The sequence below is a fragment of the Paenibacillus xylanilyticus genome (assembly GCF_013359935.1).
Lineage (GTDB): Bacteria > Bacillota > Bacilli > Paenibacillales > Paenibacillaceae > Paenibacillus > Paenibacillus xylanilyticus.
Window position 1 is genome coordinate 1 of the sequence record NZ_JABMCB010000153.1, and the last position, 41,798, is coordinate 41,798.

Below are 41,798 nucleotides of genomic sequence, written 5' to 3' on the forward strand. Positions count from 1 at the left end.
AAATCCTCGTGTCGGCGGTTCGATTCCGTCCCGAGCCACCTTTTAATCCTGGAGGATTAGCGAAGTGGCCAAACGCATCAGACTGTAAATCTGCTCCCGTACGGGTTCGGTGGTTCGAATCCATCATCCTCCACCAGTTTTTTTATGAGTCATTAGCTCAGTTGGTAGAGCACCTGACTTTTAATCAGGGTGTCGAAGGTTCGAGCCCTTCATGACTCACTTTTATATATGCGCGTGTGGCGGAATTGGCAGACGCACTAGACTTAGGATCTAGCGTCTTTGACGTGGGGGTTCAAGTCCCTCCACGCGCATCCTTTATACGCGGACGTGGCTCAGCGGTAGAGCATCGCCTTGCCAAGGCGAGGGTCGCGGGTTCGATTCCCGTCGTCCGCTCCAATAATATTTGCGCCCTTAGCTCAGCTGGATAGAGCGTTTGACTACGAATCAAAAGGCCGGGAGTTCGAATCTCTCAGGGCGCGCCATTTATAACTTCATATGCCGGCGTGGCGGAATGGCAGACGCGCTCGACTCAAAATCGAGTGGGAAACCGTGGAGGTTCGAGTCCTCTCGCCGGTATACTATAACGGGATGTAGCTCAGCTTGGTAGAGCACCTGGTTTGGGACCAGGGGGTCGCATGTTCAAATCGTGTCATCCCGATCTTATTCTTATGCGGGTGTAGTTCAATGGTAGAACTTTAGCCTTCCAAGCTAATAGCGTGGGTTCGATTCCCATCACCCGCTTAATATCATGAAAAAAGAGATGGTATATACCGTCTCTTTTTTTGCGTTCATAGAGTTTCATCAAGATTAAATGCCCGGGTATAGTCCACATATCTAATTGGATGGTTTCCTTTGAGTGTGCTAACGCAGTATAGCATCACACTGATAATTAACGTTACTATATTTTATAAAACGCTTACAAAAATATCTTGCCTATTTCATCAAGTTATAATACCATATCAATTAAGCGCTTAACCTTTATGGGTAAGGCGCTTATCCTTAACGTAGATTAAGCGCTTTACCCATAAAGGGGAAGGAGACGAAATCCATGACAACGATTCGGCTGACAATGGCTCAGGCACTGCTCCGCTACCTGGATCAGCAGTACATTTCCGTAGATGGGGTAGAAACCAAATTTGTGAAAGGCGTCATCGGCATTTTCGGACACGGTAATGTAACAGGAATTGGAGAAGCATTGGAACGCAGTTCGGGCAGCTTGACGTATATGCAGGGCAAAAACGAACAGGGCATGGTACATACGGCAGCGGCCTATGCCAAGCAGAAGAACCGCAGACAGATCTACGCATGTACGACATCGATCGGACCCGGTGCGCTGAACATGATTACTGCAGCGGCAACAGCAACGGTTAACCGGATTCCTGTACTTCTGCTTCCCGGTGATAACTTTGCCACACGAGAGCCGGACCCGGTACTGCAACAGCTGGAAGTGAGCAGTGATTATACAGTCTCGGCTACAGACCCATTTAAAGCGGTCAGCAAATACTGGGATCGCATTGTTCGTCCTGAACAGTTGATGATCGCTGTCACGCAGGCGATGCGCATCCTCACGGACCCGGCGGAGACAGGTGCGGTAACACTGGCGCTTCCACAGGATGTGCAGGCGGAGGCGTACGATTACCCGGAATCGTTCTTCGCCCGCAAAGTGCATTACCTGGACCGCCGCCCCCCGGTGCATGCGGCCATTGAACGGGCAGTGGAACAGCTTGCCCGTGGCAGGAGGCCACTGCTGATTGCAGGCGGCGGTGTGCTGTATTCCGAGGCTTCCACACAGCTTGCTGCGTTTGCCGAGGCGTTTGGTATTCCGGTTGCCGAGACACAGGCCGGCAAGAGTGCATTGCCCTGGGATCACCCTCTCAATGTGGGGGCCATTGGGGTTACCGGCTCGTTAGCGGCCAACCGGCTCGCTAGAGAAGCAGATGTTGTGATCGGCGTCGGCACCCGGTTCTCGGATTTCACGACGGCCTCCCGGTCCGCTTTTCAGCATCCTGAGGTTGCATTTATCAACATTAACCTGAACGGCATGGACGCAGCCAAGCTGGGCGGGGAAGCGATTCTGGCAGATGCGCGGGAAGGTCTGCATGCTTTGCAAACGGCATTGCAGGAACGGAAGTATCAGAGCGGATACAGCTCATCCGAAATTGCTGATCTGCGGGTCGAATGGAATCGTGAGGTAGATCGGCTGTATGAACTCCAACACGAAGCAGGGCTGGCGCAGACCACCGCTGTTGGAGTCATTAACCGGACAATTGATCCATCTTCCGTCATTGTATGTGCGGCGGGAAGCCTACCCGGAGACTTGCATCGCCTTTGGCGTGCGGCAGCACCCAAGACGTATCACATGGAATATGGCTTCTCCTGCATGGGATATGAGGTGAGTGGGGCGTTTGGAGCAGCGCTTGCCGAGCCGAATCGTGAGGTATATGCCATGGTTGGCGATGGCAGTTACCTGATGCTTCATTCCGAGCTGGTGACCAGCTTACAGGAACAGAAGAAGTTCACCATTTTGCTATTCAACAACAACGGCTTCCAGTGTATTCATAATTTGCAGCGGGAACACGGCAGTGATGGGTTTGGCAACGAGTTTCGCTACCGTGAGTCGGAGACCGGGCAACTGAGTGGAGATTACATGCCAATGGATTTTGCAGCACATGCCCGCAGTCTGGGAGCAAAAGCGTATCAAGTGGAAACAGCAGAGCAGCTGGAGCAGGCGCTCAGAGATGCACGGAACGAAACGATAACCACACTGATCGAAATCTTGGTTGTGCCGGGGACGAACGCAGGAGGATATGAATCCTGGTGGAATGTAGGGGTGCCGGAAGTATCTACGGAAGAAAAGGTTATTAGTGCTCACCACGCAATGCAAGCCAGCCGAGCCAAAGCAAGGCCCATTTAATTCAGCACAGTGCATCTGAACGAACATTACGCTGAACTCAAAAAAAGGAGACGTGGAGCAATGAATAAGCTGCCATTTCAGCTCGGGATTCATCCGATCAACTGGGTCGGCGAGGATGTAAAGGAGCATGGAGACGACACCACGTGTGAGCAGATTTTGGATGACATTCAGCGACTCGGGCTGACAGGTACCGAGATGGGGCGCAAATATCCGACAGACCCAGCTGCATTGCGAGAGGAATTAGGGAAGCGGAATATCCGTCTGGTTTCTCAGTGGAAATCGGTGCTGCTCTCCGATCCGGCTTATCGACAGTCTGAGCTGGACAGCTACCGCAGACATGCTGAATTTCTGCAATCGATGGGCAGTACGGTGATTAGCACAGCAGAGGTAGGTGGTTCCCTACATTTTGATCCCCGGCGGACTCCACATGAAAAGGAAGTACTACGGCTCAGTGAATCTGAGTGGCATATCCTTGCCGAAGGATTGAACGAAGCAGGAGCTATAGCCCGCGAATATGGACTAAAGCTGACGTACCATCACCACGGCGGCACAGTGGTAGAACAACCGGATGAGATCGACCGTTTGATGGAATTGACCGATCCCTCTCTCGTGTATTTGCTCTATGACACGGGTCATGCCTACTACGGAGGAGCAGATCCACTCGCATTGCTGCGGAAACATTATGACCGGATTGCCTATATCCACTTGAAGGATATTCGTCCGGATGTGCTGGATGAAGCGCGGGCAGCACAATCTGATTTTGTGGGCTGTATTCGCCGAGGAGTGTTTACTGTACCTGGGGATGGATGTATTGATTTTGCTCCGATTCTGCAGGAGTTGATCGACCGGGGATATGATGGCTGGGCGATGCTTGAAGGGGAGCAGGACCCCGCAATTCATAATCCATATGAGTATGCAAAACGATCCCTTTTGTATATGAATTCACTGATTGGTCAGCCCAGCTGATTCGGCATGGCGTCAACTTGAAGCCCATACGATGAGGTAACGGAGTGTTTTTCAAGTCCACGTACACATAGCAGTTGTAGACAGTAGGTGCAGACCGGAAGTCAGTCTGTTCAACATAAGTCGGTCAGCACTTTCCACCCTGATCACTATCCCATCACCGAAAGGGGTTCAGAACCAATGACTTACGTTTCCTTTCCTTCATCCAGGAAGATGGATTTCACCGCGATCGGCCGTCTGTGTATCGACTTGAATGCCAATGAGATCAACCGTCCGATGGAAGAGACGATGACGTTTACGAAATATGTGGGTGGTTCTCCGGCCAATATTACGATTGGCATGTCCAGGCTCGGCATGGAAACGGCCTTTATCGGCAAAATCGCCAATGACCAGATGGGCAGGTTCATCCAAGGTTATCTGGAACGCAACGGAATCGATATTTCGAATGTGGTAACGGACGACACAGGAGCGGTGACAGGTCTCGCTTTTACCGAAATCAAAAGTCCAACGGACTGCAGCATTCTGATGTACCGCGACCATGCAGCAGATCTGTTGCTGCAGGCGCGTGAAGTGCAGGAGCAGCTGATCGCTGACTCCAAGGTGCTCCTGATCTCCGGAACGGCTCTGGCCCAGAGTCCATCCCGTGAAGCGGTATTCCAGGCTTTAACCTACGCGAAAAAACATGGAACCGTCATTATATTTGATCTTGATTATCGCCCCTACACATGGACATCAGCCGAAGAAACGGCAGTCTATTACAACCTCGCAGCTGAAAAATGCGACATCATTCTGGGTACCCGCGAAGAGTTCGACATGATGGAGACGTTTGACCATAATCCACAACATAGTGATCAGGTAACTGCGCAAAAGTGGTTTGATTACTCAGCAAAAATCGTCGTGATTAAGCATGGCAAAGAAGGCTCCATTGCGTATACCCGTGAGGGGCTATCCCATCGAGCGGAAAGCTATCCTGCGCGTGTGGTGAAGACATTTGGAGCAGGCGATTCCTATGCAGCAGGATTCCTATACGGCATTATGCAGAACTGGACGATTGAACGAAGCATGGCGTTTGGCAGTGCGGCGGCGAGTATCGTCATCTCCAGTCACAGCTGTTCGGATGCGATGCCGACGGTGGAGCAGGTGAATGACTATATCGAACGCTGCAATCGGGGCGAAATTACCGTGTCCTGAATCGCGTTGGAGTAATCGGAACATACGGAACACATATAAGCGAAGGGAGACAGGGCTATGGGAAAAGGGCTTTCAGAAGCGTCTGCAACAGTAACGATGGTACAAAACTGGATTGGGGGTGCCTGGGTGACCCCGGCGGCAACCCGTACCGAGCCGGTCGTAAATCCGGCCACGGAAGAGGTTATTGCACACGTGCCGCTGTCGGAACAAGCGGACGTTGATCTTGCCGTGCAGACGGCACGGGACGCATTCCCATCTTGGAGCGGCACACCGGTTCCCCGCCGTGCACGTGTTTTGTTCCGCTATCAGCAATTGCTGGTGGAGCACTGGGAAGAACTCGCACGGCTGGTCACACTGGAAAACGGCAAAAGCTACGCTGAAGCCTATGGGGAAGTTCAGCGAGGCATTGAATGTGTCGAATTCGCGGCAGGTGCCCCGAATCTGATGATGGGCAAGCAGCTGCCCGACATCGCCACCGGGCTGGAATCGGGCATGTATCGGTACCCAATTGGCGTAATCGGGGGAATTACCCCCTTCAACTTCCCGATGATGGTACCGTGCTGGATGTTCCCGCTGGCCATTGCGTGCGGGAATACCTTTGTCCTGAAGCCGTCCGAGCGTACACCGCTGCTGGCAGGCCGCCTGGCTGAACTGTTCAAGGAAGCGGGGCTTCCGGACGGCGTGCTGAACATCGTTCACGGTGCACATGACGTCGTGAACGGACTGCTTGAACACAAGGATGTTCAAGCGATCTCTTTTGTCGGCTCACAGCCTGTGGCTGAATACGTCTATACCACCGCATCCGCGCATGGTAAACGGGTGCAGGCGCTCGCCGGTGCCAAAAACCACTCGATCGTGATGCCAGATGCCGACCTTGATCTGACGGTGAAAGAGATCACCAGCGCGGCTTTCGGCTCGGCAGGAGAACGATGCATGGCCTGTTCGGTTGTTGTCGCCGTTGGCGATGTTGCTGACACGCTAGTACAAAAGCTGGTGGAAGCAGCGGATCACATCACGATTGGTAATGGCATGGATGAGGGTGTATTCCTGGGCCCTGTGATTCGAGGTCCACATAAAGAGCGTACACTCAGCTACATCGAATCAGGAGAACAGGAAGGTGCTGCCTTGATTCGGGATGGTCGCAAGGATGAAGCGGGAGGCAAACCCGGTTATTTTGTTGGACCCACGGTATTCGATGAGGTGCAGAGCAGCATGAAAATCTGGAAGGATGAAATCTTTGCCCCGGTGCTCTCTGTGGCAAGAGTGGCTACACTGGAGGAAGCGATTGAGCTGGCGAACCGTTCCGATTTTGCCAATGGAGCTTGTCTGTTTACCCGCAGCGGAGCGAGCATGCGGCAGTTCCGTGAAACAATTGATGCAGGCATGCTTGGGATAAACCTGGGTGTACCTGCGCCAATGGCGTTTTTTCCTTTTTCCGGTTGGAAGAAATCGTTCTACGGTGATCTGCATGCCAATGGCACGGATGGCGTTGAATTTTATACTCGCAAAAAAATGGTGACTGCTCGCTGGTAATAACATAGGGTGATCCGGGCGAAGGGGGATCCCAGCCCATATGGGCGTAGACAGGGAGGATAACGGGATGGGCAAGGATAAAGTGAAAATTGGCATCATCGGTGCTGGGCGGATTGGCAAGATTCATGCAGATAATCTCATGCGCAATCCGCATGCCAAGATCGTAGGTATCAGTGATTTGTTTGCAGGGCCAGAACTGGAGGCTTGGGCATCCATAAGGGGTATTCCTGTCGTGACGACAGATAGCAGCCAACTGATTGAAATGCCGGACGTGGATGCGGTGCTGATCTGCTCTTCAACAGATACACATGTGCCACTGATCGAGCAGGCAGCCCGGGCAGGGAAACACATTTTCTGCGAAAAACCGGTCAGCATGAACTTGAGCCAGACCCAAGCCGCTGTTACTGCCGTGCAGGAGGCCGGCGTAAAACTGCAGATCGGATTCAACCGCCGTTTCGATCATAACTTCAAGCGGGTGCGTGCCCATGTTCAGGAAGGAACGATTGGTGATCCACATATTATCAAAATCACTTCACGCGACCCGAGTCCGCCGCCTGCAGAGTACATTCGGGTGTCTGGCGGGATTTTCATGGATATGATGATTCACGATTTTGATATGGCGCGTTACCTGTCGGGAAGTGAAGTGGAGGAAGTGTACGCTCAGGGCAATGTGCTGATTCAGCCGGTTTTTGCAGAGCATGGAGATGTAGATACGGCGATTGTAACGATGAGTTTTGAAAATGGAGCCATCGGCGTCATCGATAACAGCCGCCAGGCCGTCTATGGATATGATCAGCGAGTTGAAGTATTTGGATCCCTGGGCAGTGCAACTGCCGGGAACGATCATCCCAATACGGCAGAGATCAGTACAGCGGCCGGACTCATGCGCGATAAGCCGCTGCACTTCTTTCTGGAAAGATACAATGAAGCATATGTGCAGGAGACAGCCCTTTTTATCGAAGCGATCCTGAATGATACACCCGTAACTGTGGACGGTCATGATGCGGTTCAGGCGGAACGGATTGCACTTGCGGCACGGATGTCGATGGAACAGGGAAGACCTGTGAAGCTTCGGGAGGTACCCGGAGTAACGATGGAATCAACTGCTCCATAAATTAATTCTTTCTAAGAACCTTATTTATTGCAGACGATGTGTTTCTGTTTGGCAGGAACATGGCTTGTTATGGATAGTTACAGAAAGGAGTGGGTGGCAGCATGTCAGAACGTATCGTGAAGCCGGTAGTGAATCCGGAGGGAGACGGCACACTTTTAACAGTAACACCGGAATCTGCGGGCTGGGAATACGTAGAATTTCAGGTAGTACAGCTTGCGAAAGGACAGTCCTTTACCCGTGACAGCGGCGATCAGGAGCTCTGTATCGTACTTCTCAGTGGTTTGGCGAACGTGAGTACAAGGGAGCATACGTGGAAGAATATTGGGAAAAGAATGAGCATATTCGAAAAAATACCTCCCTATTCGGTCTATTTATCCAGCACGGATCAGGTCGAGATCACAGCCATTTCCGCTTTAGAAATAGCCATATGTGCGGCACCAGGAAAGGGAACACATCCAACCCGTCTCATTACACCGGAAGAGGTCGGGGTAGAGACTCGTGGATACGGCAATCTGGAGCGCCAGATTCACAATATTTTACCGGAACAAAAGGAAGCAGACAGCTTGCTCGTCGTCGAAGTGTTCACGCCAGATGGGCATTGGTCCAGTTATCCGCCGCATAAACATGATCGGGATGCTTTGCCTGAAGAATCTTTGCTGGAAGAGACGTATTACTTCCGTGTGCAGCCAGAGCAGGGATTTGCCATTCAGCGCATTTATACGGATGATCGCTCCGTGGATGAGACGCTTGCAGTGAACAATGGTGAAGTGGTGCTTGTTCCTTGCGGATACCATCCAGTGGGCGCTCCACCAGGATATGAGGTGTACTACCTCAATGTGATGGCGGGTCCAACCCGAACCTGGAAGTTTCATAACGACCCTGACCATGATTGGCTGATGAAAAGGTAATACGGACCATTTACACCTTCTTCAATGGCTTCAAGTTGCGTATGCTGACTTCCCCCTGCATAATGAGAAGAAAACGATTACCTATATATAAGGATCTTGTATATAGTACAGATGGGGAATTAACAATGAAAGCAACCATTTACGATATCGCACGGGAGGCGGGTGTATCCATTGCTACGGTCTCCCAGGTTATTAACGGCAAAGGGAAAATCAGTGAAAAGCGCCGCGCCGAAGTGATGGAGATCATGGAACGTCTTAACTATCAGCCCAGCGCGATTGCCGCTGCACTTACAGGCAAGCAAACGTATACGCTTGGGCTGCTTGTCCCGGATATATCCAATCCGTATTTTGCCGAGCTTGCCAGAGCGGTAGAGGATCGAAGCCGCCAGCTTGGGTATAGCGTCGTGATCTGCAGCACAGACAATAAGGACGAGCGGGTAGAGCGTTATCTGAACCTGCTTCAGCAGAAAAGAGTCGATGGCATGATGATCGGAACGGGCATTGATAATGCCGAGATCCTGTCACCACTTCTGCAGCAATCCATACCCGTTGCGCTGATTGCTCGCCATATGCCATCACTTTCGGTACATACCGTTGCGATTGACGATAGACTTGGCGGTGCACTGGCTGCGCAGCATCTGCTTGAAATGGGTCATACCCGCATTGCGGTACTGTCAGAACCATTCAAGGTCAGCAGCAGTCAGGAACGCATACGCGGATTCCGTGAAGCGGTAGAGGCAGTGGGTCTTTCTCTTGAACCATGGCAGATCAGAGAGTCCGCTGCGGACCTGAACTCGGCCAAAAAGGAGATGCTTGTGCTGCTTGATGAAGCCAATCGGCCAACCGGCATATTCTGTTGTAATGATATGCAGGCTATTGGTGCATTGCAGGCAGCCAAAGAGCTCGGCTTGCGAGTGCCAGAAGACGTATCCATCATTGGATTCGATAATACCATTCTTGCATCCGTGACCAACCCGCCACTTACAACGGTTGCCCAGCCTATTGAGGATTTGGGGCGTCTTGCTGTGGATCTGTTAATAGATGAGCTGAAGGATGACCGTAAACCGCCACAGAAAATCGTACTAAAACCTGAACTGGTCATTAGAGAGTCAACAGGTGTTGCATCCGTTTAATCTTGAAATCAGCAACCCGGTATGCATCATTTCGATCCATTCAAAAACATGCCGCGTTCAACCTCCGTAGGGATGAACGCGGCTTGCTGCGTTTGGGTGACGAGATTAGACTGCAATTGAAGAGCATCACGGAATCTATCTGATTCGTGGCAGGCTAAGCAGTGATTTTTAAGTCCAATATGTGGTAACTTTAATAATTCAAAATATGGATTGGATAGATGTATTGCTATAGAACAATATATGGATGAAATGGTATACTGGATCAATATACTTACTTCCAGTATTTATATTTTATTGGGTTAGAGGGATGGGTGGTTCTATTAAAAAGTGGGGATTGTTTGCATCCATTTGTTTCGTTACGGCATTATTATTACTTGATTTCTCCCCAGTCCAAAAGGAATTTCATACAGAACCGCCAAGTGGATCTTTTATAAGGGATACTTCACAGACTAACGTAATTAACTGGGAGATTACGAATTTATCGCATGAACAATTTCAAGTGAGATATACCGAAATCACGGGTGAGGATGCACCAAAGATAATCAACGATCAGGACAAAGAGAGTCAGGGGATGAATTTTGCGGAAGAACAGTTTTCGCCCGACATAATCGAAAGTTACGAGGCAGAGTATGCGGCCATTATAGACTTGGGTGAAGAGATTTTTGTGCAGGCGGGAGTTCTGGTGCAGGTCCAGGAGGTTAGGGATGGAGAAACGATACGCAAAGAGTTCCGCAAAGTGTATGAGAATACCGGCTATCTGTCAGCCCAGAATTCCAACTCAATAGAACTTGTAAAAAACTATGTTGTGGGTACGTTGCAACATAGCTCCCAATTACAGATCAGCTTCAATGGTTTTACAGAACACAAAGTAAACGAAGGTGAATCGGAAGCCCAGCATCAGAAGGTAGAAAATCGAAAACATTTTAGCGGGTCAAGGTTTATCCACCCATAGGTTTTCCAGAGGAATACAGCTTAATGAGAGGGGAGATTGCATGAATAACAGAAAGAGACTTATCGTTTGGGTCATCATTTTGGTTGCCATAGTAGCTTTCGCTATACCGATGTACATATCTCAACAACACACCACGTTTCGGGCAGAGGTTACGGATCATATGACCATGCTGGACAAATTTGACCGCTTGGAAATTACGAGATTCTCCAGTGCATCAGGTGACAGGGAAGAAGTGATCATCAAGGATACGGAGGAAATCCAGGATATTTTAAAGGACTATAAGGATGTTGAGTTGAAAAAAGTAAATCAAAGAAATACAGAGCGGGAGACTCCCTATTATTATGAATGGCGTCTTATGATTAACAAAGAGGGACGGGAAATCAATGGTTTTGGAATTACCTTTTATAACAAACATTCAATGGCCATTTATAACGGCAGCAGCACGCGCGATAAATCTCAGGAGTATAAGGTGGAGCAAGAAATGAATTGGTACAAGATGGAGCATCTCTTTGATCAAACAAAGGAGGAGAACTCATGACGGGTTGCCAATTGCGTCTCATAGAGGCAGAGGATATTCCTTTCCTGTGGGAAATGTTATATGCTTCGCTGTTTACGAAGGAGGGTGATGAACCTTTGGAACCCGATATCATACACAGCCCGGAACTGTCCAAGTACGTGGAAGGATGGGGAAGAGAAGGGGACTTTGGATTCATTGCTGTAGACGGACAAGGCAGCAGACTGGGTGCAGTCACATTGCGGTTCTATAGTGATCACAGTGCCGGGTACGGTTACGTGAACGCTGCTACACCTGAATTGGGAATGGCGGTCATTGAGGAGGCTAGGGGCAGAGGAGTTGGCACCCTGTTGATGCAAGCGGCATTGGAGGAAGCTCGGAAGCGGGAAATCGAGGCGGTGTCACTCAGTGTAGATCCAGACAATGCAGCCATCCGACTTTATCGACGTTTTGGATTTGAGGAGAGAGAGATGTGCGGCACATCGGTCACCATGCTATGCACGCTTCATCCAACATCCTGACTATAAGCGAGCTCAACAGAGAATATATCAAAGAAGCGTTCCCCTAAGGGAACGCTTCTCTTATTTCAGCAAAAACGCCAATGCTCCATCATAGGTTTCCCATTGAAATTCCGTCTGATGTTCAGATTCCTTGGAAATCCGGTTCAGCTGCATTAGGGCAATCGCACGGTAGGACTACTGAAATGATTTTTTACGACATAGATAGCTCTATAACCATGCACAATCTCGTATGCCTTGTTCATTCGATAGAATTACACATTTACACGTTGTCCGGATTGGCTGCTTTAATCGCCTCAGCAATTTTCAGTGCATCAGGTTCCCCGGTCTTTTTTAAATGCCTAATGACATTATTGCGACGCTCGGGGGAGTGATCCTGATGCAATTTCCACTGAGCCTGCATGTCGGTGATTTTGATTTTGAACCCCATCACACCCTGGATCAGACGATGATAGATATGGTCAGGAATTTGTCCGTCCCAGGGCTCATCCATACCGGATTCGTAATAGGTTATCGTCTGTTCCATAATGGTTCGGAGCCCCTCGGCATCGTCAACATGCATGAATTCACCATACACATGAACGGCCATATAATCCCAGGTAGGTACAAATCCTTTTTGCTCATACCAGGTGGGAGAGACGTAGGCATGCGGTCCGGAAAAAACCGTCAGCACTTGGCTGTCAATGCTGCGCCACTGGGGGTTGGCCCGGGACATATGACTGACCAGAAATAAGTCCCCGTCTGCTCCGGTTTCGATCAGGAAGGGCAGGTGTGTGCCATGTGGCAGACCGTTTTGCTGTGAGAACAGCACACCAAAGCTATGCTTACGGATGAACTGGATCATCTGCTGTTGATCCTTCATTTGATATTCCGCTGGGACGTACATCCGGATCACGTTCCTTTCAGTTGTGGATCTCCTGCTGGCTTCGCTCATGGATACGTTTGGTGACAATCAGGCCGCTCTCCGTTTGAATGCGAACCAGCTTCTGAATCGGAATAACCGAATAGTCCAGCCTGGATTCGAGCTCTTCGCAGTGTTGGATTAGGAAATCACTTGCCGTGTGGCGCGCATGTTGCAGCAGGGACAAAGCCTCTTGGGAATCTGTGCCGTCATGTTGCAGTCGTTCGATCTCAAATTCAACTGCACGGAGGGACAAGGCGAGAGACAGTCCGTTATAGAATGCAGCGGTCTCCACATTATCGAACAATTGAGCAACCGTAGCCGCTTCTTGGAACTTTGGCAGGCTATCTGCCCAATTTTTCTTCGCGGCACCACCTTGCTTCATGTGATCCAGCGACATATTTACCAGCTTGATGAACCGATTCTCTTCTGTAATGTATGGACGAACGGGCTGTAATAACTCATCCACTTTGGTGAGAAACAGAGTCGTGCGGTCCACGTTAGCATGGACAGCATCCCGTCGGCTGGTGTCGGATAGACGGAGATCCTGCACACGGGCATCGAAGAAATAAGGCAGCTCAGCCAGCAAGGTGACACAGCCCTCTGCATGTGCAGATGCGTAATCGCCACTGGATGTGCCACAGTTGAAACCGACTGGCGTTTCACCTGTATTTTGCTCTACATAATCGTATTCCTGTGCAATGCCCATCGTCTGGAATACAGCGGGTGAAAACTCTGTCAAAAATGGCGCTTCCGGCTCGCCCAGATTCAGAGCAACATCCTGCTTTTCGGCGGCAGCCCGCAGATCGTCATAGATTTCCGGCATATCCTCAGAGATGTACCAGTAGGCTCCGCCGAATCCTGCATTATGTAGGGAATAGAGAAAGGCAGGCTGTTTCTCCTGAATGAGCCGCATAACGGCCTGCGTTTCGGGAAGCGGATTATCGAAGTGCAATTCCTTATAATCAACCGGAAAGGTCCACTCTACCTGCTCATACCCGATCGGACGGTAAAAATGCCTCATATAGTTATAGATCGTGTAGGGGCCTTTGATCCAGCCTTCATTCAACCGGAATCCATCCGGGTCAATACACTTGATAATGTACCAGGTGAATCCGAGTTCTTCCCGAAGCCCTGCATTCTCCGCCAGCTCACGAGACAGAAACTCCATCGTCATTGCGCCAATTGGTTCATTGGGATGAGGACAAGCAAAACATACAGCGTTCAGCGGACCGTTGCCCACTTTGATTCCGAGAATGGGATGCCCATCACGTGAGGTACCCGCTTCAAAGACCGTCACCACATCAGGGTAATCCCATGCCAGCTTGCGTGTGCTTTCATCCATCTCGTCGATCGTCATGAACGTTTCATAATCGGGCACGCGGCCAATCACTTCTTCGATATTCACTGAACATACCTCCCGTTTTGAATGTCTAACTCCATGATTCATCAAGGTTAGTTGCCCAAGCGCATTCGCACCCGGGCCTTTTGATCAGTTATCCAGCCATACATAGTTGTACTCGGAAAAGGATGTAAACGGCAGTGCTTCAGCAGAAGAAGGATCACCCTTCACATATTGATGCACCGGATTGGTACCAACATATTCACTGATGGGAATGATGGGTAGATCTTCTGTCAGAATGCGTTGAACTTCCGCATATTTCGGCTTGCGCTCGTCTTCCTTGACGAGTTTGCCGCCCTCAGCCAGCAGCTGATCCAATTCTTTGTTGCTGTAGCCCATAATGTTGGATGGACAGTCGGTACCGATCCGGTTCGTAATCGCTCCTACATCAGGACCTTGATAGCCACCGAGAATGCTGAGCTGATATTTCCGTTCCTGCACGACCTGAGTATCCCAGGCAGCATAATCACTCACGTTAATCGTCACATTAATGCCTACTTTGCCGAGTTGGTCCTTAATTACAGTAGCGATATCCTGGTACACATCATATTGGAAAATATCAAGGGTAACGTTCAGATAGTTTCCATTGCCGTCTGGTGTAAGTCCTGCCTGTTCTAGCAATGCTTTGGCTTTGGCAGCGTCCGGTTCAGGGACCTTATAGGTATCATCAATGGCCCAGTCATAGACAGGAGATATGAAAGTTTCCGCAACTTGACCCTGTCCCTTCAGGGCTTTATCCAGAATTTCCTGAATGTTCATGGCATAAGCAACAGCTTGACGAACTTCAAGTTTATTGAATGGCTCCTGATCAAAATTAAACAGAAGATAGGTTCTGGATGGCCAAAGGCTGCTCTTCATAACGACTTCTGGTTTTTGCATCATCACCTGTAGCTCGGAAGCCGGCGGATCACCGCCGAAGACATCCAGCTCACCGTTATAGAAGGATTGCAGCATGGTGTTAGGATCGGTAATGATGGAGAAGATCAGTTTATCGACATGGGGGACCTGCCCAAAATAATGTTCATTGCGTTCCAGTGACACGTTCACGCCAGTGGTGTATTCGGAAAATTTGAATGGCCCACTGCCAATGGGCGTACCCGATGTACCTGTATTCCATTCAGCGGTGCTGTAGATATGTTCCGGCAGAATGAACGTTCCATACCAGGCCAGATAACCAAGGAAGGACGCATCCGGTTCGCCCAGCGTAATGACAACCGTATGCTCGTCGGGGGTTTCGATACCTGTAATGCCACTGATGCTTTCCACCGCAAGGCCACTGTTTTCCTTAATGGCTTCAAGCGTATACTTAACATCGGCGGAGGTAACCGGCTCGCCGTCATGCCAAGTGGCCTCCGGATGAAGATGGAACGTATACGTTAATCCATCATCCGAGATCTCCCACTTTTCGGCCAGATCGGAGATGATCTGTTGATCGTTGTTGATTTTGACCAGGCGGCTGAACAGATTCTGTGCAACAGGGTATAGATAATCGTCGGAAGTTCCGTCAGGATTGAACGATAACGGATCACCGGTTAGGCCAACGAGTAGAGTGCCGCCTTCCTTTACGCCATTCTCCGCCGTATTGCCCGAAAGTTCAGTTGTTCCTTCCGAATTGTTTCCGCTGCCGCCCCCCGTACAGGCTGCGAGCAGACCTGCCATCAGAATCAGTATCGAGAATAAGGCCAACCTTTTTTTCATGTCTCCACTCCCTTTGTCGTAGTTAAATTAACTGCGGATCCTGCTTTTGTCGCCAACTCGCTTCTGTGGGATCATCCTCTGTATATGGGCAGCTGACCCAATGACCGTTGCCCAAATCAACAGCTTCGGGATATTGGGTAAGGCATGAATCTCTCCTCTGATAACAACGGGAATAAAAGTAGCAGCCTGGACCGGTATGAATGGGAGTTGGAGGCTCACCTTGGATCCGAATCGTTTCCTGCGGCTGGCCAATGGACTCCAGTTTGGATGAACTGGCGATGAGTGCTTTGGTATATGGATGCTTCGGATGATGAAGTACTTCATCTGTGGGGCCAGTTTCCACGAAACGCCCCAGGTACATGACAGCAACCTGATCGGATACATAACGGGTGGATACAATGTCGTGGCTGATAAACACCATGGCCGTATTCTCTTCACGGCAGACGTGAGTCAGCATATTGATAATATCGGCCCGAACGGAAACGTCGAGCATGGATACAGGTTCATCCGCTACGATAAAAAGAGGATTGAGCAGCATCGAGCGCAGGATGGATATGCGCTGCAGTTGACCACCAGATAGCTGATGCGGGTAACGATACAGGAAGTCGGAAGCAGGACGCAGTCCGGCTTGCTCCATTCGTTCCGAGCATAGCGCGAGGCGATCGGCATCATTTTGACCTATTCGATGCAGTTTCAGGGTATCTGTCAGAATCTTGGCAATCGTGAAGCGAGGGTCGAACGTATCAAACGGATTTTGAAAGATCATCTGGGCTGTACGACGGAATTCGGATGGGCTCCGTTTGTACAACTCTTGTGAGGGAACACCTGCATAATTGATCTGCCCTGACGTAACCTCCTCCAGCTTGGTGAGCAGTCGGCCCAGTGTGGATTTGCCGCAGCCACTCTCGCCAATAACGCCAAGTACCTGCCCCTGTTCCAAAGAAAAACTGACACCATCGACCGATTTGACGTCCTGTTTGCGTGATACTTTGCCATTGATGACCATGCGTTTGCGCTGCGTGTAATACTTGACCAGATCCTGGGCTACAATCGCTTTGGGGGAATTAGTGGGCATGTGCGAGTTCACCTCCAACGAGATGACAGGCCACGCGATGCCCTTGCTGGAACAAGGTTTCGTCCGGATTGACTTGGCGGCATAGCTCTACGGCATGATCACAGCGGCTGGCGAAAATACATCCGGTAGGCAAGAGTGCCAGATCGGGAATGGAACCCGGAATGCCACGAACATTTTCCTTTTCCCCCGTAAACGACGGAATGGACCTTAATAATCCTTGCGTATAAGGATGAAGGGGGTGAGTCAGTACCTGTTTCACCAGTCCCGTTTCCACGATTCGTCCTGCATACATTACAGCAACCTTGTTGCAGGCAGAGGCCACCACCGACATATCATGAGTAATCATGATGCGAGTAATGCCCAGTTTACGTTCCAATTCAAGCATTTCATCCAAAATCTGACCCTGGGTCACGACATCAAGAGCCGTTGTGGCCTCGTCAAGAATGAGCAGCTTGGGCTGGTGCATCAGACTGAGCGCGATTGCAACCCGTTGCATCATGCCGCCTGACAGTTCATGTGGATACAGGTCATATACACGTTCCGGGAGATTGACCATGTGCAGCAGCGCAACCATGCGACTTCTTGCTTCACGCTTGGAGACTTTGGTTTCGTGCATGCGGTAAATGTCAGACATTTGGACACCTATGCGATGTACCGGGCTTAATGCACTCATTGACTTCTGAAACACGACAGCAAGTTCAGTCCAACGCAGACGAGCCAGCTCGCTTTCGTTAAGTGATAATAGGTCAGTTCCGTTAAACTGCACTTCACCTGTAACTTCGGCTGCCTGTTCGGGGAGCAATCGGAGAATAGCCATGGCCAGTGTGGATTTGCCGGAACCTGATTCGCCAACGATGCCGATGGAATCACGCTCATCGATGGTTAACGACACCCGGTCCACGGCAGTGACATGTCTTTGTTTCGTTTTATAGGTGACGCTGAGATTGTTCAATTCAACCATGGGCATAATGTTTGCCTCCTCTTGTGGGGATGGACTGCAGGGATGCCTAGTGGATTATAAGTAATGAAGTCTAGTGATGGCCGCGCAGCTTGGGACTGAGTATGCGATTCAATCCGTCTCCGATCAGATAAAATGCCAGCACGGTAATCACAATGGTCAAGCCGGAGAAGGTAGAGATCCACCAGCCGGAAGTCAGATAGGCACGTCCGTTGAAAACAATCTGTCCCCAGCTGACCACGTTGGGATCGCCCAATCCAAGGAAACTGAGACCTGCCTCGGTTAGAATGGCACCGGAGATGTTCATGGTGGTGTTGGCGATAATCGGGAAAATGCCATTGGGAATGATATGTTTGAATAAAATGCGAATGCGGCTCTCACCAATGGCTGTTGAGCTAAGTACGAAGGTTCGTTCACGCAGTGACATTGCCTGTGCACGCATGAGCCTGGCATTACCCACCCAACTGGTTAAGCCGATAATCAGCATGACATTCAGCATGCTGCTGCCAAACAGGGCAATGACGAGAAGTATGAGGAAGAAGGTAGGCATGATGAGAAAAATATTGTTGACCTCGGTGAGCACTTTGTCCAATGGTCCACGATAAAATCCGGCGATACCGCCGAGCAGGGTACCGATGACCCCGGAGATCAGAGCAGCTACTACGCCAATGAGCAGTGAAGTCCTTGCACCGTAGATAATCATGCTGAATACGTCACGCCCCAGTCCATCAGTACCGAGCAGATGCACGGCCCCAGGGGGAGCTGTCAGTTCTTCACCAAGTGCATATGGGTCATGCGTAGCTATAAGTGGAGCAAAGATGGCGACCAACACCAGCAAGGCCAGAATGCCGAGACCTATTTTTAGTGGAAGAATGCCATTGACTGTATGAACCATCCGTTTGAAGGAGCTTTGTGTGGTTATTGTCGTTTCCATGGGACATGGCCTCCTTACTTGTACCTGATCCTGGGATCGATAAATGCATAGAGCAGATCAACGATAATCATGGTGACGGCAACCGAGATGGATAAGATGAGGTAGATGCCCATAAGCAGTGGGTAATCCCGGCTGCTGATTGCCTTGAGCATGAAGCTGCCCATGCCAGGCCAGCTGAAGACAATTTCGATGATGGCTACACCCGTGAAGATATAGGCTAATGTAATCCCGAAAACAGTGATGGTAGGAAGTACAGCATTTTTGAAAACATATTTGCGGAATATCCGGCCTTCATTCATGCCGGTTGCCCGTAGTGTGGTTACAAAATCCTCTGACATGACCTGAAGTACGGAAGAGCGGGCAATTCTGAAAAAGTAGGGGGCGCTGATCAGAGTTAACGTCATTCCTGGCAGAATGAGATGTTTCATGACATCCATTACATGGACGAATCCCGTGTACCCGCCTCTCAGGTCAACCATGCCTGCGGTGGGAAGGATATTCAGCCATGAAGCGAAAATCATGATGAGCATCATGCCAAGCCAAAACCCTGGCATGGCATCGAAGAGATAGGATATGCCGTTCATGGCAGTATCCAGTTTGGAGCCTGCGCGCCGGGCGCAGTAGATTCCCAGTGCTGTTCCGATAATAAGGGAGAGTATCGCCGTGGTGAGTGACAGCAGCAGGGTAGGTCCGATCCGTTCGCCAATCATCTCGGTGACGGGTCGATTATTGGAGATAGACTGTCCCAGATCTCCTTGAAGCAGGTTTTTGAAATACGTGAGCAGCTGCATGCCGACGGACTGGTCCAACCCGTACTTTTCGCGCAGAGCCTGCTCCATTGCCGGCGAAGGGTTATCCCGGCCTGACAAAATGCTGACGGGGTCTCCAGGCGCGAGATGGATAAGCAAAAAGCTAAACACTATGGCCACGATGACAGTCAGCGTTCCGGTGACCGCTCGCCTTGCGATATATCTGCCCACACGCTTCCCTCCTGATTTACGGTCCGGAACGCCGTTTATGCGGGCATACTCTGCGTGGAGAGTGAGCATTAGTGCGTTCCGTCTTCCGGTGAGATTTAGCTTGAAATTGTTTCTTTCCGTAATACGGAAAACTTTTCCGAAAATATAACAAGCAATAAGTCGGGTCGCTCTTGACAGGGTTACCAAGTGATAGAGTGTGATCAGGCTGATATTTTTCTTACATCATAAAAGAGAAGTTATTCGGTGTCAATTAGAATAACATATGAGTGACGCAAAATCTTTTATTCACCCTAAAATGTTCGGAGTTTTATAATTAAATCACTTATTGTGTCATATTAATGTACATTAATAGCTGAAGTAATACATTTTTACCATGAATACTGTCAACATGAGTCGTATTATGAAGTCTGTACGATATGAAACTATACCGCTTGTGTAGAAGCTCCGGCTGCAAGCGCCATGGTAATGCAGGTGGAGAGCAAATCAGGCATCGTAACAAAGGCATAGTGCACATTCAGACGTTCAGTCCATTTGTGCGCATCCTTGCCGTAAGGACCCAAATTCATGACAGGTATGGCGAGCTGCTCCATTTCGTTCAGCGGAATGGAATAACCCTTGTTCCACAGCGGCATGTTGTCTGCCAGGCGGTCATGTGAAATTGTGCCTGAAGTGGAGCCTACATAACTCAGATCAGTCATGGCGCTATGAAAGTTGGCATGATGAAGCTCGAACTGATGGTGTGCCAGAGCATACTCGGACAGGCTGTTGCATATTTCAGTCACTATCTGGGACTGGTACGAGCTGTTTGGCGGGTAGTAAGGCGGCGCGAAAAACAGCACGATCATGGGAGACAGAGCCTTGCACAGAAGAGATAGAGCATCAACAACGGCTGAGGTATTACCGCGGTCATCCGCTTCAGGGTTGCGATGAAGTGCCTCCTGGATGACGGCTGTTACCTGCTCTTCACCATAGGTTTGATGGGCATAACGGAGCAGCTCTTCATACGTCATCACCTTTACCTGAATGTTTGTCTCCTCTGAGGAATCACCAAGGTAGGCGGATGCGCGTGCATGGTATTTCTGTTCAATACGGGCAGCGGCGCGGCGCGCCACATCCAGCAGGGGTTCGATCAGTTGATCCACCGATTTCTCCAGCAGCAGAAGGTTGCTCATGGTCACAGCACGATAGGGGATCGTTACCGAATAGGCATTCATCATGCTGTGTTGAATCAGGTTGGTTGGAGGCGGAGTGGATTGCCCCTCAACATGTTCGCAGAAGGTGGTGTCCATCTCCAGCTCGGCTGTAATTTCGGCAGCCATGTAGTTGCCATTGAGACCTTTAAATGGATAAACGACATGGGTTTCTTTGCCGTAACACAAAAATCCGGGCAGTGCTTTGCCGATCGAGCCTTTCTCCAGATATCGTCCGCTTTCATCACCATCCCCGAAATGGGATTCCGAATTAATCAGCAGTGCGTATTCCAGGCCGTGGCGTTTGGCAAGTTCGAGCAATACAGGAATGGAGGCGCGCATGCCAACAGAATTAACCTCCTCATCGGGGACTGCAAGCAGCAGCAGATTGCCGTCAAATTCTCCGTGACAAGCTCGTTCGATCATGGACATCTGGAGGGCGAGACCGCACTTCATGTCCATTACACCACGTCCAAAGATCCAATCATCCGTCTCAATATCGGCCCGGACTTTCTCCGGCAGACGCTCCTTGTTGCTGTGGAAAAGTTCTGTCAGTTTCTCCACATTGAAGGCATAAGGCTTCCAGTCTCCGTAACAATCCACCTCTACCACGTCGAAATGGCTGAGTACAATAATCGTTCGTGCAGTGGGTATTTGGCTTTTGACCAAAGCGGTTACGAGTGTGCGGCCATCTCCAGTGGGATGGGATTGAAGATATTCGGGATGCTGTCTGTAATAATCGAGCTCGCTTAGTTGTTGTGTGATAAAAAGAGGAAATTCAGCCTCGGCTTCCGATTCGCTGATGCTCGGGATGCGGATCAGATCGCTTAGCAATGCGGCGATTTGTTGTGGAGTAGACCATTTTTTCATAGGGAACACCTCTTCTTATGGAATGATGGTGCAGATGAGTCGCAAGAAAACGTGTGCTCTGGTTATAGACTGGCAAAAACATCGATGATGGCATCTGCAGCCCAGTGCAGGTCTTCTTCGGAAATTATGAGTGGGGGTGCCAGGCGGATAACATGCTCGTGTGTTTCCTTGCAGAGCAGTCCAGCGTGCTGCAGCTTCTCACATACAGGTCTTGCCGGACAGCTCAGCTCAATGGCGATGAATAATCCCCTTCCGCGGATGTCAATAATCATCGGATGGTTAATGGCCTTTAACCTGGACAGGAGTTGCTCGCCCAACCGAAGAGAGCGCTCAGCCAGTTTTTCACCTTCAGTCACCTGAAGTGCGGCTATGGCTACGGCGCAAGCCAGCGGGTTGCCGCCGAAGGTGGAACCGTGGGAGCCGGGCTCGAACAGACCGAGAATACTGCGATCTGCAGCGACAGCAGACACAGGGAGTACACCGCCGCCCAATGCCTTGCCCATCAGGTACATATCTGGGACAACTGCTTCCCAATCACAGGCAAAGGGTTTACCGGTTCGGCCAAATCCGGTTTGGATCTCGTCAGCAATGAGCAGTAGATGATGCTGACGACAGAGCGCCGCCGCTTGCTGCAGATACCCATCCGGTGGGATGACAATGCCAGCTTCACCCTGGATCGGTTCAACGAGAAATGCTGCTGTGTTTGCTGTGATGGCCTGCTCCAAAGCTCGAATATCACCGTAAGGAATAATGGTAAAGCCCGGTGTAAATGGACCAAAATCCTCCCGATAGGAAGGTTCGGAGGAGAATGATGTTACCGTAAGGGTCCTCCCGTGAAAATTGCCGGAACAGACAATAATCTCGGCCTGCCCTTGAGGAATTCCTTTTACCCGGTAACCCCAGCGCCGTGCCGCTTTGATGGCAGTCTCTACAGCTTCGACACCTGTATTCATGGGCAAAATCATATTTTTGCCGGTGTACTGGGTCAGCTTCTCCAGTAATTCGGCTAAAGGTTCATTGTAGAAGGCGCGCGAGGTGAGTGTGACCTTGGCGGATTGCTTATGCAGTGCTGCGATGATGTGGGGATGACGATGCCCTTGATTCAAGGCGGAGTATCCGCTAAGCATATCCATATAACGCTTGCCGTCCGGATCCTCGACCCAGACGCCTTCTGCTTGGGCGATTACAATGGGAAGGGGGTGGTAATTGTGTGCTCCCAAGCGTTCTGTCTGTTCAATGGTGGTCTGTACGTTATTCATCGAATCCCTCTTTTCATGTCAAGTGGAATTTCCGTAATGCGGAAAGTGTTTCCGATTATAGTGACAGAGATGATGGACAATAAAGCTTCAGGAAGGCGGATCAGTGTGTGTAACTGGAGTGCTGGTTGAATATCTTGATGTAGGGTTGAGTGAAGTGGTCATGATGTAAGGGGCTGAATCGTTGAATGTGAAGAGACAGACTTCTTGAAAATGAGACCCGGTACAGGCCGGATCAGGCGGGCTATCCGCCAATCCGGTTGGATATTTCAAGCGCCGCATGGGTGACCAGCTTGCCAAGAAAGGCAACCCGTTCATCCGTGAGCTGGTAACTGACAACACCAATGCCAATGGCTCCCTCTACTTTGCGGCCGAATCCCATAATGGGGGAGGAGATGGCCACGGTCCCTTCGGTAAGTTCCGCATAACTGACACAATAGCCGGCCTGCTTAATCGAGGGTAATGTCTGCAACAGCTCATTGCGCTTGTTGGTGTCATCGATGAGTCGAATGAGAATGGCCTCAGCTTCTCTGGGGTCCATGCTGGCAAGCATGGCCTTGTTGGGTGCGCCGATATGCATGGCGATGCGCTCGCCCAGGTTTTCTACCACGCGAAGCTTGGTTTGGCTCTCTACTTTGTCCACGCCCATGGAGTAGAGCCCGTAAGGCATGCTCAGAAATACAGTTTCTTTAACTTCATCGGCCAATTGTTCCATGATGGGTCTCGCAGCAAGGCGCATATCGGATTCCTCCAACTGCTGCAGGCCGACTTCCATCCAGCGTGACCCGGTTTTGTAGCGCTTGGTATCCGGAATCTGCGTGACAAGTCCGTGTTCCATCATGGAGCTGATGAGCCGGTGGGTGGTGCTTAGAGGCAAGCCTACACGTTCTGAGATGTCTGATATGGCCCAGCCGGAGCGGGTGTTTCCGGATAACAGAAGCTGAACAATATGCATTGCGCGATCAATGGATTGAACCAACGAAATCCCTCATTTGTTAAGCTGCTAACAGGTAGAAGCTGGTGTTTTTTTAGATTATAGGGGGAGGGAATATGCTTGTCAACAAACATATTCCCTCCTGTGTTAATATATATGCCATCGAGATTACAATAAGCACTTCATTTTTTATTGAAAAATCTAACTTTTCATTTCATACATGCTGCATTTTGCAGCATGTAATTCAAACGGCTCAACTAAAATCCAATCTTCAAACTGGTTCCTTCAGCAGCTATTCCCTTGGACCGGGTGATCGGGAGCTTCTGCTCGGCTGTAAATCCGAGAGTCTCTCCGTCATGCAAAGTGACATCATTTTCAATCACGTAAGTCATGGCCATGAACATCATTTCAAAAACATCGCTTAACGGGTTGGCTGAATGTATGATCTCGATCTCTTCTTTTCCGAAGTTTCGCAATCCATGCGTATAGGCTGAAGCGCCTTCAGGACTCTGGTACATACCGATAAAAATCCAAAGGGAGACCGGCAGCTCATCCTGCTTGAGACTGTGACTCGTCTCCACATATTGACGTGCCTCGACAACGAGCGGCGCCAAATATATGGCGAGTGCGTGGTCAAGCTGCAACAGGGCGCTCGCTGTCTTGGTAAACAGGATATGTCCCTGGATGGCATCCGCTGCGTTCAGAACAGAAACGATAATCTGTGACTGATGCCTGGAAGTAACTTGCTCCGCTTCACGCCACAATATATTTAATTTGGCATTCTCCTCCACTTCGTGGTTGGGGACAGGGGCACCGATATGAGCACATACCACCTGCATTCCATCTACCTCAAAGAAAAGATTGCCCTCTTCCGAATTCTCATCGATATGAATATCCCAATCATTCTTCATCGTTTGGATGAAGCGATCAAAATCACAGTCATCCTGTTCCAATAGTATAAAACCAACAATGGTTTCACTATGCGAAGAAGATTCCACGGCTCCGCCTGCGGGTACAGGTTCCTTTTTGCGACGCCGAAGCTTGTCAAACAGTCCCATGAGACGTTCTCCTTTCCAGATCAATCACGGTGATTGGCATGACTTGTTGCCACTATTACCTTACCATACCATGCTTGGTTTGTAATGAATCAGGGCGGCGAGCTGCCAAGCATGCGGTGATTAAAGGAAAAGGACCAAGAGCAGTGCGATAATCGCAGGCAATCCCTGTTTGACGATAATAGACCGCGAAGCTGTCGCCCCTCCATATAGGGCTGCAATGATTACGCAAGCCAGGAAGAAGATCTGAATGTGCTGACTAACAATGGGGTCGGGGTACAACAGCCCCCAGATTAGCCCCGCCGCGAGAAATCCATTGTATAGCCCCTGATTGGCAGCCAGAGACTTGGTCGATTCTGCTAATTCAGGAGTGAGACCGAAGGTTTTCATTGTGCGTGGGCGGGTCCACATAAACATTTCCATCACCAGGATATAGATGTGTTCAATGGCTACGAGAGCTACAAAAATTGCACCAATCAATGGGAACACCTAGCTTTCTTTTATGTATTTTAGTTCATTGCCTTCTCAGTATAAATGTTCGTAACGAGAACTAAAAGTGTGAATTTAATTTTGCACAAATTAATTGTGTGATTAAATATATCCAAAGTGGACAATCTGATAAACTTGTTGCTTATAAACAAACATTATTATATATTGTCTATAAATAAACAAACAAAATTAAATTTAATTATGTTTGGCGAAATTTGAAGGAGGAGTTAAAGTTGTTTCGTAATCCGTATGTGCGAACGATTGTCGTTTCGCGAATTCTTTTGCAGTTGGGGATTTGGATACGCAATTTTGCCATTCTGTTGTATGTGACGGATCTGACCAACAATGACCCGCAGGCCGTATCTTGGATTTCTGTAGCGGAGTATGCACCGATTTTTGTGTTTGCCATCATCGGAGGAACGTTTGCTGATCGCTGGAGGCCCAAGCGTACCATGGTGTGGTGTGATGTGCTCTCCTCATTGTCTGCGGTGGCTGTGCTGGTTGCATTAATGTTTGGTCCATGGTATTCAGTATTGCTGGGTACCTTGGTGTCGGCTGTTTTTTCCCAGTTCTCTCAGCCTTCGGCAATGAAGCTGTTCAAGCAGCACGTGCCGGGTGAGGAACTGCAGGGAGTAATGGCTATGTTCCAAACAATGGTGGCGGTCTTTATGGTGGTTGGCCCCATGATCGGAACGGTCATCTATCAGAACTACGGGATTGAAGTATCTCTTGTCGTTACAGCGGTGATGTTCCTCGTTTCGGGTTTTGTCCTTTCGCGGTTACCTAAGGATGAAATGACGTCTGTAGGTGCAGTCATTCAGGGGTCTTTTCGTCAAGAGCTGGCTGAAGGATTTCGATATGTGTATGCGAATTCGGCCTTGCGGACACTGGTTATGACCTTTGCTGTATCCGGGCTTGCAGCAGGATTGATTCAGCCGTTAATGCTTTTTGTTGCCATCGATAATCTGGGCCAGGACAAAACCTTTCTTCAGTGGTTGCTCATGGTTAATGGAGCGGCCATGCTGGTTGGAGGCGGGGTTATCATGAGTGCAGCCAAAAAGCTTCAGCCGCAGGTCCTGCTCGCTGTAGGGCTGCTACTCAGTGCATTGGGAACGGTTATGATGGGATGGTCCGAGAGCATTCTGCTTACCATGGCGGCACAGATGATCAATGGATTCTTTTACCCTTGGATTCATGTAGGGATTCAGACGATGATCATGCGTAATACGGATACAGCTTTTATTGGCCGTGTGGGGGGAGCGGTTACCCCAGTATTTATGGGCATGATGGTAATTAGCATGTCGCTCGCAGGTTATTTAATGGATCAGTTAAGCCTAGTGACGGTATTTACCGTGAGTGGTGTGCTGTTTCTGGCAGGGGCGTCCATTTTGGGGCCGATGCTACCGAAGGGAAGGAAGTCAGCAGATTTTACATGACGAATGATGCTCAGCGCGAGTCAGGTCTCAAGATCAACATATGCCGATTGCTGAAATATCCCCATTGGGTAATAATGTATATCATGGAAAATGAAAAGCTCATGGAAAAGAGGGGATTGGCATAGGGACCGTTCAATTTGTGCTGCTTGCGGATGATCCGTCGACATTTATTACACGGGTAGTACCCTTTATTGATATTGAGCTCGCTGGTATTCCGGGAGACCGCCATTACGGTCTGCTGCGTCCAGCGGACTCCAGACAGAAAATATATAAGCGAGGCACACCGATTGCCAATCGTCGGCAGATCAGTATTGTTTCTGAAGAGGAATGTGCTCTTATCGCCGAGAAAATGAATATTCCTGAAGTGCGTCCGGAATGGCTTGGGGCCAACATGCTGGTCCGAGGCATTGATCAATTGACTGAGCTGCCTGCCGGAACGCGGCTTCTGTTTCCTGATGGAACGGGTTTGATATGCGAAGGGGAGAATCTTCCTTGTTTACATCCGGGAAAAGTCATTGAGCAAGTGTATGAACAGGATGGTTTGCGTAAAAAATTCGTGCCAGCCGCCCGCAAAAAACGCGGTATCGTCTGTTCGGTTGAACGGGAAGGTGTAATCCATACGGGTGATACGATTGAAGTTATCCGCCTGTCCTGATATTTGAGGACAGGTTTTTTCGTGAGTTGACGTATTCTTCGGGCGTACTCCCGATAATCGATTTGAAGTCTTTGATGAAATGGGACTGATCATGATATCCGAGCTCCTGAGAGAGCTTAACCAGATCGCAGTGAAGACCGCGGTCAATCAGATCGGCGGCATTTTGCAGACGATACAGCTTGATTACGGTTTTGGGGGCGATTCCCACATATTGATTAAACAGACGTTGGAGTTTTCTGGTGTGAATGTTCCAAGAAGATGAAAGGTCATCCACTCTCAACATCTCGCGATCCAGCTCAATCTGCTGCACGATATTGTGAACCAGCCTCGCTTGCGCATCCTCAGCTGGAAGGTGTGCGCATAAAAGCTGATCCATATAACGGGCTTTATCCGCATCACAGCCATCTCCAAGCAGTCGTTCTTCCAATGATTCAGCGCTGACGTCAAGAACACCGGAAACCTCCATGGGTTGTCTGTACAGTGATGAGACAGGAACCCGAATGAATGGATAGAATCCACCTGGTTTGAATTTCACACCAAACACACTGCCCTTTCCGTTGATCAAATAGGAGAATTTTCGTCCGGAAGGTCCGAAGAAGAAGGTGTTGCCCCGCTCTATGACCAGATTGACACAGGGATTCGGCACCACATGTTGGGGATACGGATCAAGTCCATTGAGATCCCACGATACCACCCAGAAATGTTTAACAAAAGGGCTAAGTGCTTCGGAAGGAGCATGCCGTGTCAGCTGATATCTTTTATCGCCTTCATTCAGATTCAACAGTCCCATGCTGGGCCTGCTGAAATGAGTTGTGGAATCCATTCTGTTCATCCCCTCTGCATTTGGTGTGGCAGCCCTATCAATACATAAGGAACAAGCTGTTATTTCATTCCATTTTAGTATATCTGATCTTCTGGGAAAGCACTATACGGGGATATAATCCTTGTATATGGATGGGGCTGTCAGCATTCAAAAATGAATTTTATTTTTCCGTTGTCGTGTTTTTACAATACGAAGTTAAGGGTATAACGGTAGGATAGGTATGCGAGTTGGTAGATCGCACATCCAATGCATAGGGGAGTGAGTTCATGGAATTGAAATATGAATTTTATATCAATGCCGGGCTGGAAGACGTGTGGAATGCCCTGATTTCTCCTGACGGCACACGAAGCAGTTTCTTTGGCAGTGAACTTCGTTCCAATTTTCAACCGGGTCAGCCGTTTGCTTATGTAGGGCCTGGCAATGATGGTACTGAAACAGTCCATGTGTACGGTGATATTTTGGAATTTGAACCGTTGTCCAGACTCAGTTATCGTGAGCATCCCGGACCATCGTACCATGCGAATCATACCGAGCTTGAATCCAGAGTGGTCTTCCAGCTCGAGACCGTGGGCGAATGTACGAAGCTGACCTTGATCAATGATCAATTTACAGACAACCATCCTTCCTTTGCGAATGCGCAGAGCAGCTGGTGGATGATTTTGAGCAGTATCAAATCCTGGGCCGAAACAGGAAAGACATTGAATTTTGGCTGGTAGAACGTTATAAACTATAGTCTGATATAAAAAATCCACCGGATGGCATTTGAGCCTCGGTGGATTTTATTTGTTTAATTTAACTGCGTGAAATGAATTAGACTTGTTGAACCTTGATCAGGTTTGTATTACCGGATTGGCCGATAGGTACACCTGCAGACAATACAATGATGTCACCTTTTTCGATATAGCCCGTTTTGATTGCGTTACGTGTAGCGGACTCAAACATTTCGTCTGTTGTCGTTACTTTATCGCCCATAACCGGAATGACACCGGAGAGCAGGCAGATTTTAGCGAGTACTTCTTCATGCTGAGTAACAGCAATGATGGGCGCCTTTGGACGGTATTTGGAGATCATGCGCGCCGTGAAGCCACTCTCTGTTGAAGTAATAATCGCTTTGGCATTCAGTACGAGGGAAGAGCTTACAGCTCCCTGGCTGATTACTTCTGTAATGTCGGCTACTTGTTGAGCTGACTTTTGTCCAAATTGCTCTTTGTAATCAATCATCGTTTCTGCACGGCGGGCAACAGCAGCCATCGTGCGAACCGATTGTACAGGATATTTACCTGCGGCCGATTCACCTGACAACATGACAACGTCTGCGCCTTGGAGTACTGCGTTTGCAACGTCACTGACCTCGGAGCGTGTTGGACGCGGATTAACCTGCATGGATTCCAGCATGTGTGTAGCAACGATAACCGGTTTACCGACACGGTTACATTTGTCGATCATTTCTTTTTGCATCATAGGTACGTCTTCAATCGGTACTTCAACCCCGAGATCACCACGAGCTACCATGATACCGTCAGATGCCTCGATGATGTCGTTCAGGTTGGTCATACCTTCCTGGTTTTCGATTTTGGAGATGATTTGTACGTGCTCAGCACCGCGTTCTTTCAAAATGCTGCGAATTTCACGGATGTCATCGCCTTTACGAACAAAAGAAGCTGCAATAATTTCGATATCGTTTTCGATTCCGAATCCGATATGCATGACGTCACGCTCGGTTACACCCGGCAGTGTCGTTTTGATCCCTGGCAGGTTTACACCTTTACGTGGTTTCAGGATGCCTCCGCTGATGATTTTGCAATGAATATCCGAACCTTCTACAGAGAGTACAGTCAGATCTACCAGACCATCATCAATCAGGATGCGATCGCCAGGTTTCACAACGAGATTCAGTTCCGGGTAGTTTACCGAGATCCGTTCTGCGTCACCAAGAATTTCTTCCGTTGTCAGGATCAGTTCTTTGCCAGCCTGCAGGTGGCAGGATGCTTCTTTCAGTTTGCCAATACGAACTTCAGGTCCTTTGATATCCATCATAATGGGTATATATTTGTTCAGTTCGGAAGCCGCTTTGCGAATGTTGTTGATCCGGGTAACGTGATCTTCCAGCTCGCCGTGAGCCATATTCAGACGGGCAACCGTCATCCCTTCCTGAATCATTACCTTCAATGTTTCGATCGAGTCACAAGCAGGTCCCATAGTACAAATAATCTTTGTTTTCAACATGCTGATTTCCTCCTCATATGTTTTGCTTATGTGTGTATTGTAGCGTTTTCTGTCGAATCAGGGTATGAACTATAGTACAATGATTGGAGTATAGTCCAGTAATGAGGTGTGTTATGATCACTCCGTTAGAAGTCCGGCACATTAATGGTGTCGGTTGGTACGAAGAAGCAGTGCAGTCCGAAGGGATATGGCGACTGAGCTTGGTTACTTATGGGAAATGTGTATATTGGGTGAACGGTGAGAAACAGATCATGGAGAAGGGTGAATTGCTCTTGATTCCTGGTGGTGTCTCCTATTATGGCAAAAGCATTCCCACGGTAACGCATACGCAAATTGTTGTGCATTTGCAAGGAGATCAGGCAGACGCATTGCCTGCGTTGGAACGAACGGAAGTTGTGCGCCACAAACCGGGATGTTACGAGCTAATCCATGAACGCATGAAGGCGATTCACCAGCAGTGGCAGGAACGTCAGTCTTATTATGTCATGATGAGCCAGGCCTTATTGATGGAAGTATTGATTTATGTGAATCGTGAACTGGATCGGGGAGTCATTCCACCAGAGAAGCATATGCATGCAGAGCGAATGAAACGATATATCGAGCGGCATTACCGGGAGAAACTGACGAAGGAAGATCTCGGAGATGAGATTGGCAAGACACCCAACTACGCAGCAGCGTTGTTCAAAAGCGTGACGAACCAAACGATCAGCCAGTATGTACATGACCAGCGGATGAAACGGGCGTTATTTCTGCTCACTGAGTCGCAGCTCTCTATACAGGAAATTGCTGAATTTCTTGGTTATCGTGATTTGTCATACTTTTACCGGATATTCAAACGCATAACAGGAACCCAGCCTTCCGACTGGCTCCATGAGCGTCCACCGGTAATCTAACATTTGAAAGAATGCATCACGGAATTTGGGCCACAGTTTATCGGTTTCTTCTATATATACTTATGTTAAAAAAAGAGGGCCTCGGCCCTCTTTTGATTTCATGCAGCATGTTTCATGTCTGCCTTTGAAAATGTTAGGCGTTGCTGCTTGTGTTGGTGGCACCAACGCGCTGCTTTGCTTTTTTGCGAGCAAGGCCGCTGCGAACCAAGAAAACATGAACCGCCCAATACGCTGCTTCCGCAAACAGAATTCCACCTGCCACATCCAGCAGGGAATGCTGCTTCACAAACACCGTTGAAGCGATGATCAGCCAGAGCCACACGGACCAGGAGATTCGCGCGAGTGGTCTGGAATTCAAGTGCCGGTTGATGATGATGAACAGCAGATAACTTGTGAGACAGTGAATGCTTGGGAAACAGTTGAACGGAGCATCATTTGCATAGATAAACTGTACAAGCGTGCTGCTCAGGTCTGTTCCGCCAACCAAGGGACGCGGTACATGCGTTGGAAAGACTGCGAAACAGATGTTGGCCGCAATCACCCCGACATTGTATGTGAGCAGTGTGCGCCAAAATAACGTTTTATTCGTCAGTCCCAAATAGATGAATCCAAGATACAGAATCGGCATCCAACTGATGTATGGGTAAATAAATTCTTTGATAAATGGAATTTGTGTATCGATCCAGGCGTAATTGTAGAAGACATCGTTCCCCGTATTGCTGCCAAGGATTACATATATGGTACCTTGAAGCGGTATACACAGTATAGCCAGCAGATGCCCCCAGCGCAGAAATAGTTCTTTCATAGTGACCCCCTGATTTGTTATGCATCGTGCATGTTCGTTATTTTCTCTCTATATAAGACGTTGCGGAGTTGAGGTAACCCTGCAGCCGCTAACTTGCGTACTACTATGATGACAGTTTGGAACACAAGCCATACCTGATTTTAGGGGAAAAGAAGTTGGAGAAAGTCTCTATTTTGTTACTTTTATAATTTTATCCAAATAAGGATATTCGAAATTCCGTTGATGTGATACAACTAAATGGTCATATCATTTCGTATGACAACGACAAATGAAGATGAAATGAGGCTGATCCAACCATGACATCCCCGCAAACCGGTAGAAATCCGTCCTTTTCCGAGCGCAAACCGGTGTTGATCGTAATCATCATTGAACTGCTGCTCTTGCTCGCTGTATTTGCGGCAGGAGCTGTAGCGACAGTGAAGCAGCTGGACTATACTTCGCCTGTACTTATGTCTTTTACACCGATGGCTGTTGTACTCATAATTTATCTAACTGTGCGGCGTAAGTGGGGGGAGACCGGTTTTCGTTCGCTTCGGACGATTCCGGTTTTGCATGTAAAGTATTATATTCCGTTACTCCTTGTACTGGGTACAATCGCCCTGAAAGGTTTTACAGAACTGACTTTGACGAAAGTGATCTTTTTTGTCTTTTTCACCCTGCTTGTCGCTTTTGTGGAAGAAACCGTCTACCGTGGACTCATATTCAAGACATTACTTCGCAGGAGTGCAATGGCAGCGGTAGTGACCTCGAGCATCTTGTTTTCCGTTACGCATATGTTGAATGCACTCTCGGGCCAAAGCGTGGCTGATACGATGCTGCAACTGGTCTATGCACTGCTGCTCGGAGCCGTACTGGCACTGCTAATGCTCAAAAATGGGAACATCATTCCCCTGATTCTGTTTCATTTCATACATAATCTGATTCAATTCCTGAGCGATGACCTCCAGGATGCCAATACCTTGCCGTATGATCTTTTCCTATTAGTTGTTCTTGTTTTTTACTGTATATGGTTAACATTTAGTGTCCGGACAACGAAACGATCCTCATCTGATCCAGGGACTACAGGACATAAGGTTATTCATTAAGTGCTTCGTTAGTGTAGCTTGCCAGCTCCATTTACCGTCAGCGGTGTACTCGTGGTATACTCAGTCTGGCGGTAAGGCTGACTGGGGTTGTTGTAGTCATTCCTCCGCACAATGGGATAGACGGCAGGTGATAAGAATGGAAAAAACAGCACAGGACGTAGCTGAGTGGATGGTTCAGGAAATTAAATTTACTGGAACACTCCGTCAGGAAGCCGCAATTGAATATGTGAAGACTCATTTTGGCGATGAGTTTGTTTTTGTAAATGAGAATGGCAATGCTTCTTTATCAAAAGAGGTGAAGAAAGCGTTCCGGAAACTTCATGGCGGGCAAATTGCCTGGGATCGGGATGCCTTCATGTGGGCCTGGACGTAGTTTTATTGATGTATTGGAACAGGTGATTCCAGTTGAAATGGATATGCATGCCAAAATCTTTTATAAAAAATGTATAAGTTGGTTCGAATCTGCATATCCTTTCATAAGACCGCACAACAGCGGCAGACCTTTTGAACAAGACTTGTCCAAGTACGCAGCAATAACATGTATTTCCAAAGCTGTTTGAAAAGAAAATACAAAGATTTGCTTTTTGGCAGAAATGGAGTTATAATAAGAACAAGTTGTAGAGAGAGTGGAAAACCTAATTCACATATTGTAAAGGGCGATCACTTATAGGTTATGACTGGTACCTTTTTCAATGTGTGAATTTTTATTTGCTTGCTGCAAAGAACAAAGGAACATGTTAATCTTTATTTGGAGGTGTAATTCACATGCAAAACGGAACAGTAAAATGGTTCAACGCTGATAAAGGCTTCGGTTTCATCGAAGTTGAAGGCGGAGAAGATGTATTCGTACACTTCAGCGCTATTACAGGCGAAGGCTTCAAAACGCTGGACGAAGGTCAACGCGTGCAATTTAAAATTGTACAAGGAAACCGTGGTCCTCAAGCAGAAGAAGTTGTAAAACTGTAATTAAAGCATAGCTGCCTTTAACATGTTATAATGGTAAAGGCAGCTTCTTTTTTTTGAGCAGATAGATGAAAGTCGGCCCAATAAGTTGTCGAGGCAGTAGCCCAAGCGGGATGCAAAACTTCAGCTAAGTATAGGCTTCTGTGAAATAACGTCGGTTAGATGTTTTTCCATAACAAAGGGGGTAGAAGTCATGTATAATCGCAAAAAGCCATTGGAAGAGATTCCACAAGCGGATGCGGCAATCTGGGAGTGTACGAGTGATACGTGCAAAGGATGGATGCGGGACAATTTTGCGTTTGATAGCGTGCCTACTTGTCCGATATGTGCTTCTGAGATGGTTAGCACGACTAGGATGCTGCCATTGCTTGAAAATTCGAATAGCAACCTGAAAACGATGTCTAAAGGAAATCGGATTTAACATAGCTTACCCGCCTCTTACGAGGTGTTTTTTTTTAACTAAGACCTGACATCTTGTGCAAAGATAAGGGTTTGAAATATGAAGTTCCTGGCATTCGTTATGGCGAATGCCTTTTTTTATTTTGCAGAGGATTATGGTAACAAAAATCCCCCTTATTGCAGCAGTGCAATGTGGGGGATTTTTGCTGTTAACTAGGCATAAAAGGTGAAAAGGGTTTGTTGATTTAGATGAAAAGGAATGGAAGCAGCAGTAATGTGGTCACCAGAGCAAGATCATATCCAGCCCCGTAGCCATAACCTCCGCCATATCCGTAACCGTAAGGACCGAAAGCTGAAGACTTCACTTTCTTGGCTGCAACGGCGTTGCTTTTCCCTTTTCTGCGGAGCTGTTGTTTGGATTTGACAGAGCATAAACGTGGCCCTTCGAAACTTCCGCTTACATAAATCTTGCCATCCCGGCATCCCCCAAGTGTGCCGTATATGTGCTTGCCGTCTTTCATAATCATACAAACAGGGCGTCCTACGTGCGGAGACACCGTCTCTTCACATACCGGATGAATTCTGTGCATGCATATCCCCCTCAGATTTTGCGGTTTGCCGCTTGAATCAACGGTTTGTATATCATAGTAAAAAAAGAACGAAATGGTATGGACGAGTACCCGGAAAATGCATAGGGATGTGCCGCTTTTGAAGTTGCTCCATACACTGAAGGGAGGAAAGGAGCTGGAGATTGTGGATTATCATGACTTATTGGCAAAACTTGGTGAAGGAAGCGCGCATCCTGGTGGATTTACAGCAACAGTTCAACTTATAGATTCCTTGTCTCTCCCGGCGCATGGTCAAGTGCTGGAAGTAGGATGTGGTACAGGGAGAACGGCTTGTTATCTCGCACGAAATGGTTATCGGGTGACTGCGGTTGATCTTCACCGCGAAATGCTGGAGAAAGCAGTGAGGCGAGCAAGACGAGAACGCCTGGATATTCGTTTTATTCAGGCGGATGTCACTGCATTACCCTTTCCGGATCACCGCTTCGATCTGGTGTTTGTAGAGTCGGTTACGATATTTACCCGCTGGCGCGCTGCGCTTGCCGAATATAGGCGAGTTTTGAAACCGGGTGGACGTTTAATAGATCGTGAGATGATATTGTGTGGACGGAAGACCGATCTGATGCGACGCAGGTTGAAGCGGTTTTACGGTATGAGGACACTGGCTACGATGACGGAATGGAAGAAGCGTCTCAAACAGAGCGGATTTGCGGATGTGTCAGTTCATGAGCATTCGCGTTCCATTGGGAAATGGGGTGTGGATCATGATCCACACCGGGAGCTGGATATGGCGCTGTTCGAGGATGAGCAGGTCCGGCGAATGAGTCAAACCAATGATCGATTGCTCGCAAGGTATGGTAAAAAGTTGGGGTACGCTGTGTTGGAAGCAAGAGCACCGCTTAACGAGACAGAGAAGGGATAAGATGAGTTTCAGACGCTATGAACGTTGTCGATGTATGGGAAAACGTAAAAGAAAAGGCAACCCACGACGTGAGTTGCCTTGTTTGCGCTGCATTTTGCTGATGGGCTGATAGCAGACGGAGGCTTTACAGCATATCATTGTCGATAATGCGCCAGTGGTGTTTGAGAAGGGCCTCCAATTGCGGTTTGTCTTTGGTGCGAAAAGCGCCTAGAATCTGGCGATGCTCTTCGTTAACTTCCTGAAGCACACTGGATAACTTCGGTTTATTATCACTAACATACGACTGGCGAATAAAGCTGTTTTTCAGCGTATTTAACATCTCGATCACCGTTGCGTTCCCGCAGCGCTGGATGTACAAGTTGTGGAATTGATATTGATCTTTGCTGTAGGCGGTGAGATCGAGCTGGGCGATGTCCTCGTCCATTCTCGCAACGAGTGCTTCCATCTCCAGTAGGTCAGATGTTCTCAGATTATCTGCTGCGAGCGTGGCAGCAAGTGCCTCCAGTACCCCGATGGCCTGGGAGAATTCGAGTTTCTTGCCGGAATCAAACGGTGCAACGATGAATCCCCGGCGCGGAATGTATTGCAGCAAATTGTCTGATGTAAGCTGGAACAATGCCTCTCTTGTGGGGGTGCGGCTGATGTCCAGCTTTTTGCATATCTCCGCTTCATTGATCTTTTGATTGGGAAGCAGTGTTCCATCCTGAATCTTCTGGGCAATGTAATCGTAAACGTGATCTTTCAAGGACCGGTATTTAGGTACTTCCATACCGAATCCCCCCTTCTGTATATAGTGATGATAGGATGTGTGGGGCATAAGCCCAGTGTAGTGCGCCGTTCAGGTGTAACAAGTTTTTATCATCTTAACACCGAGGGGGAAGTTGGGCAAGCAAACTTAAATACCTATTTTGCGTCATGTGTATGTAATGTATTGCTGCTAATTTGGAATATAAGTCCATAAATGTGTAAAAACCATTGCTGAAAATTCAAATGTTTGTTAGTATAACTTACATAAAAGCCCTTATATTGTGTTATGTATATTGTATACAAATTTAAAATGCTTATCATCCAAAAAAAGAATAGGGGTATGATTTGTGAAAAGAGTGCTTTTGCCAGTGATACTGATGTTAATGGTTGTAATCATGTCGGCTTGTGGGCAGAAACAAACCACAGGCAGCGCTTCGGAACCTGCTTCCTCCGCTGGAGGAGATGCCAAAGAGAAGGAAGTGATTGTGCTCGGTACCAGTGCAGATTACGCACCCTATGAATTTCACAAGAGTATGGATGGCAAAGACACCATTGTAGGTTTCGATATCGAGATAGCCAAGGCCATAGCAGCCGATCTGGGAGCTGAATTGAAGATTGAAGACATGGATTTTGACGGTCTGCTAATGGCGCTCGATACGGGAAAGGTTGATTTTGTGATTTCGGGTTTGACTCCTACAGAAGAGCGGAAGAAGAATGTTGATTTCACGGACATCTATTACTATGCAGAGCAGGCCGTGCTTGTCAGGGAAGGTGAAGGTGATGCATTAAACTCGTTGGATGATCTGTCTGGCAAACTGGTCGGTGTACAGAAAAGTTCCATTCAAGAAGGGATTGCTCAAGCAGTAGAAGGTGCCAAGCTTACATCTCTGGCCAAAATTCCTGAGTTGATCCTGGAATTGCAGACTGGTCGTGTGGATGCCCTTATTCTGGAGAAACCGGTCGCGGAACAATATGTGAAAAATCAGCAGGGGCTAGCCTTGTCGGATGTGAAGATTGAACAAGCTGAAGATGAAGCCGGTTCGGCGATCGCTGTGAAAAAAGGAAATCAGGAGTTGGTTGATCAGATCAACAGCACTCTGGCAAAGCTCAAAAGTAATGGTGATATCGAACGGTTCGTCGTTGAAGCGAATGAGTTGGTCGGTGACTAAACCGGGCGAGTGAGGGATATGCCGTGAATTTAGATTTTTCTTTTCTTTCGGAGCATTGGCAGGATTACGCACGAAGTGCGTGGGTGACGCTGGAGTTATCTTTCTTTGGTGTCCTGCTGGGGACGATCCTTGGCGTTATTGTTGCACTGATGCGTATATCACGCGTATGGCCAATCAAATTTGTGGTGTCAGCTTATATCGAGCTCATTCGGGGCACGCCGATGCTGGTGCAAATTCTTATCATTCATTATGGTCTGACTGTTATCGGTGTGAATCTGCCAGCATTTATGTCTGGGGTTGTAGCTCTGACCATGAATAGTTCTGCTTATATGGCCGAAGTGTTCCGAGCTGGAATCCAGGCGATCGATAAAGGGCAGACGGAAGCTTCCCGTTCACTTGGTTTGACTCATGGCATGACGCTTCGCTACATTATACTACCACAAGCATTCCGCAATATGCTGCCGGCAATCGGCAATGAATTCATTATTATCATTAAAGACTCCTCCCTTGTTTCCATGATTGGAATTGCTGAAATTATCTATACGGCCAGGGCTGTTCAAGGTGTCACTTTCCAACCGCTTGCCCCGCTTCTCGTTGCCGCTGCTCTCTATTTTGTGATCACATTTACACTGGCAAATCTGCTCGCCTGGGTGGAACGCAAAATTTCCACTTCCCGTTAAACAGGGGCTATGGTGTATGAATATGTGGAACCACCGGGCTGTTGTGGAAATAGCTGTATTGGGGTCGTAAATGGGGATGGCAGAGCATACATTGATATTGTATTTTGTATACAAAATCGGCAGGAGGTGCTGGGGGTTATGTCAGACTCGCAAAAATGGTTAGAATGGTCGGAACATTATGCTGCGCCTAACTATCATCCGCTCCCCATTGTCATTGAAAAGGCCGAGGGAGTTTGGGTTGAAGATCCCGAGGGCCTTCGGTATATGGATATGTTAAGTGCCTATTCGGCGTTGAATCATGGACATAGACATCCAGTCCTTATTCAGGCGCTGAAGGACCAGGCTGACCTGGTTACGTTGACATCGCGGGCATTTCACAGCAGTGCAGCCTCTCTTTTTTATCAAAAACTTTCGCAATTTACAGGCAAATCGAAGATTCTTGCTATGAACACGGGAGCTGAAGCGGTGGAAACCGCGGTTAAGGCAGTGCGCAGATGGGCTTATCGTTGCAAAGGAGTACCTGAGAACCAAGCTGAGATTATCGTATGCTCTGGTAACTTTCACGGAAGAACGTTGACTGTCACGTCTTTCTCATCTTCCCCGGAGTACAAAAAAGACTTTGGTCCCTTTACACCCGGGTTTCGGATTATTCCTTATGGGGATGTCGAGGCGTTGAGGCAAGCAATCACTCCTTATACTGCGGCATTTCTTGTGGAGCCGATTCAGGGAGAGGCTGGCATAATCATTCCGCCGGATGGCTATCTTGCGGAAGCCTTTGCTCTATGCAGGGAGATGCAGGTATTGACGGTAGCGGATGAAATCCAGACAGGGTTCGGACGAACAGGACGTCGTTTTGCCTCTGATTGGGAGGGGGCCGTGCCTGATCTCTGGATCATGGGTAAAGCGCTTGGCGGAGGGATCATGCCGATCTCGGCTGTGGCAGCGGATGCTGAGATTCTTAATTTGTTTGAGCCAGGTTCTCATGGTTCCACGTTTGGTGGCAATCCGCTTGCTTGTGCAGTGGCGGTTGCAGCGCTGCAGGTTTATGAAGATGAGCGGCTGGCGGAGCGATCGGAGCGTCTTGGGAATTATTTTATGAAGAGACTTGAGGGGATTAGGAGTACGGCTGTGAAAGAGATACGTGGAAGAGGGTTGTTTATTGGTGTTGATCTTCATGTGCCTGCCCGCCCGTATTGCGAGCAACTGATGTCGGCAGGATTGCTGTGCAAGGAAACGCATGAAACAACGATTCGATTTGCGCCGCCGCTTACCATTACAGAGGATGAAATCAATTGGGCAGTAGAGAGGATTGAACAGGTATTAAGAGACTGAGGTCTAGGTTAGGCGGTATCCATCGGTTCTTATTATTAAATTCATTACTTCTTAATTAAGCAGTGAAGGAGCTGACCTCAATGGGGAATCATAAAACGGAAGCTGCGGACATCCTAAGTACTTGTAATGAAACGAGTCTGTTATCTATGGAACAACGCCAGGTAGCCATTATCAAAGTTCCTTTTGGTCTCGGTGGTGCAAGAGGTGGTGCTGAGTTAGGCCCTGATGAGCTAATTACAGCTGGACTGAAGCGGGAGATTGCGAGACTGGGATTGGTTCTCTCAGAGGAAGTGCGAGTGGAATGTCCTTCGGTATCCGATGCTCCGATTGAGCGTAACCGTGTAAAGTATTTAGATGAAGTGCGACAAGTGAGTGAGCGAGTATGCACTGAAGTATCGCGTGCCGTGGCAGATGGCTCTTTTCCACTTGTTCTCGGCGGGGATCACAGTGTGGCGATCGGTACTCTTGCCGGACTCACGTCCCATTATTCCAACCTGGGTGTAATCTGGTTTGATGCACATGCAGATCTGAATACCGAAGAACGCAGTCTGTCTGGTAACATGCACGGGATGAGTTTGGCAGCAGCGCTTGGGCATTCTGCCTTTAATTTGTCTCATATTCCTGGAGTGGGTCCGTTCATTAATCCTTCCAATCTGGTATACGTTGGTCTGCGTGATCTGGATGAGTATGAGAAAGAGCAGATTAGAGCACATGGAATTAAAAGCTTCACGATGCATGATATAGACCGAATGGGGATACAGTGTGTTGTTGAACAAGCATTGGCCGTAGCAGGAAAAGGAAGTGATGGGATTCATCTTAGCTTTGATATGGATTGTCTTGATCCTCGTGAAGCTCCGGGCGTCGGTACGCCGGTGCCTGGCGGATTGAATTACCGGGAAGCTCATTTTGCTCTAGAGTTATTGGCTTCGACAAACCGGATAACATCCATGGAACTTGTAGAGGTAAATCCGCTGTTTGACCACAATAGACATACCGCAAGATTAGGTGTAGAACTGATCGCTTCACTGCTCGGTAAACGCATCTTATAACGGTCTCTTGATGGAGTGCTTATATCACATGATTCGAAACGTGTCTTATATAGAAGAAAAGAGTTTTATAAAAAGCCAGATACGAGTCTCAACTGTATCTTCCTGATGGAGGAGGATGGGGCTTGCCTGGCTTTTGTTAGGGTTTGTATAAGCGATAGTGTTTAAGATGATATATGGTGCTATATATAGAAGATAAGCAAAGAAAGGGAGGGGAGAATCGAGATTGAAGTTTTTTTTAAAAAAGTACTTGCATAAAAAATATGAACATGGTATATTCTAATTCCGGCCAAGAAAACACGAGAAACACGGTGCGGTAAGCAAACCAAATAAGCTTCGAAAGAAACTTAAAAAAAAGTGCTTGCTAAATTGGTTCGGATGTGATAAGATATAAAAGTTGCTGAAGAGAACAACACTCGGACGCAAACGAAGTTTGATCTTTGAAAACTGAACAACGAGTGAGTAACGATCTTGCTTGCAAGATCGACGCTGAGAAATCGGTACACGTCATCTGACTGTATGATTTCGAAGCACAATTGAGATTTTTAATCTCGTCAGATTCAAAATGA

40 protein-coding genes and 8 tRNA genes are annotated in these 41,798 nt (G+C 48.4%); 31 read left to right on the plus strand and 17 right to left on the minus strand.

Features of this window, described 5'->3' with window-relative positions:
• Positions 1 to 50: 50 nt before the first annotated feature.
• The 18 genes from HP552_RS04690 to HP552_RS04775 all read left to right on the plus strand — a co-directional run bounded on the left by HP552_RS04690 (position 51) and on the right by HP552_RS04775 (position 11,743).
• Positions 51 to 136 (plus strand) — tRNA-Tyr (locus HP552_RS04690).
• A gap of 10 nt (positions 137 to 146) precedes the next feature.
• Positions 147 to 219, plus strand: a tRNA-Lys gene (locus HP552_RS04695).
• Between the two features lie 11 nt (positions 220 to 230).
• A tRNA-Leu gene (locus tag HP552_RS04700) sits at positions 231 to 311 on the plus strand.
• A gap of 10 nt (positions 312 to 321) precedes the next feature.
• Positions 322 to 396, plus strand: a tRNA-Gly gene (locus tag HP552_RS04705).
• A 9-nt stretch (positions 397 to 405) separates the two neighbouring features.
• A tRNA-Arg gene (locus HP552_RS04710) sits at positions 406 to 482 on the plus strand.
• A gap of 15 nt (positions 483 to 497) precedes the next feature.
• Positions 498 to 576 (plus strand) — tRNA-Leu (locus HP552_RS04715).
• An 8-nt stretch (positions 577 to 584) separates the two neighbouring features.
• Positions 585 to 658, plus strand: a tRNA-Pro gene (locus tag HP552_RS04720).
• A 12-nt stretch (positions 659 to 670) separates the two neighbouring features.
• Positions 671 to 741, plus strand: a tRNA-Gly gene (locus tag HP552_RS04725).
• A gap of 307 nt (positions 742 to 1,048) precedes the next feature.
• Entirely contained in the window at positions 1,049 to 2,914 is a 1,866-nt protein-coding gene (iolD, locus tag HP552_RS04730; protein ID WP_175394453.1) for a 3D-(3,5/4)-trihydroxycyclohexane-1,2-dione acylhydrolase (decyclizing), read from the plus strand.
• Positions 2,915 to 2,974: 60 nt separating this feature from the next.
• Positions 2,975 to 3,880 (plus strand): myo-inosose-2 dehydratase, encoded by a 906-nt coding sequence (gene iolE, locus HP552_RS04735; protein WP_175394454.1) that lies wholly within the window; start codon positions 2,975 to 2,977, stop codon positions 3,878 to 3,880.
• Positions 3,881 to 4,057: 177 nt separating this feature from the next.
• Positions 4,058 to 5,068, plus strand: a complete 1,011-nt coding sequence (gene iolC, locus HP552_RS04740) for a 5-dehydro-2-deoxygluconokinase (protein ID WP_175394455.1) — start codon at positions 4,058 to 4,060, stop codon at positions 5,066 to 5,068.
• Between the two features lie 57 nt (positions 5,069 to 5,125).
• Positions 5,126 to 6,601, plus strand: coding sequence for a CoA-acylating methylmalonate-semialdehyde dehydrogenase (locus tag HP552_RS04745; protein ID WP_281366004.1), 1,476 nt, complete (start codon positions 5,126 to 5,128; stop codon positions 6,599 to 6,601).
• A 67-nt stretch (positions 6,602 to 6,668) separates the two neighbouring features.
• A complete protein-coding gene (gene iolG / locus HP552_RS04750) occupies positions 6,669 to 7,715 on the plus strand; it encodes an inositol 2-dehydrogenase (protein WP_175394456.1) in 1,047 nt (348 codons plus the stop codon).
• Between the two features lie 101 nt (positions 7,716 to 7,816).
• Positions 7,817 to 8,623, plus strand: coding sequence for a 5-deoxy-glucuronate isomerase (iolB, locus tag HP552_RS04755; RefSeq protein WP_175394457.1), 807 nt, complete (start codon positions 7,817 to 7,819; stop codon positions 8,621 to 8,623).
• 125 nt (positions 8,624 to 8,748) lie between these two features.
• On the plus strand, positions 8,749 to 9,756 hold the full coding sequence (locus tag HP552_RS04760) for a LacI family DNA-binding transcriptional regulator (RefSeq protein WP_175394458.1): 1,008 nt from the start codon (positions 8,749 to 8,751) through the stop codon (positions 9,754 to 9,756).
• Between the two features lie 571 nt (positions 9,757 to 10,327).
• Complete coding sequence (locus HP552_RS04765) at positions 10,328 to 10,708, plus strand: hypothetical protein (RefSeq protein ID WP_175394459.1); 381 nt, start codon at positions 10,328 to 10,330, stop codon at positions 10,706 to 10,708.
• 40 nt (positions 10,709 to 10,748) lie between these two features.
• Entirely contained in the window at positions 10,749 to 11,246 is a 498-nt protein-coding gene (locus tag HP552_RS04770) for a hypothetical protein (protein WP_175394460.1), read from the plus strand.
• Positions 11,243 to 11,743, plus strand: a complete 501-nt coding sequence (locus HP552_RS04775; protein WP_175394461.1) for a GNAT family N-acetyltransferase — start codon at positions 11,243 to 11,245, stop codon at positions 11,741 to 11,743. The genes HP552_RS04770 and HP552_RS04775 overlap by 4 nt, the downstream gene beginning before the upstream one ends.
• Before the next feature lie 259 nt (positions 11,744 to 12,002).
• Here the strand turns inward: HP552_RS04775 and HP552_RS04780 are convergent, their stop codons facing one another.
• The 12 genes from HP552_RS04780 to HP552_RS04835 form a co-directional block, all read right to left on the minus strand.
• Positions 12,003 to 12,674 carry an FMN-binding negative transcriptional regulator gene (locus tag HP552_RS04780; protein WP_312884211.1) on the minus strand — a complete coding sequence of 224 codons (672 nt, stop codon included), beginning with the start codon at positions 12,672 to 12,674 and terminating at the stop codon, positions 12,003 to 12,005.
• Positions 12,643 to 14,049 carry a M14 family zinc carboxypeptidase gene (locus HP552_RS04785; protein ID WP_175394463.1) on the minus strand — a complete coding sequence of 469 codons (1,407 nt, stop codon included), beginning with the start codon at positions 14,047 to 14,049 and terminating at the stop codon, positions 12,643 to 12,645. The genes HP552_RS04780 and HP552_RS04785 overlap by 32 nt, the downstream gene beginning before the upstream one ends.
• 84 nt (positions 14,050 to 14,133) lie before the next feature.
• A complete protein-coding gene (locus HP552_RS04790; RefSeq protein WP_175394464.1) occupies positions 14,134 to 15,741 on the minus strand; it encodes an ABC transporter substrate-binding protein in 1,608 nt (535 codons plus the stop codon).
• Between the two features lie 22 nt (positions 15,742 to 15,763).
• Positions 15,764 to 16,816 carry an oligopeptide/dipeptide ABC transporter ATP-binding protein gene (locus tag HP552_RS04795; protein WP_175394465.1) on the minus strand — a complete coding sequence of 351 codons (1,053 nt, stop codon included), beginning with the start codon at positions 16,814 to 16,816 and terminating at the stop codon, positions 15,764 to 15,766.
• Entirely contained in the window at positions 16,806 to 17,783 is a 978-nt protein-coding gene (locus HP552_RS04800) for an ABC transporter ATP-binding protein (protein ID WP_217506318.1), read from the minus strand. Before HP552_RS04800 ends, HP552_RS04795 begins: the two co-directional genes overlap by 11 nt.
• Before the next feature lie 64 nt (positions 17,784 to 17,847).
• Positions 17,848 to 18,708 (minus strand): ABC transporter permease, encoded by an 861-nt coding sequence (locus HP552_RS04805; RefSeq protein ID WP_217506319.1) that lies wholly within the window; start codon positions 18,706 to 18,708, stop codon positions 17,848 to 17,850.
• Positions 18,709 to 18,722: 14 nt separating this feature from the next.
• The gene (locus HP552_RS04810; RefSeq protein ID WP_175394466.1) at positions 18,723 to 19,688 is read right to left on the minus strand and encodes an ABC transporter permease; all 966 of its coding nucleotides are present in this window, start codon (positions 19,686 to 19,688) and stop codon (positions 18,723 to 18,725) included.
• Positions 19,689 to 20,110: 422 nt separating this feature from the next.
• A complete protein-coding gene (locus tag HP552_RS04815) occupies positions 20,111 to 21,748 on the minus strand; it encodes a M20/M25/M40 family metallo-hydrolase (RefSeq protein ID WP_175394467.1) in 1,638 nt (545 codons plus the stop codon).
• A 62-nt stretch (positions 21,749 to 21,810) separates the two neighbouring features.
• A complete protein-coding gene (locus HP552_RS04820) occupies positions 21,811 to 23,007 on the minus strand; it encodes an ornithine--oxo-acid transaminase (RefSeq protein WP_175394468.1) in 1,197 nt (398 codons plus the stop codon).
• A gap of 241 nt (positions 23,008 to 23,248) precedes the next feature.
• On the minus strand, positions 23,249 to 23,983 hold the full coding sequence (locus HP552_RS04825) for an IclR family transcriptional regulator (RefSeq protein ID WP_175394469.1): 735 nt from the start codon (positions 23,981 to 23,983) through the stop codon (positions 23,249 to 23,251).
• Positions 23,984 to 24,195: 212 nt separating this feature from the next.
• The gene (locus tag HP552_RS04830) at positions 24,196 to 24,996 is read right to left on the minus strand and encodes a DUF4261 domain-containing protein (RefSeq protein ID WP_175394470.1); all 801 of its coding nucleotides are present in this window, start codon (positions 24,994 to 24,996) and stop codon (positions 24,196 to 24,198) included.
• Positions 24,997 to 25,116: 120 nt separating this feature from the next.
• Complete coding sequence (locus tag HP552_RS04835; RefSeq protein ID WP_175394471.1) at positions 25,117 to 25,473, minus strand: DUF1304 domain-containing protein; 357 nt, start codon at positions 25,471 to 25,473, stop codon at positions 25,117 to 25,119.
• A gap of 242 nt (positions 25,474 to 25,715) precedes the next feature.
• On the opposite strand from HP552_RS04835, the gene HP552_RS04840 reads away from it, so the two are divergent.
• Positions 25,716 to 26,918, plus strand: coding sequence for an MFS transporter (locus HP552_RS04840; protein WP_175394472.1), 1,203 nt, complete (start codon positions 25,716 to 25,718; stop codon positions 26,916 to 26,918).
• Between the two features lie 139 nt (positions 26,919 to 27,057).
• The gene (locus HP552_RS04845) at positions 27,058 to 27,573 is read left to right on the plus strand and encodes an MOSC domain-containing protein (RefSeq protein ID WP_312884207.1); all 516 of its coding nucleotides are present in this window, start codon (positions 27,058 to 27,060) and stop codon (positions 27,571 to 27,573) included.
• Here the strand turns inward: HP552_RS04845 and HP552_RS04850 are convergent.
• The gene (locus HP552_RS04850) at positions 27,557 to 28,396 is read right to left on the minus strand and encodes a helix-turn-helix domain-containing protein (protein WP_175394473.1); all 840 of its coding nucleotides are present in this window, start codon (positions 28,394 to 28,396) and stop codon (positions 27,557 to 27,559) included. The two genes, HP552_RS04845 and HP552_RS04850, sit on opposite strands and share 17 nt — an antisense overlap.
• Positions 28,397 to 28,662: 266 nt before the next feature.
• Here HP552_RS04850 and HP552_RS04855 point away from each other — a divergent pair, with 266 nt between their 5' ends.
• The gene (locus HP552_RS04855; protein WP_175394474.1) at positions 28,663 to 29,112 is read left to right on the plus strand and encodes an SRPBCC family protein; all 450 of its coding nucleotides are present in this window, start codon (positions 28,663 to 28,665) and stop codon (positions 29,110 to 29,112) included.
• 94 nt (positions 29,113 to 29,206) lie between these two features.
• Here the strand turns inward: HP552_RS04855 and pyk are convergent, their stop codons facing one another.
• Positions 29,207 to 30,622 carry a pyruvate kinase gene (gene pyk / locus HP552_RS04860; RefSeq protein ID WP_175394475.1) on the minus strand — a complete coding sequence of 472 codons (1,416 nt, stop codon included), beginning with the start codon at positions 30,620 to 30,622 and terminating at the stop codon, positions 29,207 to 29,209.
• Between the two features lie 113 nt (positions 30,623 to 30,735).
• Here pyk and HP552_RS04865 point away from each other — a divergent pair, with 113 nt between their 5' ends.
• Complete coding sequence (locus tag HP552_RS04865; RefSeq protein WP_175394476.1) at positions 30,736 to 31,515, plus strand: helix-turn-helix transcriptional regulator; 780 nt, start codon at positions 30,736 to 30,738, stop codon at positions 31,513 to 31,515.
• A gap of 133 nt (positions 31,516 to 31,648) precedes the next feature.
• Here the strand turns inward: HP552_RS04865 and HP552_RS04870 are convergent, their stop codons facing one another.
• On the minus strand, positions 31,649 to 32,320 hold the full coding sequence (locus HP552_RS04870; protein WP_175394477.1) for a phosphatase PAP2 family protein: 672 nt from the start codon (positions 32,318 to 32,320) through the stop codon (positions 31,649 to 31,651).
• A 296-nt stretch (positions 32,321 to 32,616) separates the two neighbouring features.
• Here HP552_RS04870 and HP552_RS04875 point away from each other — a divergent pair, with 296 nt between their 5' ends.
• From HP552_RS04875 to HP552_RS04890, 4 genes are all read left to right on the plus strand, one after another.
• Positions 32,617 to 33,405 carry a CPBP family intramembrane glutamic endopeptidase gene (locus tag HP552_RS04875; protein WP_175394478.1) on the plus strand — a complete coding sequence of 263 codons (789 nt, stop codon included), beginning with the start codon at positions 32,617 to 32,619 and terminating at the stop codon, positions 33,403 to 33,405.
• A gap of 136 nt (positions 33,406 to 33,541) precedes the next feature.
• Positions 33,542 to 33,778 (plus strand): DUF6953 family protein, encoded by a 237-nt coding sequence (locus HP552_RS04880; RefSeq protein ID WP_175394479.1) that lies wholly within the window; start codon positions 33,542 to 33,544, stop codon positions 33,776 to 33,778.
• A gap of 392 nt (positions 33,779 to 34,170) precedes the next feature.
• On the plus strand, positions 34,171 to 34,371 hold the full coding sequence (locus HP552_RS04885; RefSeq protein ID WP_024633772.1) for a cold-shock protein: 201 nt from the start codon (positions 34,171 to 34,173) through the stop codon (positions 34,369 to 34,371).
• 190 nt (positions 34,372 to 34,561) lie between these two features.
• Positions 34,562 to 34,789, plus strand: a complete 228-nt coding sequence (locus tag HP552_RS04890; protein ID WP_056697134.1) for a cold-shock protein — start codon at positions 34,562 to 34,564, stop codon at positions 34,787 to 34,789.
• A 223-nt stretch (positions 34,790 to 35,012) separates the two neighbouring features.
• Here the strand turns inward: HP552_RS04890 and HP552_RS04895 are convergent, their stop codons facing one another.
• A complete protein-coding gene (locus HP552_RS04895) occupies positions 35,013 to 35,357 on the minus strand; it encodes a hypothetical protein (protein WP_175394480.1) in 345 nt (114 codons plus the stop codon).
• Positions 35,358 to 35,475: 118 nt separating this feature from the next.
• On the opposite strand from HP552_RS04895, the gene HP552_RS04900 reads away from it, so the two are divergent.
• On the plus strand, positions 35,476 to 36,255 hold the full coding sequence (locus HP552_RS04900) for a class I SAM-dependent methyltransferase (protein ID WP_175394481.1): 780 nt from the start codon (positions 35,476 to 35,478) through the stop codon (positions 36,253 to 36,255).
• A 124-nt stretch (positions 36,256 to 36,379) separates the two neighbouring features.
• On the opposite strand, the gene HP552_RS04905 is transcribed toward HP552_RS04900, so the two are convergent.
• Positions 36,380 to 37,024, minus strand: a complete 645-nt coding sequence (locus tag HP552_RS04905; RefSeq protein ID WP_175394482.1) for a GntR family transcriptional regulator — start codon at positions 37,022 to 37,024, stop codon at positions 36,380 to 36,382.
• A gap of 325 nt (positions 37,025 to 37,349) precedes the next feature.
• Here HP552_RS04905 and HP552_RS04910 point away from each other — a divergent pair, with 325 nt between their 5' ends.
• From HP552_RS04910 to rocF, 4 genes are all read left to right on the plus strand, one after another.
• The gene (locus tag HP552_RS04910) at positions 37,350 to 38,171 is read left to right on the plus strand and encodes an ABC transporter substrate-binding protein (protein ID WP_175394483.1); all 822 of its coding nucleotides are present in this window, start codon (positions 37,350 to 37,352) and stop codon (positions 38,169 to 38,171) included.
• A 23-nt stretch (positions 38,172 to 38,194) separates the two neighbouring features.
• Positions 38,195 to 38,851, plus strand: a complete 657-nt coding sequence (locus tag HP552_RS04915; protein ID WP_175394484.1) for an amino acid ABC transporter permease — start codon at positions 38,195 to 38,197, stop codon at positions 38,849 to 38,851.
• Between the two features lie 138 nt (positions 38,852 to 38,989).
• On the plus strand, positions 38,990 to 40,183 hold the full coding sequence (locus tag HP552_RS04920; protein WP_175394485.1) for an ornithine--oxo-acid transaminase: 1,194 nt from the start codon (positions 38,990 to 38,992) through the stop codon (positions 40,181 to 40,183).
• Between the two features lie 80 nt (positions 40,184 to 40,263).
• Positions 40,264 to 41,232 (plus strand): arginase, encoded by a 969-nt coding sequence (gene rocF / locus HP552_RS04925; protein WP_312884210.1) that lies wholly within the window; start codon positions 40,264 to 40,266, stop codon positions 41,230 to 41,232.
• Positions 41,233 to 41,798: the final 566 nt, after the last annotated feature.

Coding starts and splice junctions, on each gene's coding strand:
- HP552_RS04895 (WP_175394480.1), bottom strand. CDS start 35,357: ATGCACAGAATTCATCCGGTATGTGAAGAGACGGTGTCTCCGCACGTA.
- iolG (WP_175394456.1), top strand. CDS start 6,669: ATGGGCAAGGATAAAGTGAAAATTGGCATCATCGGTGCTGGGCGGATT.
- pyk (WP_175394475.1), bottom strand. CDS start 30,622: ATGTTGAAAACAAAGATTATTTGTACTATGGGACCTGCTTGTGACTCG.
- HP552_RS04770 (WP_175394460.1), top strand. CDS start 10,749: ATGAATAACAGAAAGAGACTTATCGTTTGGGTCATCATTTTGGTTGCC.
- HP552_RS04850 (WP_175394473.1), bottom strand. CDS start 28,396: ATGGATTCCACAACTCATTTCAGCAGGCCCAGCATGGGACTGTTGAAT.
- iolD (WP_175394453.1), top strand. CDS start 1,049: ATGACAACGATTCGGCTGACAATGGCTCAGGCACTGCTCCGCTACCTG.
- iolC (WP_175394455.1), top strand. CDS start 4,058: ATGACTTACGTTTCCTTTCCTTCATCCAGGAAGATGGATTTCACCGCG.
- HP552_RS04795 (WP_175394465.1), bottom strand. CDS start 16,816: ATGCCCACTAATTCCCCCAAAGCGATTGTAGCCCAGGATCTGGTCAAG.
- HP552_RS04870 (WP_175394477.1), bottom strand. CDS start 32,320: ATGAAAGAACTATTTCTGCGCTGGGGGCATCTGCTGGCTATACTGTGT.
- HP552_RS04815 (WP_175394467.1), bottom strand. CDS start 21,748: ATGAAAAAATGGTCTACTCCACAACAAATCGCCGCATTGCTAAGCGAT.
- HP552_RS04830 (WP_175394470.1), bottom strand. CDS start 24,996: ATGGGACTGTTTGACAAGCTTCGGCGTCGCAAAAAGGAACCTGTACCC.
- HP552_RS04885 (WP_024633772.1), top strand. CDS start 34,171: ATGCAAAACGGAACAGTAAAATGGTTCAACGCTGATAAAGGCTTCGGT.
- HP552_RS04920 (WP_175394485.1), top strand. CDS start 38,990: ATGTCAGACTCGCAAAAATGGTTAGAATGGTCGGAACATTATGCTGCG.
- HP552_RS04745 (WP_281366004.1), top strand. CDS start 5,126: ATGGGAAAAGGGCTTTCAGAAGCGTCTGCAACAGTAACGATGGTACAA.
- HP552_RS04855 (WP_175394474.1), top strand. CDS start 28,663: ATGGAATTGAAATATGAATTTTATATCAATGCCGGGCTGGAAGACGTG.
- iolE (WP_175394454.1), top strand. CDS start 2,975: ATGAATAAGCTGCCATTTCAGCTCGGGATTCATCCGATCAACTGGGTC.
- rocF (WP_312884210.1), top strand. CDS start 40,264: ATGGGGAATCATAAAACGGAAGCTGCGGACATCCTAAGTACTTGTAAT.
- HP552_RS04890 (WP_056697134.1), top strand. CDS start 34,562: ATGTATAATCGCAAAAAGCCATTGGAAGAGATTCCACAAGCGGATGCG.
- HP552_RS04760 (WP_175394458.1), top strand. CDS start 8,749: ATGAAAGCAACCATTTACGATATCGCACGGGAGGCGGGTGTATCCATT.
- HP552_RS04765 (WP_175394459.1), top strand. CDS start 10,328: ATGAATTTTGCGGAAGAACAGTTTTCGCCCGACATAATCGAAAGTTAC.
- HP552_RS04875 (WP_175394478.1), top strand. CDS start 32,617: ATGACATCCCCGCAAACCGGTAGAAATCCGTCCTTTTCCGAGCGCAAA.
- iolB (WP_175394457.1), top strand. CDS start 7,817: ATGTCAGAACGTATCGTGAAGCCGGTAGTGAATCCGGAGGGAGACGGC.
- HP552_RS04800 (WP_217506318.1), bottom strand. CDS start 17,783: ATGCCCATGGTTGAATTGAACAATCTCAGCGTCACCTATAAAACGAAA.
- HP552_RS04865 (WP_175394476.1), top strand. CDS start 30,736: ATGATCACTCCGTTAGAAGTCCGGCACATTAATGGTGTCGGTTGGTAC.
- HP552_RS04805 (WP_217506319.1), bottom strand. CDS start 18,708: ATGGAAACGACAATAACCACACAAAGCTCCTTCAAACGGATGGTTCAT.
- HP552_RS04780 (WP_312884211.1), bottom strand. CDS start 12,674: ATGAGCGAAGCCAGCAGGAGATCCACAACTGAAAGGAACGTGATCCGG.
- HP552_RS04905 (WP_175394482.1), bottom strand. CDS start 37,024: ATGGAAGTACCTAAATACCGGTCCTTGAAAGATCACGTTTACGATTAC.
- HP552_RS04790 (WP_175394464.1), bottom strand. CDS start 15,741: ATGAAAAAAAGGTTGGCCTTATTCTCGATACTGATTCTGATGGCAGGT.
- HP552_RS04820 (WP_175394468.1), bottom strand. CDS start 23,007: ATGAATAACGTACAGACCACCATTGAACAGACAGAACGCTTGGGAGCA.
- HP552_RS04880 (WP_175394479.1), top strand. CDS start 33,542: ATGGAAAAAACAGCACAGGACGTAGCTGAGTGGATGGTTCAGGAAATT.
- HP552_RS04775 (WP_175394461.1), top strand. CDS start 11,243: ATGACGGGTTGCCAATTGCGTCTCATAGAGGCAGAGGATATTCCTTTC.